Consider the following 57,671-nt stretch of genomic DNA (forward strand, 5'->3'; position numbering starts at 1 on the left):
CCCTAGGGGACGCCAAATGCGGGAATAGCTCAGTTGGTAGAGCACGACCTTGCCAAGGTCGGGGTCGCGAGTTCGAGTCTCGTTTCCCGCTCCAGTTTAAATACTGTGGCGTTCGCACGGTGCAGTGGTGGTAAGGGTCGTAAAGGTGCCTTACGCCGATTAGCGGTAAAGTTTCAAATTGCGGGAATAGCTCAGTTGGTAGAGCACGACCTTGCCAAGGTCGGGGTCGCGAGTTCGAGTCTCGTTTCCCGCTCCAAACAAAGAAAACGCCACTCTCTCGAGTGGCGTTTTTTTTTGCCTCAGATTTGCTATGACGCCGTGTCCACCAACGTGGCGTCGACGCTCGGAAATTTCAGCCAGCTGGTCTTGTCGTCGAACGTCACCTGTACATGAATACGGAACTGGTAACGGTGCGCAAGCTTCTGCAGCTCGGCCTTGGCGAGCGTACCAAGGGTGATCGGCCCAGTCTCGGCGGGCACTTTCATTTCGTTGGCAATTGGCAGGGTCAACGTACGGTTCACATCACTTCGATCCGTGCCTTCGATCCAGGCGCTGACGAACTGTGATGTCGCCATGTGCGTCCATGATCCCAGCGTGAAGGTGGCGGCTGTGCCGAGTTTTTCCAGGTTCAGCAGGCCGTTGTCGATCGAATCGGACTGCACGTATGGCAGGCCAGTCAGCCAGGAAACGCTGGTGCGATGGATCTGCGACGGTTTCTCGCCGATGACGCCAACCTGGTAGTGCACTTCAACAACCTTGCCCATGTGCGGCGCGATGTAGGCCTTGGGAATGTGGTACTCCCTCGCGCCGGGGCTTACCGGAGTGTCGGTCTGGTACGCATGGGCAGTGCCGGGCTCGCCCCAGTACACAGTGGTAACGGCCCCTTCCACCACCGCGTCGGCCGGTATCACCACGGTTGCGCCATTGGCGGCGTCCACCGGTTTGAGGCTGCTGGCAAACGCATTGCCGGAGGCTTCCTTGACCGTGGGTGGCGTTCTGGCGGTGACGGGAGTGCCTTTGAAGTTCAGGGCGACGCTCATCGAGCGTTGTACTGCCGTGCCGGCATAGTCGTGCACTTCATAGCGCGGGAAGTGCATGCCGCTGCTGGACTGGCGGATGAAGTCTGCCGGGAACACCAGCTGCAATGGCTTGCCCAGATGTGCTTTTTTCAGGTCCAGGCGGCCCACCAGGTCCTTGCCGGCAGGGTTCTGGCTCCAATACCACTGGACCACGTCGCCGACTGCTGCGCCCAGGTAAGGCAGGGTCTCGCCCTCGAAGCCGGGGGGGACTTCATCGTCACGCAATGGGGGGAGTGCACCCACCAGCTGCTGATCATTGTTCTGGAGGTAGGCATCAGTGAGTTCATCGTTCGGGACGGGAGGATTGAAGCGGAGCAAGGGCTCCTCTCCCAGAGAGGGCGGGGTTCTGTCGATGCTGAACAGCAGATCTCCCGACGGGGTCACGTCACCGTTGAACAACGTGACTTCGTAGTACAGCTTGTGCCGGCCATCCAGCAGATAGCGCGTCGGTATCTCGACGAACAGGTCGTCATCCGGGATATAGGCTGTCCATTGTTTGCTGGCGACCGGGGTCTTGATGGCCGCCTTGCCGTCAGCGGCATCGAACACCGGCTCCATGAACAATTCCAGGCCTTCCGGGTCTTCTTCCGATGGATCGGAAAACGCCCATCTGGAAAACTCCACCCGCAGCGGGGTGAAGGTGGCATTGAACGGCAGCTGGTTGCTCCGCCCGTCTTCAATGTCTGGGAGCAGGGCGGGGATACTCGGTGGCTGGTAGGGGGCCAGTTCCAGGCGCACAGTACTGTTCTTGCCGGTAGGTGCTTTCGAGGTTGCCATTGACGGTTCTCCATGAAAAAGGGGAGGGCCGTTGCCGACGCTCCCCATGAACAAACATCACCAGTTGTAACGCACCCCGAGATTCACGCCCCAGGGCTGCTCGAGCTTGCTGCCGTTGCTGTAGTCGAAATCGGCATGGGCACGCCATTTCTCGGCCCAGGCCAGCGCCACGCCGACGCCGACTTCGCCTCGGGAGCCGGAAAGGCTGTTGTTGAAGCGGTTGCCATTGACCTTGACCTGGTTGTCGTTGGCAAATTCGTGTACCGCGGCCACCCGCACATAGGGTTGGATCATGCGCCCGTCGGCGGCGATGATGGTACGCCCGACAGTGCTGCCCAGCTTGCCCTGCAAGGAATGCGTGTTGCTGCCTTCGGCGCGCATGCCGTTGTCCAGCTGGTAGTCCTTGCCTTCGATCAGCAGTGCCGACAGTTGCGCGAAGGGCTCGACGAAGAAGTCGTCAGCCAGTTTCAAGTGGCGACCGGTTTCCAGGGAAACACCCACACCGTGGTTGTCGTAGTCACCCTTGGTCTTCTTGCCGTCGCTCAGGCGTACGTCGGAACTGTTCTGGTAGCGGCTGAGTCGCGCCGTGGCGTCGAAGTAATAGCCATTCTGCGGGTCGAGCCAGGTACCGTAGGCGCCGACGTGGTAGCTGTCGACACTGGCCGAAGCGCCGCGGTCGAGGTTCAGGTCGGACTTGCTGTAGCCTGCGGTCACGCCGGCCAGCCAGTTGCCGTCGCCGATGGGCAATGGCGTGTCGGCACCGAACGAGAAGCCCTGCTGGACCTGCTGATAGGCCACCCCGGCGGCCGCCGAAACGTTGTACTTGTTGCCGAAGGTGCGTACCCAGCTACCGGCCTTGTTCTGGTCCAGGCGCACTTCGCCCATGCGGCTGCGCAGGCTGCCGAGCTCGCCGTACCAGATGGTCGGCGCGCTGTTGAACAGTGCCAGCACCGAGCCGGCGCCAGGGCTGACCACGCGGGGGCTCAGGTCCAGATACCAGTCATTGCCACCCTTGTTCACCAGGTCGTAGGAATAGGTGCCCAGGTCCACCGGGCCGCCTTCGAGGCTGAAGCGTGCATCGCCGCTGGCCGCATGCACCATGTGCAGGCTGCTCTCGGCCAGCGGGTCGCTGCCGCTGCTGCTGACGCGCAAGCTGTGGTCGCCCGTGGCGCTGCCGGTGATGTCGAGGAAGTCGGCCTGGCCGCTGGCGAAATCGCCTTGCATGACGAAGGTGCCGTTGCCGGACAGGTTGTCCACGGTCAGGGCATGGAACTCGGCTGGCTGGCCGAAGCGCACGCTGCCGCCGTCCATGGCCAGGTCGCCCAGCTTGCCATCGCCCACCATCACCCATTGGGCGCCGCTGTCGATGGCCAGCTTGCCGACGTTGTCCAGGCGGCCGGTGAGGGTGGCGGCGTTTTCCAGGGTCACCTCGGCATTGCCTCCCGCTGCCACGGTGATGTCACCGACCAGATGCGTGTTGCTGTCGCTGACTCGCAGCGCTGCCTTGGCGGCGTCGGCCACTTCGAGCAGCACGCCATTGCTGGCGCTGAGCAGGGTACCGTTGCGTGCTTCGATCTGTGCCGACACGGCCCTTCCGGCGCCGCGGCCGACGACGATGGCCGAGCCGTCACGGCCCTCGACCAGGCTGTTGTCCAGTATCAGCGTGGCTTCGCCCGTACCGGGTGCTTCGCGCATCCGCACGCCGTTCTGGCCGCCGCTGATGGTACTGTCCTTGGCCACCAGGGTGCCATTGAAGAATTCGGCACCGACACTATTGGCATCGGTGCCTCGCAGCTCGCTGCGTTCAAGCTCGACGCGGCTTTCGTTGATCACTGCGCCCCGGTTGCCACCGTGGAAGCTGCTGTCAATGGCCCGCACCAGGGCAGCACGTCCTGTACTGTCGGCATTTGCGGTCAGGGCCCGGCCGCTGGCGATCACCGTGGTCCGGTTGAGCAGGCCGTTGCCACCTACCAGGGCGACACCGATGGCGGATTGGTTGCCTGGCTCGACCTTGGAGTCATTGAGCACCAGCGATGCGCCAGATTCGACGTCAACGTAGAGCAGCCGGGTATCGTTACCGGTCAAGGTAGCGCCATTCATGACGCGGTAATTGTCCAGCGGCGCTCCAGGGCTGATCACGGTATCTTTGATGATATTGGTCTGGGCCATGGCCGGTGGGGCCAGCAGTAATGCGTTGACGAGTAAAGCCAGTCGGCTCGGCTGCAGTGAGGTAGAACGAGTCATGAGCGCACCCTGTTCGGTATTGGGTAAACAATGTGATCCGTGACACCTCCATCGGGGTTAAGGATCGGTAGGGTGCTGAGAGTAAATTCCCTCATTTCGTGAAAATGTAGGAAATGCCCTACATTAATTACCGATAAATCCTAACCTTAAAGGCATTGGGTAGCGGGCCGTGCCTGCCCAGGCACGGCCCTGCGTTTTATGATTTCCGAGGTGGCGGCAGTGGGCAGGAATCGCTGCCGGATGCCAGGCTGAGTTTGTGTTTGATCCACACGGAGCTGATCGAACCATCGTCCTTGGCGTAGCGGAACCTGGCGCGAGCCCTGATGTTGGGTGGAGCGAAGGTGGGCAGCAGACGATCCTCGTAAGGCTCGACGTGGAAGATGAAGCCATTGATGTTGCTGTCGTCCAAAGTGACAGGCCAGTCTGCGGCGGCGCCTGGCACGGGACGTTCGCCATCACTGTCGTTCGAGCCAATGTAGGGCTCCCAGAACATTCTCAGCGTGTCCCCCGCTGCAAGCTCGGAGCTGAGGTCCGGAATGCTGATCCTCAGGGAAAGCGGGCCGCCCGGGTTGTCAGGGTCGGCCAGTGAGCCGCAGTTCAGCCAGCCGCCTGGGTCGATACCTTCGAAGGCGGGTTGTGGCAGCAGCCTTTCCACCGCATCCACATTCACCAACTGCGTCACAGAGTGTTGCTCGTTGAGTGCATCCCGGCCCGCCCGGACTGTGTAGTAGACAGGCAGGACGGGGTTGTTGCCCGCCTGGTCAATGTATTTCCACGGGATTTCCACGGTGAACGGTTTGGGATCGGCAACGTCGACTTCGTACTGGGCCTCGCTGACCAGCATGCCATTCCAGTAGAAGTCGACGATGTAGCCATTCTGGATGTTGGAGAAAAGCGGGAATGTCAGCGTGGCATTCTGGTTGATGTCGAGGCGGGTCAGCACGTTGTCCGTGTTGGATATCTTGCCGCGGATGGTGGGGGCAACCAGATCGTCATTGACCGGATCGGGCCACGTTGGGTCCGGATCCGGCCGTTCCGGGCCGACAATGCTGAAGTCGACGTCGACATTGGTCGACAGGGCCGTATCCGGAAAGGCGACCTCGCCCCGTACTACCTGATAGCTGACCAAGGTGTCCTGCGGGCCGGCGGCAGCCGTGTATTCACCGCGCAGCACTGCCGGGGGCACATGGATGGAAATCGGGAACGGCCGGCCGGCCACGGTCTCCGGGACCAACCACGTACTGCCCCACTGCACTGCGATGCGATCGATGTCACGGGGGTTGTCATACTTTTCTATCAATACGATTACACGCTCGATGGCATCCTTGAGGTCGATGATGTTGTCGCGTTCGGCCAGTGGCACGCGTGGCGCTTTGAGATTCTCGGGAAGCAAGCCCAGCACCACATCCAGGGCGATGGGCAGCGACAGGCGGCTCTTGTTGCCAGCCTTGTCCCACAGGTAGTAAGCCACGAAGTAGCGGCCGTCGCCTTTGGCTCTGATGTTCTCGGTGGGGATCAGTATCTCGCGGCCGGGAGCGACCGTGCCCTTGGCTACCGGGTCATTGAAGTCATCGCTTTCTTCGGGCCAGCTGTCGAGGAAGTAAAGCTCGTAGATATCACCTGCGGCACCGTACGGATCGTCAGGCAGTACCCCGGCTACGCCAGTGGGGTTGGTGGCGAAATAGGTTTCGTCGATGACTCGTTGCGGGAATGTCACGCCTTCGGGCTGTATATCATGGCCCCAGGGCGGCACGCTGTCGCAGATGAGCTGTCGAGCTGGGGAAAATGCAGGGCTGCCGGCGAAGTTGACGTGGCGATAGCGTACGTGCAGGGTGCCATTGGCAGGCAGTTCGTTTAGCGGGATATACATGGGGTAGGGAAAGATCGAACTGTCTACAGGCCCGTTGAATATTTCAGTTGCCACGTCCTTGTAGCCGCTATCGGTATCGCCAGTCTTGGAAAGTTGCAGGTAGATGTATTCGGTATCGCCATCTTCCGGAAGCTGGATCCAGTTCGGAATTTTAACTTCAAGTGGGTGGTTCAGGGCGTTGCGGGCCAAGGTGCCGTCGCTTTCGTCGATGATGGCGTCAACAATAACGGGCGCGAGGGCGAGTGCCGACTGTTGGCGGTTCTCTCGTTCTTTGAGGCGTGCACGTTTGGCCTGTTCGCGTTGATGGCGGAATTGGGCTCGGACTTGTTCGGCAGTTTCTCGTTGATGTGATGGTGAAACTGATCTTTTCATGTTCAATGTCTCTTGGAGTTATGTGGCGAATTAGAGGCGTGATGTGCATATGCTTGCTATGTCATTGAATTGCGCTTCAATTAGTTCTCTTGTGTGCATTTCAAGATTGTCTAGGGGTGTCTGGATGGCTGCTTGAGAACCCGTGGAACTAGGCAGGAAATTATTTAATTCACCAAATCTTTGATTGTTACTTGCAACCTCCGTAGCTGCAACATCGTAGAAGCCGGTTCTGTTTCTTAAGGCTTGATGAAACTTGCTTAGTACAGACCTGGGAATAACACGCCCCATTCCCTTGAAGGCATTACGCACAGGCTTTGGAATCAGGCGAGCAAGTTTCGGCAACGACTTGACCCCGGATACAACCCCATACCCCAATGAAAGTACCGTGGCCGCAATCCCGGTCATCATGCTGATCTTGCTCGACTCCGGGTTCTGATTGGCTACCGCGTCAAAACCATAGGCAGTGGATGTCACGGTCAGCGCCGCAACCGTTATTGCCACAGCAGCCTTTGTGACCTTGGCGGCTGAGAAAGCGGCGGCCATCGCGGCAGTGCCTTTACCCAAGGCCGCATACAACGGAGAGGCGGCACCGTAGGTAGCCACGGTTGCAACAGTAATGGCGAGGAACGAGAACACCACCCCCAAGCCCGCGCCGATCCAGTCCCAAGGTGTGCCGCCACCCCCTGCGCCAGCCCCTTTGTTCGGGTCATCCTCATACACTTCGCGCAACCGCCCGCTCCAGCCGATGGCGGTATGCCCGGTGGGGTCGCGAAGGTTGATCGGGTTGCCCAGGCAGTAGGCGTAACAGTTCAACCCGCCATCGTCGAACGGGCTCAGCGCATCGGGGCTGTGGAAGCGCATCAGCACCGGGTTGTAAGCGCGGTAGCCATTGCCAAGCAGGTACCAGCCGCTGTCCGCTTCCAGCGCTTCGCCGTTGTAGCCCAGGCCGCCACGCAGCGGTTTGTCCTGCACATAAGGGTGTGCACCGTAGGCGCTGTAGCTCGCTTCGCGGCGGTCTGCGGCCAGGCTTTCGGCAATCACGCTGTGGCTGGCGCTGGTCTGCCACAGCAAGGGCGGCTGGCCATCGTTGCTCTGCTGCCCCAGCGGCCAGTCGCCGTGGTAGCAGTACAGGTTTTCGACGCCACCACGTATCGCCAGGTGCAGGCGATTGCCTTCGAATAACAGCACGGTCTCTGAACCACTGGCATCCATACGGGCGAGCAGGTGGCCGAAGCCGTCATAGCGGTACCGGCTGGCCTCGACCGACAGCAGCCGGTTGCGGCTGTCGTAGCTCAAGGTCTGGCCACGCTCGTCCTTGAGCAGGTTGCCATTGGCGTCGTAGTTGAAGGTCGGGTTGCCGCTGGTACGCGCCGGGGTGTACTCGATGCGCCGCAACTGGCAGGGGTCGTTGGCTGCATGGAAGTACCTGGCCCGTTCCATCGGAGAGTCATCGGCATACTGGGTGACGGTAAGGCTGATATTGTCGTAGGCGTCCAGTGTGAAGATCTGCGATTTGATTGGGCGACCCAATTCGTTGCGGGGGGCCTGCGGACCTGTGCAAGCGTGGTTATTCAGACGGCTACGAGCGTCGTAGGCGAAGGTTTCCTCCAGCAGGGCGTGGTCACCTTCGCTCAGTTGGCGACGCTTCAGCAGATTGTCAGGGCCCCACTCCTGGGTCTGCTTGCGCTGCGCAAGGCCGTTCTGATTCCAGGTCCTGCAGATTTCGCGGCTGCGGTGGTCGTAGGTGAATAGCGTCTGCAGGCTACTGTTGCTGCTGCGGTCAAGGGTGGTGGTGCGCCATTGCCGACCGAAATCATCATATTCGTGCCTGACTTCCAGCGCCCCTTGTTCCGTGGTTTGCACCCGGCCATAGCTGTCGTACGTGCTTCGAGTGACGATGGTGTCGGCCTCGTTCTTTGTTTCCAGCAGGCGATCATCCAGCGAGCTGACGTACTTGCGCGATTTTTGCGTGCCGCTGGGCCGGTCGTGCCAATGCTCGGCGATCACCTGATTGGCCAGGTTGTAGTCGTAGCTGCGACCGCTGTCGGTGTTGTTGGCGTTGGTCAGACGGGCGCTCACGTCATTGAATGCAAAGGTGTCGCGACCTTCGACGGTGGTAGTGGCGGTGGGCTCCGTGGTCAGCGCCAGTTCGTAGTCGAACAGTGTCGACACGCCCGCTGCATTGATGTGCTCCCGCGGCTGGGTTTCGCCCTGGTGGTAGCGCCAGTGCTCGGTACGTGGGCCTGTGCGGGTAATGCTCAAGCGGTCGAGGCCGTCGTAATGACGCAGGCCGATTTCGCTGCTGGGTTCATTACTGTTGACCGGGAACACCCAGATGCTGGTGGCCAGTTCTGCCTGGGTATGACGGGCGTAACTGCGCTCAATACGGGTACGGTCAGGCAGCAGTGTACTGGTCAAGCGCCCGAAGCCATCGTAGCTGTGGTGCGTGGAGTAGTTACGCTCATCCACTTCACGGGTGCAGTTGCCCAGGCCGTCGTAGGCGTAGGTGCGCAGGGTGACTTGCTCGCCCTTGTCGTCCAGCGCGAGCATGCGTTGCGGTTTCTCGAACAGGTTCTGCCAGGTCTGCGACCAGTCGCTGACTTGCGCGTCTTTGCCCGTCCCGACCTGAAGCCAGGTGGTGATCAACGGGCCATTCGGGTGTTCACGGCTGCCGAGGGGGTCGACTTCCTGATACGCGCGAACGGCCTTGGCGCTGATCTGCGCGTCATCCACGCCGATGGGGCCGATGGTGCAGCATGGCTCGCCCCAGTCGTCGTACTCGAAGTGCTGGGTCAGTGCGCGTTCACCCTGGCTGTTCAGCCAGTCGTAACGGGTTTCCGAGGCACGCTGGCCGCGCCCGTCATAGCGAATCACATGGGTGGTGTGCAGGCGTTCCGGGTAGCCTTCGTAGACATTGCTGCGCGCTTCGCTGACCACCCGTGCAAGCCCATCGAGCAGGGTAATGGTCTTGATGCCCCGGGCATTGGTGATTGTCTGGGTGGCCTGGGTGCCAGTGCCTGAGTACAAGGTGTAGGCATACTGGCGTGTGGCTCTGAACTTGCTGCCTGGTGCCACGGTTTCCTGGGTTACGCGCAGCAGGCGGTCATATTCAAAGTGGGTGTCCACACCGTTGGCGTCGCGGACCAACAGCTGTTTGCCGTGGAACAAGGAGCGTTGGTCAAGGGTGCTGCGACGGGTGTCATCGTAACCCAGCAGTACTTTTTCAGTCTGCAGGACCGTCTTGTCCAGGCCTGGTCCGTCTACACGGTCGTAGTGCCATTCCGTGGTTGTCTGCAGGCCGTTGCAAATCTGCTGCTGCAGGTAAAGCCGACCATGCAGGAAGGGGTCGGCGGCGGAATTTGCATAGTAATGATGTATTACGCGCAGCACCTGTTCGGTAGTGCCTTGCTCGATCAATGTCTCGCGACGCACGGCATGCCAAGCCTGCTTGTGCCAGTCATGGTCGGGGTTGCCTTCTTCATGCGCAGGGTCCTTGAGCCTTGGCAGCGTCTGGTAGCGATAGCGTTCGCACTGGGGCAGCGCCCCTGCCTCTTGCTCGGGAGCCGGTGTGGTGATTTTTTCCTTGAGGTGGCGAACGAACCCTTCCGGGTCGGCGGGGCAACCCTCTTCGCCATCGGCGGGATACCACTGATACTGTTCCACCACACCGTTGGCCAACTTGCGAATGCGCGGGTTGCCGTGGTTGTCATAGGTGGTTTCGACATGTTCGCTGCGTGATGGCCGGCTGTTGTCCAGCAACCGCCAGCGCCGGGTTTCCTTGAGTGGTAACTGGCAAATGGCGGGCAGGTCGCGGAAGTGGCGTTCGCCCATGGCGGGGTACTCGGTGAGCAGTTCGAACAGCGAATTCCCTTGCCGGGTGATCTCTGCCGTTTGCAGGTGAATGCGGTTGAAACGGCGTTCGATGCTGCGCACCAATTGCTCGTCGACCCACAGCTGCTCTTCGCTGCGATACTCGTAGTCGCCCAGGTATTCATAGAGATTGTCGCGACCGGAGTCATCCCAGCCGATATTGGTGCCGCTGCCAATGAAACTGTGCTGCCGGTAGGTGCCGTTCTGATCCTCAAAGCCATAGGTGAACCGCACATCGATGGGCTTTTGCTCGAAGCGCGGTTCGGTCAGGTGTCGAGTAACGCGCGGCAAGTACTTGGACTTGTCGTGTGGGAATGCGTGGCCATTATCCTGGTAGAACAGTTGCTCGATAGCGCCGGTCGGTGTGTAGATGGTATCCAGGCACAGATGCCCTTGCACGAGTCGATAGGTGAATTCCCATTTCCCTGCTGGCTCGCCTGGCAAGGTGATCTGCCTCACCCAGTTGTCCGTGCCTTCCAGCTCCATGCTGTAACGCGCCAGGGGTTGAGCACCCGCGTCTGCCAATGGGTGCAACAGAAATGCGACCTGGCTATTGCTGCGGGCGCATTGGAACAGCAACTCGCCATCTCCGTCCTTGATGGTTTCAATGATGTAGTGCTCGGCCACGAAGTGTTTATAGGTCAAATACAGCTTGTGGCCTTGAGGAGAGTGAAGCTCTACCGGCAGGGCCACGCCGCGGCTTGGCTGGCCTTCCAGCCAGCCCTGAAACTCAAGTATTTCCACCCACCCGGATCGGTGCATGATGCGCAAACGTCTGACCTTGTCCAGGTTATGTTTGCCTTGCTTGTACACATTGAAACTTGGCAGTTTCTGTTCACGGACAACCAGTTGTTGCCCGCTGGCGCTGTCTTCCAGCCGGAAAGACTCTCCGCTACTCAGCGACAGTACTTGATTGCCGGCCATGTATTGCGACAGGTTCAAGTTCCAGCCGGTGCCGTAGCCAGAATCACCCTGGTTCAAAGGGTTGAAGGAAAGTTGTAACTTCAACGGGTGTTCGAGTTGAGCATTGCCGTAAAGGTCCGGCAGTGTGATGGCCAACGTATATTGCCCGGTGCGGGGGTCGACTCCGCTCTTCATGAAACTCAGAAAGTTCATGGCATTGGAGTGCAGTGACAGATTGGAAGCCATACGGAACGGCCCTCTAATTGAAAAGGTAAAGATGCCCAGGGTTCGCGTGTGCAAAAGGCGGATGTCTAAAAAATAGCGTCAGTCGGCGCGAAGAGCACCTAGCATTTTTGCCAGTATTCGATGTGCCGCGCGGTCGTTAGAGTCGGGCCATACATTGGCGCACATGCTCAGCGAGGGCGTAATCATGCGAGGGCACAGCAAGGCACTTGAGTTGCCTTTTATTCCTTTACTAAACGCTGAAACGGAATCTATCGATCTCGCTGAACTCGGCGGGCTCGCCCTGGATACGCGCTTGAATGTGCCTGGGACGGACGTCGGTGACTTTATTCATATTCACTGGCGCGGGCGTACCGCCCTTGGCCAGGCGGTGGATATCGTCGAACGTTCGCAGGTCATGGATCTCGATGACCAGAAGCGAGTTGTTTACTCGATCCCCAACCGCATCATGCAAGATCTGGATGGCGGTGATGTCTTCTACTCGTTCGCACTCGATGGACCGGGCGGGGCACCTGCTGAAGAATCCCTGCGCCTGGCCTTTCGGGTCAATCGGCCTGTGGGCGTGTTGCCGCTGGGTATCGCCCAGGTTCGGCAGGCGCATGAACTGTGGATTGCCGTCGAGGACTTGAAGGGAGCGCCGGCGACAGTGGTGGTGCCGCCCTTTCAGGCAATGGCCGAGGGTGTCGAAGTGACCCTGCGATGGCAAGGTTACTTCGGCGAAGGCGATCCGTTCGTACCATACGAACCACCCTACAAATTGCAAGCCAAAGATGTGGGGAAGCCTGTCGTGTGGTCATTGCCCTGGGATCAGATTGCCATTCTTGAAGATGGCTTTGCAGAGTTGAGTTACCGCATTGTCCATGCCAATGGCAACGCCACCGAATCGGACTGGCAGCGCTACGAAATCGTGAAGGCCATGCCGCCCGTGGGCCCTTTGTCGCCAGCACCAGGCATCAAAGGGCACTCGGGAGGATCACTCGACCCTGATCGTTATCCGGACGGCATTGAAGTGATCATCCCCGTTGATCCGGATGCGCCGTTGAAACTGGGTGACCAGTTGGCCCTGTATTTCGAAGGTGGTGAACAGGTGGTGTACACCGTACGGGTCGACCAGACCACACTCGATAGCCAATACATGGCAATACACGATCAGCGCTGGGTCAGTGACAAGAATAACGTCGGCAAACCATTCTCCATCAGCTATGGCTATGCCGGTAAGGGCAGGGCCAGGCATTCGCAGCCTCTGGAGTTGGCATTACGCAGGCCGTTGTTCCTGCCATGGCCAATCGTTAAGGATGCAGAGCCTGACGGTGATGACAACCAAGGCGTGGTTTACCCAATTGATATACGCAGTGGCTTTGAGGTACGCATACCCGAGGCCGCGGTCATTGAGGGCGGTGATGTAAAGCTGATCTTGAAAGGGCATGAGACGCTGGAGTTTCCACCCACGGTTGGGGAGGCCCGTTTATTCAAGGTCCCGCCTTCTGCGATTCCGGCCAATTTGAACAAGCGTGTGTTCATTACCTACACGGTGACGCCACCAGGCGAATGGCCCCATGAGTCCGAGGAATACGATTTACGCTTTGCGGATTTTGGGATCGGCAGTTACCCGCGCTTGCAGAATGCCCAGGTGCGCAATGGCCAGTTGTCATTTGCCGAGGTGAAAGACCCCGAGGGTACAGTGTTCACGCTGGGTAGTTGGCCGTTCATGGCCGAAGGGGATTGCTTACCTATCGAGGCTACTTATGACGGTATTGCCGAACCGTGGGCGATGCGCGCCCCCAGGGTAACGCAGGAAGAGTACGAAGCAGGAAAAGTCGAAGGCAAGTTACCGTACAGATTTTTGTCAGACATGCGTAAAAAAGGACTGAAGCGATTTCGCGTGCAGCCCAGTCTCAGTTACGACGATGGAGCAACGTTCAGGAATTTCATTTTTGCAGATATTGACTTGGTCGACTGACGTTTACTAATGCGTCTAGGAGAAGTGTTATGGTTTCCCTGTCTCTTGCAAGTCTCTTGCAGTGGTTGCGTCTGCGCAGCCGTTTGTTCGGGTGGGATGCGATCGTTGCAATCGATCGTTCTAAAATCAACCGGCTGTTGAAGCAGGAGTACATACGTCGGTTTAATACCGCCAGTTACCTTCCACCGGTCAATGGTGAATTGAAGAGCGGCAATGAAACCAGGATCTTTATCCACGATTTCATGCTGGCGCACCCACGCCTGTCATTCGAAAATGCAGACCTCAATGATTCCAGGGCACGCCTGCGCATGGCAGTGACGGGTGGAGATCAACTGACCTTGCGCAAGAATGTGAGCGATTGGTATGTACAACGGCTGGACTGGATTGGTCCGTTGGCTGGGCCGGAACTGCACCTGGATCTGCGCCTGGATGACGCGCCTGGCCATGTTTCCAACGACGGTCGTATCCTCCTGGATTTGAGCAAGAGTGACAACTTCTCGCTGACATTTTCCAATGATGAACAGGAACGTGAGTTGGGCGGAAACTTTTTCAAGGAACTGTTCAATCAACTTCCTGCTGCGCAGCGCATCTGGTCGTTGGGCGAGATAGCCCCAGGCGCCCGCCCCCTATTGACGCCGAAGAAGTTCAGGTTGCGGACACAGGCCAAGCCATTGCCAAGCCTGGCCCCGGCGGCTAGCGAAAAGGAAGAGGCGGACGGTGCGGTGCTGGCATTTATCAATATGAAAGCCAGTCGCGACGGCAGCCTGCCGGATAGCAATTCTGACTTCCGCTACCTGATCCCCGACGATGCCGGGCAGGATTTTTCGGGTACTGTTCTGTTCAATGCACGACGTTTGATTATTCAACATTTGATAGAGAAGTTCTCCACGTTCATCAAGGATTCAGCATTTGTCATTGAATACGATGGGCAGGGCGGGGTAACAGGTGCCTACTGTGATGTCGGGCATATTGATGTTCCGGTAACAGGGGCGTATCACCGTGCGGGTTTTGACTACAAAGGCTTAAAACTGAACATTGAGATGCTGGCGGTTGTAGAGAAAACGATTATTCAGGCGGGTGCAGGTCAGTTGCGAATCGATTTTTCTGGCGACACCGGTGTCAGGATTTCTTGGGTGGCCACCAGTGACATGGAAGTGCGCCTTGTCAAGATGGTTTCTAATGATCAGTCGTATGGCCCGGAGGATTTCGAAAGCCTTTTCCCCGCGAAAAGGAGTCTCACCGTCAAGTGTTTTGTCGACTACGAATTAGTCGATCGCTTGGGCGGTGTTCTTGAAATGACTCGCCTGGAAATTGACGGGCTGGACGTAGAGATCAAGCCGCCTCCTGAAGTTTCCGACGCGCAGATTGAGCAAGCCCGTACGCTGTACGCTCAGGGCAACAGCTCACCCTCGCATGCGTCGACACGCGGTGAGGCGCTGGACCCTGTCGAGCTATTGCTGATTCTGTTTTACGTCATTCCTGCAATGATCATGATGCCGCCTTTGCAGGCCATGCGAACTGCCGCCGTGGAGCCGTTGCGCGTGAGGTTGGGCCGTGACCTGAACGTCGAAGAGGTGCTGGAGCCGCTGGTCAAGGAAACGCTGCGGTTGAGCTTCGGCAACAAGCTGGTGAGTGATCAGGTTCGTGGGCCAAAGGATGTCGCCATGTTCGGCAGGGTCAATCCGGACGGTGGTAGTTTTGAAGTCGTTCCGTTGGACCCCGTGCTCGAACCAGGCGGCAAGCTCCAGTTCAAGGTCGAGCCCGCCCGCAACGTGGATTGGCGAATCGAGGCATTGCCGTTCGACGCCCCGGACCTCGGCTCGATCGACCCAAAGACAGGGTGGTACAGCGCCCCGGCGGCCAGCGCGATCACCGCCGGATTCATTCAGGCTCGCATTACCGCGACGGATCCGCAGTCCAGAGTCACCGCTTCGGCCCTGGTGACCGTGGTCGATCATGCCATTGCCCTCAGCCCGATGCTTGAGGTCGTGGCACCAGGAGGAGCGGTCGAGTTGACGGCGGGTGCGCGCGAGACGGCCGATTTCGAGTGGTCATTCGTCAATCCGTTACCCCATGGGGCTTTGCGCGAGCCTGGCAGTACAGCCCGGTTCAATACCTACGTCGCGGGTGCGGATTCGCTTAAGGAGGCATTCAAGCTCGACCTGGTGAAAGTGCGCAGCAAAGGCAGTGGTGCTGAGCGAATCACCTGCCTGGTCACGCAAATGAAAAAGAAGAAGCCGATGCCGGTCACCACTGAAGAGTGGGGCAGCGGCCCTGTGAATGACTGGGTGCGCCTTGCCCTTTGGGTGGGAGGGCAAAAGCAGGAAGGGGTCGAGTGGACCGTGTTGTATGGGCCGGGGGACGCCAAGGGCGATCAGTACGAAGTCAGCCGCAACAGGCGTGACCGATTCGCAGTGGTCGCTGGGCGTGTCGACGATCCGGAGTGGGGTGTGCTTGAGGGTTTCATCATTCTGCCGTTGCCACTCGATGGGGCGGTCGAGGCCTATCAGGCGCAGTCCTCACTGGGTAGGCGTCTGCGCCTGACCAATCGAACTTTTGCCGGGGCCTCTTCGGCTCATGCCTCCCAACCGTGAATGCACTCGAGGAAATTACCATGTCAGGCACTTCTTTGTTGTCCCTGCTGGACTGGATGAAACGCAATCCGCATTTGTCGGAGTGGGATTTCATGCTTGCCCTGGCGCCGGCCGAAGTCGACACCCTGGTTCAGCAGCACCATAGACTGCAGATGAGCAAAGGGCGCGACGTAGCATGGGAGCGGGTCGAGATCAGGTTGGCTGCCAGCAGGCAGACCCATATCCTGAGCCACTACCGACTGGGTGCTCCCAACCTGGACTGGAGCCAGTCATCTTACGACAACCCACGGGTTGGTTTCAGCTTGCAGGCTGACGGCGGCATGCATGTGCTCAAGGACGATGACTTCGATGTGCTGGCCATCTCTGCACATGATGCGCTTGATGGTCTGCAGTTGCGCGGCCTTACGCGTTTCACCCATGAAGATCTGCGCCTGGGTCTGGACCTGAAGCAGCCAGAAGCGGAAAGCCTCGAGTTCGACCTGGGCGACAGCCTGCAGGAAAAATGGGCTGGCGGGGCATTCATGGCCGACTACCTGCAACACCAACTGGAGGACGACCAAGGGGTCTACACGTTGGCGGATGTGTCGACGGAAGCGGAAAACCCATTCTTGAGGTCCAGGACCATTGGTGCTCGCGTCATGGTGCGGGCCTCCGACAAGCGAGCGTCGCTGGTGCTGTTCGGCTCGCTGGAACGGGGGCCTGCAGGCGTCTATCCACCCGCGGGGTCGGATTTCCCCTTCCTGCTGCCGGACGAAATGGCCGAGCGCGCCCCGACGACGCTGCTGCTTTCCAGGCGTGTATTGCACCGTGCGGCTTACGCCTATGCCATGGACGCGATGCTCGGAAACGGAGCATTCAACTATGGCAGCACGCCCGAGGGGGCTTTGCAGTGGATGCAGGCCAAGGCTGGCACGCTGCAGGCCTTCGAATTGGAGCACATGGCCAGTCATTATCAGTTCAAGTCCGCCAGGTTCAGCCTGGAAGCCGGCGCGGGAGCTATCCCGCTGAAAGCCGAGTTCGATGAAGATGAAGTCAAGCTGCAATGGCAATCGAAATGCACGTTTGCCTTCATGTACAAGCTGCGTGACGGGGAGGGTTGGTTGCCGCTGTCCGGTACGTTCGAGTTTCGCCTGCATCATCGCTTCTATTTGTTCCGGCCTTCGACGGAAGAGACCGACGGTGGTCTGATCATGGGCGAAGTGGCATGGCCCTGGGCGACGCAGGCTGAAGTGAAGGTGCTCGAAGGGCTTCCTGCAAACCTTCCAGAAGCGTTGTATGACGAGATCGATCAGTTCGTCGGCCTGGTGCTCAAGCAGGCGTTGCTCGAAGGGTTGGCCGGCAAACTCACGGCCCGGGTTCCGGAAACGCTGCTACAGGGCCTCATCCTGGCGCAAGACGGCACATTTGCTGCCCAGGAGGTCGAATTTCCCCATGGGCTTGCCCTGTTTGGCACGATCGCCGGCAATGCAGCGGGCATTCAGATCCGTGACCAGGGCGTGCAGCTGGCACCTTTGCAGGAGCATACCTTCCAGGTCGTCTCGCCCTTCGCTGCGGTGACCTGGGGCCTGGAGAGCCTGCCCGGCAACGCCGGTGACATCGGCCAGATCGACCCCGATACAGGGCATTACCGAGCGCCTCCCGCCCATGCGCTGGGATACCGCCAGGCTCGCATACTGGTGGTCGCTACCGACAAACTGACCCGAGCCCGCAGCACAACGCTGTTGACCGTGCTGGCGCAGAGTATCAATGCCAACCCTCGCGTCCGTGTCTGTTCATACGGGGATCGACTGACCTTCACTGCTGGGGCGTTGGATGGGCGTGCGCAATGGCAGGTCGTCGAGCAGGACGGTAGTGGGCGAGTGCTACCCAGTGATGACGGTAGCCGCTGTACCTACATCGCGGGTGAGCAATTGGAGGAAGGCGGCTACCTGCTGGACAAGATCGAGGTGACCAACAGTGCCACAGGGGAAGTGATCCCGTTGCATGTTCTGGTCATGCAGGAAGCGCCAGGCCTGTACCTGGAGGCCCAGGCTCCTGATCGCGACGGTAGCGTGCAGTTGAAGGCGTACTTCAACGGCATGGACAAGACCGCACAGGTGCAATGGCGCCAGCAGGTCGGCGACGGTTACCTGGAGGACCATGGGTTGTACTGGCCTGCCGATGCAGGGTTGGCGCCATATGCCTTGTTTACTGCCCTGTTGGCTGACACACCTTTTGGCGACCTGCACGGGCACCTGCTGTTGCCTCTGGATCCGCGGCGTCCGAGTCGCCTTCGCCTTGCCCCGCAGTCGCCGGCCAATCCTTCCACGCACTCAATCTGAAGCTTCGCCAAGAGGATGAAACCATGTCCAATTCCATGGAAAACGTGCTGTCGCGCATGCGGGAGGCTTCGGTCACCCTGGGCTGGGGGGCCGTGGCGGTGTATAGCCGCGAGCGGCTCAACCGGCTGTTGCAACAGCAGTATTTCGAACGCCTGGGCGGCACCCGTGATTTACCGTTGTTGTCGCTCGATCTGACTACCAGGCCCGGGCGTGCTGCGGCGCAGCTGGGCGAGCGAGCCGGTGAGACGGCTACCTTGACCGCGATAAGTGCCCAACGCATCGGCACTTCACGGGTGCATGTGGCGCTGGATATCGATGCCGCCAGCGAACCCGAAAGCGAATGGATACCAGGGCCGTCGAGCGCCGTTCACTTGTCGGGGATCGAGTTCGGTACCCCGCTGCTGTCCTTCAGTACCGCTTCGCTGGAAGACTCTCGGGCGCGGCTGACGATGAACATCATTGCCGGGACCTGTACCACGACCAACAAGGATGGCGGCAAGCTGTTCTCGGTGTTCAACTTCAGCGAAGCCATGAACTACCAGCTGCAAATCGATGTGGACCTGGCAATGGTCAAAGGTTCGGTGGACCGGCGTGGCAGGGTGTTGCTGGATATCTCCAAGGGCAGCAGCCTGCGCTGCAACCTGTTTGCCGAGAACTACTCACTCAACCAGCAACTCATTGCCAGCCTGACCAAGTGGTTTGCCAACCTGCCGGCACGTTGCAGCGTGTTCGAACTGGGCAGCATCGATGTGGCAGGTTACCAGCCACTGACGCCAACGCATTTCATCCTCAGGACTCAGGCGGCCCCCGGTGCAGCGCTCATGAACGCTGCAAACTACGGCGATGGCGCGGTGCTGGTGTTCATGCGGGTGCGTGCCGACATCGATAATGGAGTGCCTCCTACGCGTGATTTCCCTTACCTGTTGCCGGATGGCGACTATTCCGCGACCCTGGTTCTCGCCGAACATCTGCTGGCGCAGGCCAGCGAACTGGACCTGGTGCTGCTCAACAGCCTGCTGTTCCCCGCCTCGCATGAATTCGTCGAGCGCGAGCGCCATACCCCCAGAGACCTCGCGGTGTTTGGCAACATCAACCCGTTACGTACCACGATGACCCTGCAGCCGAGCGGCAAGGTTGTCCACGCCGGCGAGACCGTGCAATTCACGCTTTACAATGGCCAAGGCAAAAAAGTCAATGCCAGCCGCTGGCGCATTGCCGGCCTGACCAATCACACGCTTGCCACGCAAGGCAGCATCAGTTCGAAGGGGCTGTACAGCGCGCCAGACAGCAGCCAGATCGGCCATGAAAGCCTGACGGTCGTGGTGACGGGCGAATTTGACGAAGGGGGCAAGACCTTTGTCGCTTCCGAGCGGTTGCAGGTGACTTTCGAGCGGTTGCAATTGATGCCAAGGGTGGTGAGTTTTGCCCAGAACCAGAAAGAGATCCACCTCAGCGCCTGGGAGAGTGGCTTTGAAAGCCGCATAGACTGGAGCCTGGCAGGCCCGGCGCTGGGTCAGCTGGGTAACGCTGGTGCAGGCAGCGCCGTGTTCAAGCCTTACGATGACACCTTGTTGCGGCCACTGGCGGTTCAACAGCTGCAGGCAGTGGGCAGTGAGCGGGGCACGGCCTCGCTGGTGATGGTCAATGCCCAGCAACTGCTGGGTATCGAGCCGCGTTTTGTGCCACGTCTGTACCGCCAGGACACCACGCAGCTGAAGGATACATCCGGCATGTTGTCGACGTTGCCTAGACGCTGGCGGTTGCTTGCCGGCACCGGCAGTGTCGATGGCGAGGGGCGCTTCACTGCCTCGGACGAGACAGGGACGCGCAGCAGTGTCGTGGCCTGCGAGGTAGTGAAAGGCGGTGTGCGCTATGCCACTGATTACAGCGTGGTACAGCAATCGCAGCTCAAGGAAGAGCCCACCTGGAAATCCTTGAGGGTCCATGACATCAAGGTTGTCGGTGGGCCGGATGCGGGCAGCAGGGGGGAGTTGTTCGGCAATGGTTTCCAGCAGTTGCTGGTGGAGGTCACCGTCGAGACGACGCCTGTCGGCGGCGTGCATTACCCTTTGAGCCTGAAAGAGTTGAACAGCATCGGCATCTACGAGCGGGATGCCGGGCAGCGCTTGCACGACCTCGAGGATGCCCAGGGCATCGAAGACGATGCGTACGCTTGGGCAACGCGGTCACTGCCCAATTACTTTGACCAAGCTGTTGGTTTGCCGGCGGGTACGCCTCAGGCGATGCCGCAGAACGATTTGCAGCAACACATGCGATTTTACCTGCATGCGAATTCCCCGAGCCACGATGCGCGAGTCTTCTACTCTGGATTGCAGTCTGACCAGCTCGAGTGGTTTTACTCGACCGCAACGAGTGACTTGAATTCTCGCATTAGCGTAACGGCCAAGCCGACGCCGGATTTCCATGATGATCTGTACACGTTCAAGGGCTATCGCGTGGACGGCGGGGGGACTCAGTTCGAGCTGCCAGCAGCGGACGATGATGAGTTCTATCTGCACCCGAATACGGTTGACTACTGGAAGCTCAAGTACCAAGGAGGAAGTTTTCTGACGTGCGAGCTGATCTCGTATTCCAATGACGAATTCCTGAACATTACCACCCTGAGTTGGGAGAATAAGCACGTTGCAGTTGAAGAGTTGAGCTTTACCGGTTGGGTTTTCAATGATGTCGTCAAGAAAGAAACGCCAACTCATGTTCAGTTTGGTTTTGAGGTGAGTCCGGGAGGTGGTGATCTGCCAACGCTTTACGAATACGTGGAGAAGTATTTGACACTTGAAGTCGATAATCGGGTATTTGAAAGTGGGTCGCTGGTGATCGTCAATCGCCGTGTCGATGATGTCCCGTATAGTAAATCAGTCACTTTTCCGGGCATGCCGCCCTATTTGCCGCCGGTAATAGGATTGGACCCCAAGCTCTACAGGCCAATAGCAGTGCGTTTACGTGACCGTTTCGGCAACTTGCATGAGCGGCAGATTTCTCATTTGCCGGACTCTATCGTCGGTCATCGTAATCACATGATGCACACCCGATTTGACAGTGCCAAACCACTGCACAGCGAACCTTTTCGTGTGGGTGCTCCTGAGGAGAAACAATCATGAGCCTGTTCAATAAAATGGCCGTTGCCATGATCGCCTGTGGCTGGCTGACGGCGAGCAATGCGGCTTCAGAGGTGAACACCAATACGGTGACAATCAGCTTCGCAAATAATAAAAGTGGTGAGCCCGGAAAGACCTGTTCCAAGTCGCTACCTTGGCATACTAATGATTATTTCAACCTGAGCAATATGGAGTGCGGGAATGATCAGGCCTATTATTTCAAGGTTGAAAATTTCCCGGCAGGGGCGCATTTGAAGTTGTCCTCGGACAAATGCAATAGTACTACGGATAATTTTGAATTTACCGTGAGGGGTACCAAGCATCCCTTTCAGATGGAGTGGATGAAAATCAGCGAAGTCAAGAACTACCAGGCCGGGCAAATGATCAAGCCCGGACTGAAACTGGTTGATCGCTACTTCAAGAATGGTGGCAGTTACGATGGCAAGCTGTCGTGCTTCTACTACTGGTATTGATGTTTTCAAACAATCCCTGATCTTTCAGAAGGTTTATCCTCATGAGTATCGACAAGACACTGCATTCAACCGCCTTCAGCTTCATGAGTTTCATTCAGGGTGGCGTCGACCGGAGAACCGGGCTGTGTACGATGTCAATTGCAATACCTGACCTGAAGTCGCACGCCCTTGCTGGCCCGTCGTTCAGGCTAGGGCTCAACTATAACCCGCTGAATACGGCGGACTCCGGATTTGGCAGGGGCTGGAACTTGGGGTTGACGCAGTATACGCCGCACAATCAGGTTCTTTCTTTGAGTACAGGGGAGTCGTTCCGTCTAGAAGACAGTGACCGTGCAGACAAGCGCCTGTTGATTCCTGAACAGAAAATCCCCAGTTTTCACGTGTACAAAGAGGGTAATGCCGGGCTCGGTGCAACCCGGCGCTTGCGTGTGGTTCACCGTTCCGGGCTCAAGGAAATCCTCGAGCTGCAAGGTGCTGGAAACAGTATCGGGCTGCCGGTGAGCATCCTGAACATGGGGTTCAAGCTGCAGCTTGATTACGTACCTTTTGGCAGCCGGCATACGTTGCTCTCGTCGATAAGCGAAGTTGACGAAGAAGGTGCTCTCACTCGCCTGCTCACGGTCGAGCGCACGTCTTCGGCTGTACAGATACTTGAGCACTCCGTTGCCGCAGGCGTGGTGCTGCGCTACGTGATGGGCCTGAGCGGTAGTGACTATCGGGTAAGCCAGATCACCTTGCCGACCGCCAACGCGGCCAACTGGGAGTTCGAATATCAGTACGACCCTAGTAATACCTATCTCTCTGTCACCCAGGTCCGAACCCCGACAGGAGCGAAGGAGGTATTCGAGTACACCGACGGTGGCCATCGCTTCCCCAGTGCTGCCCAACGAGTGTCGCTGCCACGAGTCAATCGTCACAAGACCTTCCCAGGAACAGACTTACCGAATCTGGGCATCCGGCATGCGTTGGTGGACGTAGGTTTCGAATACCAGAACACCGAGGCACAAGGGTGGGGGACCAATAACTTCCTCGGCGATGACAGTACGCCCTGGGGGGAAGACGACGGGCTGGACAACCTCTACAAGCGCAACGGTGCTTACCTGTACGGTTCGCTGGAGACACACTATGTCGAGGGTGAACCGGTAAGGGTCATCGAAAGGCGCTTCAACCGGTTTCACCTGCTCGCCGCCGAAATCACCCGCCAGGGCAATTCCCAGCAAGAAGCACTCAACACCTACCCGCTGGATGAAGAGAAACCGTTCGATCAACAACCGGCCAGCTTTCAACTGCCCACCGAAGAGCTGCAGCGCTGGCTGTTGCGGGACAATACGCGCCCACCGCGTACGCAGGTGGTACAGAACCGCTATGACAACCACGGTAACCTGGTTTGGCGTAAGCGGGTGGACGATGTGGAAGAGGAGCATCTGTGGTATCCGGAGCAAGGCGAAGCGGGTGCCTGCCCTCCGGATCCGGAAGGCTTTGTCCGTCATTTGAAGCAGACCACGGTCAAGCCTGCACCTACCGGGTCCGGCCAAGCGCCGACGTTGAGCACGCTTCGCACCTATATCAGTTTGTCGGCAGTAACAGATCGCGAGTACGACGCCAACGACCCTGACCATGCATGGCGAGCCTATGGTGGGCATGTGGTCGAGGGGGAAACACTGGGGGACGGCCGCCAGGCACTCGAATGGACGAATTTCACTTACTACGAGGACCCAGGTGATCCAGTGCGACACGGTCGCGTGAAAGAGCGTGAACTCAACTACCCGACCTCGGACCCCGAAGCCGTGTTGAGCACCTCGACCTTTTACAGCTATGAGATTGTTAGGGATGACATCTCTGACGAAGATGCGTTGGAGACCGTCGAACGGCTCGTGGGCTTCGATGATGAGTCGAAAACCATCACATCTCTGCACTCGTTGCTTCACGGCGAGCCGTTGCTCAATCATGACGATAACGATGTGAGAATTCGCTATGGGTACGATGCGCTACGGCGTGTCACATTCGAGACCGTCGATCCGGCAGGTGATAACGAGGCAACCAAGAAATATGAATATCATCTCTGTGCGCATGCTGCTGACGTAGCCGAGCAGGTTGTTTTCGATGTCAAAAATGTCAGGACCCGCAGCATTCTGGACGGTTTCAACCGTGTCCTGTACGAAGAGCGTGATGACAACGACAGCAAGCTGTACGCGGGTGCGCCTCGGCCGACTTTCCGGGCCTCTTACGATGCGCTCAGGCAAGAGGCATCGCGGACCGAAATCGATTGGCATGAAGCCTGGGTGCTGGAACTCGAAAGCCGGTTCGAGCACGACGATTGGGGCCAGCAGTCTTGCGAGATCGGCCCGGACGGTAGCCGCGACTATACCGTGATCGACCCGCTGGGGGCGCTGGACCATCGCGGGCCGATCATCACGGCCTGGCGCGTGGGGAGTGATGGCGGGGTAGGGGGCAGGACGCAAACCTGGATGAACCTGTTCGACGAGCCGGTGCGCGTCGAGCGCTACTACGAAGAGCAGGACGAGGCAGGTCGAACGGTCCAGCGTCGCGTCAGCCTGAAGCAGCTGGACTACGACGGTCTTGGTCGTCTGCATCGGGAGCGCGATGGCGAAGGTGTCACGGCACGCATCAACCTGTACGGCTACGATGCGTTCGATCGCCTGCTCGACCATACGTTGCCAGGCAATGCCATCGTGCAGCGTACCTATGCGGCACATAGTCGTGAGGACTGGCCGGTCAGTATCAAGGTCGGCTCGGTATTGTTGGGCGAGCAGACATTCGATGGGCTGGGCCGAAGAACGCATGCCATCACCGGTTATCGCGACCAGGAATTCAGGTATCGGCCAGGCGAACGACAACCGTACTTGATGATTGCCCCGGATAAACGAGAGGTGACTTATCAGTATCTGCCGGCCGTGGGTGAGGAACCTGTCCAGCGGCTGCTGGCGAACGTCGAGGCTCGCTACTTCTACGATCCGAAGAATGCTCGCCTGAATGAGTTCGAAGAGCCAGGTCATAGAGTCGAACGCAAGTATTTCACCCAGGGCGATTTGAAACAGGAAGACCGCTACATTGACGGTGAGCATTACACCATGCATTACGGGTACAGCTTCCGCAGCCGTATGCACTTCTATGTCGATGTTCTGCAACAGCGTCAGGCCTATGTCTACGATCGGTTCGGGCGCCTCGAACAAACCCGCCTGCACGAAGCGATTTCAGGGCGGCGGCGCCGTGCCGGCGAGCCAGGCCCCGAGTTGCTGCGATCAGACTTCGCCTATGACGAATTCGGCCGCACGAAGCGCTTCACTACACGCGATGTTCGCAGCGCCAGTCAGCTGGTTACCGCGTTGGAATACGATGGTTTCGATCGGGAAACGGTACGAAGCTTCGACTTTGGCGGCGATACGCTGCAGATTCTGACGCAGTGCTACGATCAGTTCGATTGCATTCAACAGCGCGTACTGTTGGAGTGCGATCGGGAGGCGTTCGAGGCACTGTCGGCGTGCCTGCAGGCCTGTGGCGAGGAAATGTGCGGGGATCTGTTGGCGTGCCTGGATGCGTGTGGCGCACCTTATCGTCTGCTGCGCGATGAAAGTTATGGTTACGACCTCCGTGGTCGCTTGACCCGTTATACCTGCAATGCTTTCGAAAGCGAGGATGATCCTGATAACCACTACTGGCCTGTCGACCCCTATGGCAAGAAGATCCAGGGGCAGACGTTCAGCTTCGATGACCTGGACAACATTACGCTGGTGCTCACCACGTTCGAGGGTGGGTTCAACCGGGCGCGCTATTTCTTCGGCGACCCGGTCAAGCGGCAGGATCCTGCGCAGTTGTTGCAGATCACCAATACCCATGCCGATTACCCGCCTGTGATAAACCTGGAGTATGACCCGAATGGCAACCTGACCAAGGATGACGCCGGCCGTACCTTGCTCTACGACGCCCTCAATCGCTTGACCCAGGTCACGCTCGTGGCGACCAGTGCCAATGCTCCAGGGGAGCATGTGGAGTATCAGTACGACGCGCAGAACATCCTGAGCGGAACCCGGCCTGTCGAGGCGAGGTCGTAGTCACAAAGCCTGCAGAGGGGGCCTCCATGGCCCCTTCGTTTCTATCGGTAGCGCACGATGAAGTTCAACTGTCCCTTGGCGATCCCTGCCCGTACAGCCCGACTGGGTTCGATCTGGTGAAAGCTTGCCTGGAGATTCAGTACCGTTGTGCCCTTGCTCAGCGGTGTCATGGGTTCTTCGGTGTTAAGTGGCATCGGGCTGCCATCGCCCTTGAAAACCTGGATACCGACGCCAGCGGCATCCGAGTCCTTGGTCAGGCCAAAGACGCTACTCTGGCCTGGACCGATCAAGGCATCCGGAGTCTTCAGCTCCAGAGTGGCGTACGTATTGTTATCAGGGTCGGTCTGACAGGCGGCGAGGGTGATGCGAAAATCGACCTTTGTGGTGGTATAGCCGACATGGGTGAACTCTGAACGGCTGAAGTCACCTAGTGGTACCGGATTGGGTGTTACCGGGTCGGTACCGATCGTGCAATGGGTCTGAATGACTTCACCTTTCAGGCGAAACTTGAAGGCATTGCCAATGCCGCCGAAGTCCAGGTTGCCTATGAACATGTCTCTGTCGATCTCATGATCGCCAGGTTCCAGTTCACCAGTCTTGACCAGGGTGACCTGATAGAACAACAACTGCAGCCTGAAGTCAGCCAGGCCGTGCCGCCGGTCGCGTATAGCGGTGAATGGCACCCAGGTATGGTCGTCTTCCGGTCGAAAACTAGGAGCTGCCTGGCCGTCGAACGGGCCGAAAAGCTGAATGCGCGCGCCGATGCCTTTGATGCCGGTCGGCAATACCTCGCCGTTCCCTCTGGTGCCTGGCAGTACCAACGGCGGGTGAATGGGGGTCATGCGAAATCGCATCACATCGGTGCCGTCGTTGTAACAGTTCAGTATCCTGTTTTCGAGGGTCGAAGCGTACAAGACCTGTGTTTTCCCGACTTCGGTACCGATACTTGCGTTCAGTGGTATGTAAGTGGGTGGGATCTTCGATTCGAACGTCACGGTAGCTTTTGACTTATCCTCGTAGAAACAGTATGACGAGGCGTCCGCCAGCGCCTGGCTGGCGGGCCATGTCAAGCTGAGCAGCACGCCCAGTGTCAGGGTGGCATGGGTAAACTGGATCATGTCGATTCCTTGATGCCGGCCGTGTTGCAGGTCAATGTCTGCAGGTAATAGCCTTCGGCAAAATGCATGGTATGTGGGTCGACGTGCAGGTGGCAGCGTTGATCATCCTGTTCGCCCCAGTTGAGGGTCAGCGTCTGGGCCCGGTCGACGGTACTCAGCAGTGTCAGGCCGGCCTGGCCGACCATGCCCAGTTGCTGGTCATCGGCGTCGAACACCAGGCTGCCGAACGGTACCGGTGTACCGTCGGGGTGCAGCAGGGTCAGTGCCCAGCGTGAAACCTGGCGAGCGTTGAACTGGTGCTTGACGATCGCACCCCGGCGCGGCACCAGTTGCGCCGTACCGTTGTCGATTTCCACGTTGGGGCCCAGCCGGTCGGTCTGCAGTACCAGGGTGTTGTTGCGGTAGGGTTGCAGATAGGGCACCAGGGCATAGCCCCGCTCGTTGGTGTGGCTGCCAGCGCTGTTCTGCACACCGACTCCGGCAACCCCGGGCACCTCCACCAGCCCTGCCGTATCGCCCAGGTAAGTGCCAAGCTCCAGGCCGCCGGCATGTAACAGCAGCGCGCCGCTGGCATTGAGTGAGAGGCTGCGATAGTCGCTGCCATCGGTCAGTCCTGTACCGAAGCTGCCATGCTCGGTCCTGTAGCCGAGCGCCAGGGCACTGGTCCGTCGATGGTCTTCATGCTGCGCCACGCTGGTGTTGTAGGTGAGCCGACCCTCGTCGGCACTTCCGCTCAAGCTGGCACGATGGCTGTATCCACGTTCCTGCTTCTGCATATCGTAAGTGGCATTGGCAGAGCGGCCGAAATTCAGTGGCATCGACAGGCTCAGGCCGAACTGGCGGTCACTACCGTGAGTGTCGCTAAGTGACTGCGAGGCGAACAGGTAGTAGCTGATGCCTGCGTGGTAGGTATTGAAACCCATCTGGTACTGGCGCTGGGTGCTGGCTTGTTGCCAGTAGTCCTGTTGCGACAGTGTCAGGCTCAGGCTGTGATGCTGACCGAGTCGCTGATGCACCGATGCTTCCAGGCGGCTGCGGCGGCTGCCCGTGAAGGTAGAGTTGCGGCTGCGCTGCTGCACGGCCTCGCTGAAATCCCGATAGCCTTCGGTCGAGTAGCGGTATCCGGCAAACCGCAGGTTGGTACCGGTGGAAAATGCCTTGCCGTATTTCAGCGCAAAGCTTTGGCCTTGCACGTCGTTCTGGCCGGCGATGTCGAGTTGGCTGTTGGCCTGGGTGATGTCGAACGACGCGGCGCCGAAACTGCCCAGGTCCTTGCCGACACCCAGGTTCATGGCGCGGTAGTACTCGCTGGCCATCAACCCACCGAACAACGTCAGGTTCCACTCCATGCCCCTGCTCAGGGTGGCTTGCCACAGCAACGGCTTGTCCAGGTCACTCGCTGGATTGTAGCGGCCAAGCGTGGCGCTGTAGCGCCAAATACCTTGGCGCTGCAGGTTGCTGAGGCTGGAGTACGGCTGGGTGAAGCGGCGCACCTGACCATCGGCTTCGGTCAGCACCACTTCCAGTTCGCCGTTGCCTGCGGTACCCAGGTCATCGATCGCATAAGGGCCGGGGCTGACGTAGGTGGCGTAGATCGGGTAACCGTTCTGCCACACCTCGAGCTTGGCGCGGGTCTGCGCCACGCCGCGGATGACAGGGGCATAACCCTGTAGTGCGTCGGGCAGCATGCCCATGTCCGAAGCCACGCGTACGCCCGTGATGGGGACGCTATTGAAAATGTCGCTGTCGGTGAACGTTTCGCCGAGGGTGAGATTGGCACGCGTGCCAGGCAGATCGCGCTGGGCATAGGTCTGCGCGCGCGCCCAGTTGCGAGTGCCGTTGCTGTCTTGTTGCCATGACTGGGTGGTGCGCAATCGCCAGTCGCCAAGGTTGAGACCGCCATTGAGGTACAAGGCTTCGTTGCTGTAGCGGCCTCTGTAACGGCTTTCCCCCTGCAGGGTAGATGCCTGGTAATTGAGAAATGCGGCATTGATACCGCTGTCCCAGCGTGATGGGTCGACATTGCCCGCGATATCACGGCGCATGGCGATCTGTGGTATCGAGATGGACAAGCGCAGGCTCCCGCTATCGAAGTCGACATTGGCGCCAGGCACTACCGATGCCAGGTCCAGGCACGTTTTTTGTGCGTCTTCGGGGGCAGCCAGTGCATCGAGACGCAGGCCCCAGTCGCCCAGCTTAGCGGCGGGCAGGCAGGGTTGCAGTTGGCCATTGGCATCGCCCTGAAAATCGAGCTCATGACGGCCGATAGCCTGTAGATTCACCATGACAGTCACTAGATAGCGGCCCGGTGCGAGATTTTGTTCGGTCGCCAGAAAATTCAGTGCCAGCGCGCTCTGTTCACTGTTATCGCGCAGAAAACCCGATTCGAAGCCATAGTCGACGTTCGCCTTCGCTGTCGGTATGTCGTGGAGGGCGACGAGGCTGCCAGCCAGGCACAGTAGTACGTGGCGCTGGCCGCAAGCAGTCGGCCAGCGCATTGGAAGAAGGGGCATTTGAACGACTCCTTACGTTCTGACGCGAGTCTCTAGCGAGTCGATTGAATCGGCCGGGTCAGGGGTTGGGTGTAACCGCCAAAATCGTTGATTACGGAAAAACTGATGCTGGAGCTTGCGTTCAAGGGAACATTGGCTAGCGCATAAGCCTGACGGGAAAGAGGGGGGAGCATCTGCGCGCTGTCGATCTTGTGGCCGCGGCCGTCGGTCTGTACCTTCAGACTGATGAACGTTATGTGGAAAGGGGTCGGGTTATTGATCACCAGTTGCTTCACCCCCTTACGCTCATTTATCGAGAATGTCAGCGACTCGAGCTGCTCGGTCGGCTTGCCCTTGAGCTGCTGCGGCCGGTAGAACAACTTGATGCGTGTGCGCATGGCAATACTGAGTTGATTGCCCGGCTCTGCACTGGCATGCGGAATTTCCTGCATGTTGAAGAAGAACAATGACTCGCGGTCCTGCGGCAAACTGTTCGGTAATACATTGATGCGCAGAAGCTGTTCACTTTCTGGACTGACCTTGAAAAAGGGTGGCGATGTCGCAAAGGGCACGACGGTGGTGTTGTCGTCAGCCTCTGTGTTTATCCAGGTCTGTACGGCGTAGGTGCTTTTGGAGGGGTTTCTGACAACTACGGAGGCACTGCGTTTGTCGCTGCTGACAACGATGCGGGTATTGTTCAGTGTCAAGGCAGCATGGCTGGTGGCAGAAAATATAAGCATCGACAGTGCCAGGCAGGCGCAAGCGCCGACACGAACGGAGAGCGTGTACATGAACTGTTTGATCATTGGGTAACTCGCTGCATCCAGGCGTATCGATCACGCCTGGATGATTTGACTAGTACCAGGAGGTACTGCAGTGTGCGCAGGATTAGCGGTAGTCGACGGTGTAGCGAACCTTGGCCGATGCGGGGCCTGCGGTGACGCCGGTGGCAGTGGAGCGGTAGTAGGCGTCGAAGCGCAGGTCAGTCGGGCCGGTAGTGTTCAGCACGTAATCAGTCGAGGTGCTACCCGGTCCGATCGAGGTGTTGGTGGCGTCCTTGATGACAATCGAAACGTTGGTTGCTGCGCCAGCAACGGGGTCGATCTTGAAATAGTTGCCGCTGGCGTCGGCAGCGCCATCAAACTTCACGAAGGCGTTGTTTTCGGTGATGCCGCAGACGCCTCTGTCGGGTACACGAATATTAAAGGAAGCACCACGGATTTCCATGTTCGCAGCGGTGAATCGACCCATGGGAATGTCACCCATGTTCACGCGGTCATTCACACTGCCGTCACCAGGGTTGACGATTTCGATAGGGCAAGTCTCTGGCGTGATACTACCTTCAAAGGCAATCGAACCACTGGAAGCGAAGGCGACGTTGCCCGCCAGGCCAGTAAGCAGGCCGAGGGATAGAGTAACTAAAGACTTCTTCATGACATAACCTGATTGATGGGTTAATTAGTTTCAGTGTGAGGCTTTGACAGGCTGTTTGCCTGTCGTTGCCTCGGTGCTGATTCTAGGTGTCATGAGTTTTAAGTTGCTGTAGGAATAGGCGGGGCCGCTATGCGACTTTTCACTTTGTTAATTCTTTTTTAATGTTAAGTAAGTGCGTGGATATGCGCCATGGCGTTACCAAGGCGCACGGGACCTACTCAGTGAGTGCTACCGGGTGCGGCTTGGCTCAGCAGCTGCTTTTCCTGGTTCCAGTCGAAGGGCTCGCCGTTGGATTCGGCCTCATGGCGACGCTCTTCCAGTTGCTGATAAATCGCGAGTTCTTCTTCCGGCATGAAGTGCAGGCAATCGCCGGCAAAGAACCACAGCAGGTCACGCGGCACCAGGTGGGCGATCTGCGGATAGCGCTGGATTACCTGGCAGATCAGGTCCTGGCCCAGGTACTGGCTTTCCAGCGGGTCTTGCGGCAACAGGGTCAGCAGTTCGTCGAAGCGTTCGAGGAACAGGGCGTGGCTTTCTTCCGGCACCTGCTCTGCCTCGCCCAGCGCCACCAGGATGGTGCGCAGGTGCTGGAGCAGTTGCAGGTGGTATTCCAGGTAGGGGTTGGCCATGGAATGGATCCTCGGTATGGCTGAAACGGGGGCGGAGTATACGCCGCCCCCCGTTTCTCGCGAAGGGTCAGCGCACCTTGCCGGGTTCGGCGAGCAGTTGCGCCTTGTCGAAGGCATCGACATCGATCACCTTGCGTCGTGCCTGTTCGGCAGCGTGCAGGCGCTGGCCTTCGCCGGGTTGCAGTACGCCTGCCTCTACGGCGGCGTCGATGCCGTGCTGGCCGGGGGCTGGCTGGACTTTGCCTTCCTTGAGTGCCTGGTGCAGGACCTTGCTCAGCGGCGCCGTGTCGTCGAGCAAGTCGCTGGCCCGTTGCAGTGCAGCGACAGGGTCGTCTTCTGCCAGCGGGCGGTAGCAGCCAGCCAGCAGCGCTTCCAGTGCCGGGTCGCCCTTGCGCCGACCGATCAGTTCAGCCACTTCAGCATCCAGTTCATCACTGGGGCCGGTGTGGCGACGGCCGAAGGGGAACACCAGCACCCGTAGCGCGCAGCCGACAAAGCGGTTGGGGAAGTTGTCGAGTAGGCGGTCCAGCGCGCGCTCCGCCTGGCCCAGGCTTTCTTCCATGGCCCAGCGCAACAGCGGCTGCAGGTAGTCGGGCGAGCCCTGGTCGTGGTAACGCTTGAGGACGGCGCTGGCGAGATACAGGTAGCTCAGCACGTCGCCGAGGCGGGCACTGAGGCGCTCGCGGCGCTTGAGCGCCCCGCCCAGCAGCATCATCGACAGGTCAGCCATCATCGCGAACGCCGCCGCCTGGCGGTTGAGGGCGCGGAAGTAGCCCTGGCTCAGGGCATCGCCCGGCACCTGCTCCAGGCGGCCCAATCCGAGGCCGTAGATCAGGGTGCTGGCCGCATTGCCGGCGGCGAACATGATGTGCTTCATCAGCAGATCATCGAACTCGACCAGCGCCTGATCGCGGTCTTCACGGGCGGCCAGGGCCATTTCCTTGAGTACGAAGGGGTGACAGCGGATCGCGCCCTGGCCGAAGATCATCAGGTTTCGCGAGAGGATGTTGGCGCCCTCAACAGTGATGAAGATCGGCGCACCCTGCCAGTTGCGCCCGAGGTAGTTGTTCGGGCCCATGATGATCGCCTTGCCGCCATGCACATCCATGGCGTGCTGGATGCATTCGCGGCCGCGCTCGGTCAGGTGGTACTTGAGGATCGCCGACAGCACCGAGGGTTTTTCGCCCAGGTCCACGGCCTTGGCGGTCAGCAGGCGGGCGCTGTCCATCAGCCAGGCGTTGCCGCCGATACGTGCGAGGGATTCCTGAATGCCCTCAAAGGCCGCCAGGGGCACATTGAACTGTTCGCGGATGTTGGCGTACTGGCCGGTGACCAGGCTGGTGTACTTGGCGGCGCCGGTACCGACCGCAGGCAAGGAGATCGAGCGGCCCACCGACAGGCAGTTCATCAGCATCATCCAGCCTTTGCCGAGCATGGCCTGGCCGCCGATGAGGAAGTCCAGCGGCACGAACACGTCCTTGCCGCTGTTGGGGCCGTTCATGAACGCCGCGCCCAGCGGCAGGTGGCGCTTGCCGATGTCCACGCCGGGGGTATCGGTGGGGATCAGTGCCAGGCTGATCCCCAGTTCTTCTTCCTCGCCCAGCAGATGATCCGGGTCGTAGGCCTTGAACGCCAGCCCTAGCAACGTGGCGACCGGGCCGAGGGTGATGTAGCGCTTTTCCCAGTTCAGGCGCAGGCCGATGACTTCTTCGCCTTGCCACAGGCCCTTGCAGATGACCCCGGTGTCGGGCATGGCGCCAGCGTCGGAGCCGGCCAGCGGGCCGGTAAGGGCGAAGCAGGGAATTTCCTCTCCACGGGCCAGGCGCGGCAGGTAGTGATTGCGCTGTTCATCGGTGCCGTAATGCAGCAGCAACTCTGCCGGGCCGAGGGAGTTCGGCACCATCACCGTGGACGCCAGGTCGCCGCTGCGGGTGGCCAGTTTCATCGCCACCTGGGAGTGGGCGTAGGCGGAAAAGCCTTTACCGCCATACGCCTTGGGGATGATCAGGGCGAAGAAACCACTCTGCTTGATGTGCGTCCAGGCTTGGGGAGGCAGGTCGAGGTCCTGGCCGATCTGCCAGTCGCTGACCATGGCGCAGAGCTCCTCGGTCGGGCCATCGATGAAGGCCTGTTCCTCTTCGGTCAGTTTCGGCGCCGGGTAGCTGAGCAGGGTGCGCCAGTCCGGGCGGCCACTGAACAGTTCGCCGTCCCACCACACTGTGCCGGCATCAATGGCTTCGCGCTCGGTCTGCGACATCGGCGGCAGGGTGCGCTGGAACCACCTGAACACCGGGCCGCTGAACACCTTGCGGCGCCACTCCGGTAGCACCACGAGGGCCGTCTTGAGGGCCAGCACGATCCAGAACAGCGTTAGCAGCCAGCCGGGAGCACGGCTGAAAATGCCCATCAGCAGCACGTAGGCCGCGATGATGCCGAGAATCTGCAAGGGCGCCAGGCGCCGGTGCGTGAGGTATGCCGCGCCGATCACCAGCACCACCAACCACAACAGCAACATAATCGGTCCTCCTTGGAACCAGGGGCTTGAGCCGTCCCACAGAGCTTAGACGCTACGCTGTGAACGGCAGGTTCAGAACAGTGACAGGGTGTGGTGGTAGGAGTTTCAGTGCAGTGTTCGCCTGTACCTTTCGGAATCTGTGGTGATCCTGTGGGAGCGGGCTTGCCCGCGAAGAGGCCGGTACAGGCGACAAAGCTCTGGAGTAGACTGTCAGCCCTGCGCATTCATAAGGACGTTGTCATGCTGAAGATCTGGGGCCGCAAGAACTCGAGCAATGTACGCAAGGCGTTGTGGATCGCCCACGAGCTGGGTCTGGACTTCGAGGCGATCGACGCCGGTGGTGCCTTCGGTGTGGTCAACGAGCCGCACTACCGTGCGCGCAACCCCAATGGCCTGGTGCCGATGCTGGAAGACGGCGACCTGACCTTGTGGGAGTCCAATGCCATCGTCCGCTACCTGTGCGCCGAATACGGCGCAGAGCAGGGCTGGTACCTGGATGACCCGCGCCAGCGTGCCCTGGCCGACAAGTGGATGGACTGGACCACGTCGTCCTTTGCCGCGCCGTTCCGCCCGTTGTTCTGGGGTCTGCTGCGCACTCCGGAAGACCAGCGCGACTGGGTGGCGATCAACGCCGCGCACAAGCAGTGTGCCCAGTTGCTGGCCATCGCCGACGAAACCTTGGCCAAACAGCCGTACCTGTCCGGTGACCAGATCGGCATGGGCGACATCCCACTGGGTAGCTTCGTCTACGCCTGGTTCGAGATGCCCATCGAACGCCCGGCCATGCACCATCTGGAAGCCTGGTATGAGCGCCTCAAGGCGCGCCCGGCGTATCAGGCCGCCGTGATGACCGCGCTGACCTGACCTTGCTTCGATAGTCATTATCAATACATGTGACTGTACTTGTGCGGCCTGGCCTTGCACCATGGCCGCACTCACTGCGCCAGTGATCTGCCCTGGCGTGTCCTGCACCTTTTTCTTCGGTAAGTGACCCGCTATGAGTTCCGCCCTGTCCATCCGACAGCTGACCAAGACCTACGGCAACGGCTTCCAGGCCCTCAAGGGCATCGACCTGGACGTCGCCGAAGGCGACTTCTTCGCCTTGCTCGGCCCCAATGGCGCCGGCAAGTCCACCACCATCGGCATCCTCTCGACCCTGGTCAACAAGACCAGCGGCATGGTCAATGTGTTCGGCCACGACCTGGATCGCGAGCCCTCGGCGCTCAAACGCTGCCTGGGCGTGGTGCCGCAGGAGTTCAACTTCAACCAGTTCGAGAAGACCTTCGACATCGTCGTGACCCAGGCCGGCTACTACGGCATTCCGCCCAAGGTGGCCAAGGAGCGCGCCGAGCAGTACCTGACCCAGCTGGGCCTGTGGGACAAGCGTGACGTGCAGTCGCGCTCGCTGTCGGGTGGCATGAAGCGCCGCTTGATGATTGCCCGCGCGCTGATCCACGAGCCGCGCCTGTTGATTCTCGATGAGCCGACCGCCGGCGTGGACATCGAGCTGCGCCGTTCGATGTGGAGCTTCCTCACCGAGCTCAACCAGAAAGGCATCACCATCATCCTCACCACCCACTACCTGGAAGAGGCCGAGCAGCTGTGCCGTAACATCGGCATCATCGACCACGGCACCATCGTCGAGAACACCAGCATGCGCAAACTGCTGGGCAAGCTGCACGTCGAGACCTTCGTCCTCGACCTCAAGCAGGACCTGGCCACAGCCCCGGTGCTGCAGGGCTACCCGTGCCGGCTGCTGACGCCGCATACCCTTGAGGTGCAGGTGGAAAAAGACATCGGCATCACCGCACTGTTCGGTCAGCTGGCGCTGCAGAACATCGAAGTGCAGAGCCTGCGCAACAAGACCAACCGACTCGAGGAGCTGTTCGTGTCCCTGGTGGAAAAAAACCTGTCGAAGGTGGCGGTATGAGTGTGGAACTGCGCACCAACTGGGTCGCCCTGAACACCATCGTCTACCGCGAAGTGCGGCGCTTTCTGCGCATCTGGCCGCAGACCCTGCTGCCACCGGCGATTACCATGGTCCTGTACTTCGTCATCTTCGGTAACCTGATCGGCCGGCAGATCGGCGACATGGGCGGCTTCACCTACATGCAGTACATCGTGCCGGGGCTGATCATGATGTCGGTGATCACCAACTCCTATGGCAACGTGGTGTCGAGTTTCTTCGGCAGCAAGTTCCAGCGCTCGATCGAAGAGCTGATGGTGTCGCCGGTATCGCCGCACACTATCCTTGTCGGCTATGTGCTAGGCGGTGTGCTGCGCGGCCTGGCGGTCGGGGTGATCGTGACCATCCTGTCGATGTTCTTCACCAACCTGCAGGTGCATCATCTGGGCGTGACGGTCATCGTGGTGCTGCTGACCGCCACCATCTTCTCGTTGCTGGGCTTCGTCAACGCGGTGTTCGCGCGCAACTTCGACGATATCTCGATCATCCCCACCTTCGTGCTGACGCCGCTGACCTACCTGGGCGGGGTGTTCTACTCGATCAACCTGCTGCCGCCATTCTGGCAGACCGTGTCGCTGGCCAACCCGGTGCTGCACATGGTCAACTCGTTCCGCTACGGCATCCTAGGGGTGTCGGACATCAGTATTGGCACGGCGATCACCTTCATGCTGGTGGCCACCGCAGTGCTCTATGTGCTGTGTGTTCGCCTGCTGGTCAGCGGCCGAGGCATGCGCGCCTGACAGCCGTTGCTTGCGCCGGCGCCACTGCCGGCCAATCCACCAGCGCCAGTACAGCAGGGTGGTGAAGTAGGCGACCACGCCAAGCACCACCCCGCACACCACCGAACCCAGCAGAAACGGTTGCCACAGCGTGGCCAACTGGTCGGTGATCCATTCGAAGGTCAGCTCGTCCGGCAGGCTGCGCGGTGGCACCTGCATGAGCCAGGCGCCGGTCATGTAGGTGACGAAGAACACGGGTGGCATGGTCAGCGGGTTGGTCAGCCAGACCAGGCTGACGGCGATCGGCAGGTTGCCGCGTACCGGGATCGCCAGTGCTGCGGCCAGCAGCATCTGCATGGGAATGGGGATCAACGCCGCGAACAGTCCCACCCCCATGGCCCGCGCCACCGAATGGCGGTTCAGGTGCCAGAGGTTCGGGTCATGCAGCAGCTTCCCGAAAAAGCGTAAGGATTTGTGTTCCCGAATACTGGTCGGGTCCGGCATGTAGCGTTTGAAAAGTCGGCGCGGCATGTAGGCTCCCGGAGCGTTGATCGGGGCAGTATGCCTCGATTCGCGTTCAGCCTCGTTTAGAGTTTGTGACAATTGTTGAGCGGGCAATGCCGGCTTTTCGTCTATGCCTCAGTAAGCGATTCCGCTTCTGGAGCTCTACCTCATGCGCACAGGGATGTTTGCGCTCGCGCTCGGGCTGTTGAGCCTGGGCTTTCTCCCCGTTTTACCGTCGGTCGGGTGGCTGCTACTGCTGTTGCTGGCAGTTGGCGTCTGCGTATGCACGCGGTTGTGGCCGCTGGGCTGTTTTCTGCTGGGGCTGTGCTGGGCCTGCTGGTCGGCCCAGCAGGCGCTGGATGACCGCCTGGCAGCGGGCCTGGATGGCCGCACGCTATGGCTGGAGGGGCGGGTGGTCGGGCTACCTGCACGGACTGCACAGGGCGTGCGCTTCGAGCTGGAACAGCCGCATTCGCGCCGCGCCGAGCTGCCCCGGCGCCTGCAACTGAGCTGGTTCGATGGCCCGGTCATGCATGCTGGCGAGCATTGGCGCATGGCGGTTACCTTGCAGCGCCCGGCCGGGTTGCTCAACCCCCATGGCCCGGATCGCGAGGCGCAGCTGCTGGCCCGACGCATCGGTGCCACTGGCACGGTCAAGGCGGGCCAGCTGATGCATGCGGTGGCCCCGGGGTGGCGGGATGCGCTGCGCGAGCGCCTGCTCAAGGTCGATGCGCAGGGGCAGGAAGCGGCATTGGTGGCTTTGCTGCTCGGCGACGGGGCGGGCCTGGCCCGTGAGCAGTGGCAGGCGTTGCAGGCAACCGGCACGGTGCACTTGCTGGTGATTTCCGGGCAACACATCGGTCTGCTCGCAGGCTTGCTATATGCCCTGGTCTCGGGCCTGGCGCGCTGGGGGCTCTGGCCTCAGGGTTGGCCGTGGTTGCCGTGGGCCTGCGGCCTGGCGATGGCGGCGGCGCTGGGCTACGGCTGGTTGGCCGGCGCGGGGGTACCGGTGCAACGCGCCTGCCTGATGCTGGCGGTGGTGCTGCTGTGGCGCCTGCGTTTTCGCCAGTTGGGGGCGGTGTTGCCGCTGTTGCTGGCATTGAACCTGGTGTTGCTGGCCGAACCCCTGGCGGCGTTGCTCCCTGGGTTCTGGCTATCGTTCGCGGCGGTGGCGATCCTCATCTACAGCTTTGCGGCACGGCTTGGCGGCTGGCGACCCTGGCAAGCGTGGACGCGGGCCCAGTGGGTGATCGCCGTCGGTCTGTTACCGGTGCTATTGGCCACGGAGTTGCCGGTCAGCCTGAGTGCGCCTGCAGCGAACTTGCTGGCGGTGCCCTGGGTCAGCCTGGCGGTGCTGCCACTGGCATTGCTCGGTACGCTGTTGCTGCCGCTGGCGGGCATTGGCGAGGGCCTGCTGTGGGTCGCGGGTGGCTTGCTGGACACCCTGTTCCGCCTGCTGAGTTTGCTGGCGCAGTGGCGGCCGGTATGGATACCGCCGGCACTGCCGGTGTGGGCCTGGTTGTTGGTGTGTTGCGGGGCGCTGCTGTTGCTGTTGCCTCGCGGTGTGCCGCTGCGTGGGCTGGGCGCGGTCATGCTGTTGGCCTTGTGGGTGCCGAGGGAGCCCGTGCCGCCTGGGCAGGTCGAGATCTGGCAACTGGACGTCGGCCAAGGCTTGGCGATGCTTCTACGCACGCAACATCACACCCTGCTCTACGACGCCGGGCCGGCCAAGGGCGAAACCGACCTGGGCGAGCGGGTGGTGCTGCCAACCCTGCGCAAGCTGGGGGTGGAGCGCCTGGACCTGATGCTGATCAGCCACGCCCATGCCGACCATGCGGGCGGCGCTGCTGCCATCCAGCGAGGCTTGCCGGTCGGTCGGATAATTGGCGGTGAAGCGTTGGATGACGTCCAGTTGCAGCCTTGTACCCGTGGCGAGCAATGGACATGGGATGGCGTGCATTTTTCGCTATGGCACTGGGTGGATGGGCAAAGTAGCAACGACCGCTCCTGTGTGCTGATGGTCGAGGCGCAGGGCGAGCGCTTGCTGCTGGCGGGGGATATGGAGGCTGGCGCCGAGCAGGCTTGGCTGGCGGATACCGCCGTACCCCGTATCGACTGGCTGCAGGCGCCGCACCATGGCAGCCGTACTTCTTCCACCGAGGCCTTCATTCGCGCCACGGCTGCACGTGGCGTGCTGATTTCGCGGGGGCGCAACAACAGCTTCGGGCACCCGCATGCACAGGTGCTCGAGCGTTATCGGCGGCACGGGATGGTAGTGCATGACACGGCGGTGGAGGGGGCACTGCGGTTGGTGTTGGGTGGGCAGGGGGGGATTGAGAGTGTGCGTCGGCAGCGGCGGTTCTGGCGTGATGTTGTTGGTAGCTGAGCTGGCCCTTTCGCGGGTAAACCCGCTCCCACAGGTTCAGTGTTTACCCGCGAAAGGGCCAGACCAGACACCCCAAAGCCCAAGCCAGAAACTGGCCTGCCAATTCCCTGACCTCCGGCAGATGAGCCCTCGGCGCGCCTATGGTAGAGTGGCGGCCTTTTTCCGAAGGGGCGTTTACTGTGTGGGAATTGGTCAAGTCCGGTGGTTGGATGATGCTGCCGATCATTCTGAGTTCCATCGCCGCCATGGCTATCGTCGTCGAGCGCCTGTGGACCCTGCGCGCCAGCCGCGTCACCCCGCCGCACCTGCTGGGCCAGGTGTGGATGTGGATCAAGGACAAGCAACTCACCAGTGACAAGCTCAAGGCCCTGCGCGCCGACTCGCCGCTGGGCGAAATCCTCGCTGCAGGCTTGGCCAACTCGCGCCATGGCCGCGAGATCATGAAAGAGTGCATCGAGGAAGCCGCCTCGCGCGTCATCCACGAACTCGAACGCTACATCAGCACCCTCGGCACCATTGCTGCCATGGCACCGCTGCTCGGTCTACTGGGCACCGTGCTGGGCATGATCGACATCTTTAGCGCCTTCATGGGCTCGCAGATGACCGCCAACGCCGCCGTGCTGGCGGGTGGTATCTCCAAAGCCCTGGTCACCACCGCAGCCGGCCTGATGGTGGGTATCCCGGCGGTGTTCTTCCACCGCTTCCTGCTGCGCCGCATCGATGAGCTGGTGGTGGGCATGGAGCAGGAGGCGATCAAGCTGGTGGAAGTGATCCAGGGCGATCGCGAAGTGGAAGTGGCCGGAGGCAAGGCGTGAAGTTCCGGCGCAATCGCCAGCGGGAGAACGTCGACATCAACCTCGCATCACTGATCGATGTGGTGTTCGTCCTGCTGCTGTTCTTCGTGGTCACCACCACCTTCACCCGCGAGACGCAGTTGCGCGTCGAGTTGCCCGAGGCGGCCAGCGCCGAGCAGGCATCGGCCGATCAGGGCAAGCTGGTGGAAGTGACCATCAGCGCCGATGGCGTGTATTCGGTGAACAACCACCTGCTGCCCAAGAGCGACCTGGCGACCCTGACCGAGGCCATCGAGCGCGAGTCGGGTGGTGACAACAAGCTGCCATTGGCCATCAGCGCCGACGGCAAGACCCCGCACCAGGCCGTGATCACCGCAATGGATGCTGCCGGCAAGCTCGGTTTCAGCCACCTGCGCATGACCACCGTCGAGGCCGCCCAGGGGACACCTTGATGGCGCTTGCCGACCGCTTGCTCGCCGCCTGGTACGCCGGGCATCCGGCCCTGGCGCTGCTGCGCCCGCTCGAAGCGCTGTACCGGCGCGTGGTGACGCGCAAGCGTGCGCGTTTTCTCAGCGGCGAAAGTGCAAGCTACCGGGCGCCGGTGCCGGTCATCGTGGTGGGCAACATCACCGTGGGTGGCACCGGCAAGACACCGATGATTCTCTGGCTGATCGAGCATTGCCGTCGCCAGGGCCTGAAGGTGGGTGTGGTCAGTCGTGGCTACGGTGCCAAGCCGCCACACTACCCGTGGCGGGTGGCAGCGAGCCAGCCAGCCGAACAGGCCGGTGACGAACCCTTGCTGATCGTTCAGCGCACCGGCGTGCCGCTGATGATCGACCCTGACCGTTCAGCCGCGGTGCAGGCGCTGCTGGCCAGCGAGCCGCTGGACCTGATCCTGTGCGATGACGGCATGCAGCACTACCGTCTGGCCCGTGACCTTGAACTGGTGCTGATCGATGCCGCCCGTGGCCTGGGCAATGGCCGTTGTCTGCCGGCTGGACCGCTGCGCGAGCCTGTCGAGCGCCTTCAGGAAGCTGATGCCGTGCTGTTCAACGGCGCCAGTGAAGACTGCGCCGAGGGTTTCGGTTTCCGCCTGCAACCGTCCGCCCTGGTCAACCTGCGCAGCGGCGAGCGCCGCGAGCTCGATCATTTCCCTGCAGGCCAGCGCCTGCACGCGGTGGCCGGTATCGGTAACCCGCAACGTTTCTTCAATACCCTGCTGGGGCTAAACTGGCAGCCGGTGCCGCATCCCTTTGCCGACCATGCGCAGTTCAGCGCCGAAAGCCTGGCATTCAGCCCGGCGCTGCCGCTGGTCATGACCGAGAAGGATGCGGTGAAATGCCGGGCCTTCGCTGCCGACGACTGGTGGTACCTGGCTGTCGAGGCACAGCCCACGCCAGCCTTCGGCGCCTGGTTCGACAGCCAGCTGCAGCGCTTGCTGCGCAAGCCCTGAGCCCTTCTTCAATTTCCGGCCATCCGGCCTCAAGGACGCTTCCATGGACACCAAACTGCTCGATATCCTGGCCTGCCCGATCACCAAGGGCCCGCTCAAGCTCAGTGCCGACAAGACCGAGCTGATCAGCAAGGGCGCCGGCCTGGCCTACCCGATCCGCGACGGCATCCCGGTGATGCTGGAAAGCGAGGCGCGTACCCTGACCGACGATGAGCGTCTGGACAAATGAGCGTGAATTTCACCGTGGTCATTCCTGCCCGGCTGCGCTCCACGCGCCTGCCGGGCAAGCCATTGCTGGCGATCGCCGGCAAGCCGATGGTCCAGCATGTCTGGGAGCAGGCGCGCAAGAGTGGTGCAAACCGCGTGGTCATCGCCACCGATGATGCCAGCATCCTTGAAGCCTGCCAGGCCTTCGGCGCCGAGGTGCTGATGACCCGTGCCGACCATGAATCGGGCACCGACCGCCTGGCCGAAGTAGCCGCGCACCTGGGCCTGCCGGCGGATGCCATCGTGGTCAACGTGCAGGGTGACGAGCCGCTGATCCCGCCGGTGATCATCGATCAGGTGGCCGCCAACCTGGCTGCCCACCCGGAAGCCGGCATCGCCACCCTGGCCGAGCCGATCCATGAACCGGAAACCGTGTTCAATCCCAATGCCGTCAAGGTGGTGAGCGACAAGAACGGCCTGGCCCTGACGTTCAGCCGCGCGCCGCTGCCGTGGGCTCGCGATGCCTTTGCCAAGGACCGCAACCAGCTCCCGCAGGGTGTGCCCTATCGTCGCCACATCGGCATGTATGCGTACCGCGTCGGCTTCCTGCAGGACTTCGTCAGCTGGGGCCCGTGCTGGCTCGAGCAGACCGAGGCCCTGGAACAGCTGCGTGCGCTGTGGCATGGCGTGCGTATCCACGTCGAGGACGCCATCGAGGCGCCAGCCGTGGGTGTCGATACCCCTGAAGACCTGGAGCGCGTACGGCGCTTGCTGGAGGCCTGATGCGCGTCCTGTTCGTCTGCCTCGGCAATATCTGCCGCTCGCCCACCGCCGAAGGCGTGCTGCGCCATCAGTTGCAGGCGGCCGGCCTGGCTGAGCAGGTGCATGTGGCATCTGCCGGTACCGGCGACTGGCATGTCGGCAAGGCCCCTGACAGCCGCACCTGCAAGGCCGCGCTGGCGCGTGGGTATGACTTGTCGCAGCAACGTGCCCAGCAGGTCAAGCCGGCGCATTTCGCCGAGTACGACCTGATCCTGGCCATGGATGAGAGCAACCTCGGCCACCTGCGCGCCATGCGCCCGCACAACGCCGCGGGCGAACTCGACCTGTTCCTGCGCCGTTACGGCGCGGCCCTGGACGAAGTGCCAGACCCTTACTATGGCGGCACCGAGGGCTTCGAGCAGGTGCTCGACCTGATCGAGGCTGCGTGCCGCGAGCTGGTCGTGGAAATCAAGGGGCGGCTATGACTGCGGTTTGGCAGGAACAGGTTTCGCTGAAGCCCTACAACACCTTCGGCATCGATGTGAAAGCCCGCTATTTCACCCAGGCGCACGGCGATGACGATGTGCGCGAGACGTTGGCGCAGGCGCGTCAGCGTGAGTTGGTGGTGCAGGTGATCGGTGGTGGCAGCAATCTGCTGCTGACCCGCGATATCGATGCTGTGGTGTTGCACATGGCCAGCCGTGGTCGACGCGTGCTGAGTGATGACGGCGAGCGGGTGGTGGTCGAGGCAGAAGCCGGCGAGCCCTGGCACCCGTTCGTGCAATGGTCGTTGGCGCAAGGCTATAGTGGGCTGGAGAACCTCAGTCTGATCCCTGGCACCGTGGGGGCTGCGCCGATGCAGAACGTTGGCGCCTATGGTGTCGAGATCAAGGATGTGTTCGCCGGGTTGACCGCGCTGGACCGGGAGACTGGCGAGCTGCGTGATTTTGACCTGGAGGCGTGTGCCTTCGGTTACCGCGACAGTGTGTTCAAGCGCAACCCCGGCCGCTGGTTGATCCTGCGTGTGCGTTTTGCCTTGAGCCGTACGTTGCATGCCCGCCTGGATTACGGGCCGGTGCGCCAGCGTCTGCTGGAGCAGGGTGTCGAGCAGCCGACCGCACAGGCGATCAGTGACGCCATCTGCAGCATTCGTCGCGAAAAATTGCCCGACCCGGCCGAGCTGGGCAATGCCGGGAGCTTCTTCAAGAACCCGGTGGTGTCGGCTGGGCTGGTGGAGCGCATCCGTGCCCAGTATCCGGGTGTGGTCGCTTATCCCCAGGCTGACGACCAAGTAAAACTGGCAGCGGGCTGGCTGATCGAGCAGGCAGGCTGGAAAGGCTACCGTGAGGGCGATGCCGGTGTGCATCGCCTGCAGTCGCTGGTACTGGTCAATTATGGTCAGGCGAGCGGGGCGCAGGTGCATGCGCTGGCGCAGCGAATCCAGGCGGATATCCTTGAGCGGTTCGGGGTGGAGCTGGAAATGGAGCCCAACCTTTACTGATTGCATCGCCTGTCCCGGCCTCTTCGCGGGCAAGCCCGCGAAGAGGCCGATCCTGCTGAACAGATAGCCAAGAAAAAGCCCCGCCAGTTCGCACTGGCGGGGCTTTTTCATTCAGCGTCGGCTATCAATGAGGCTTGTGCTCATCGGCGGCTTCCAGCACTGGCTCGGCGGCTTCCTGCGCAGCCTTGGCAGCGGCCTCGGCTTCACGCTTGCGGCGACGCACTTCGCGTGGGTCGTTCGGTGCGCGGCCGTTTGGCAGCATCACGGTGGCGGCTTCGGCGACGGCCGGTACTTCTTCGACAGGGGCCGGCTCGACGGCTACCGGGGCGGCTTCAACGACGGCAGGTGCAGGCTCTGCAACCACTTCCGGCTGGGCTTCGTCGACCGCAACGGGCTGCTCGGCAACCGGTGCTTCTTCAGCCACAACCTGAGCCTTCTCGGCTTCACCGCCCTCGACCACTGGCGCTTCGATCACCTTGGCTTCGACAACAGGGGCCTCGACCGGTGCTTCGGCAACCACTACCGGCTCGGCGGCAGGGGCTTCTTCAACCACCGGCTGCGGCGCAACTTCGACCACTGGCTCGGCGCTGGCTTCGACCACGGCGACCGGCTCGCTGACGGGCTGTTCGACCACTGGGGCGATGACAGCTTCCTCGGCTTGAGCGACCACTTCAACCTGCTCGGTCGGCTGGGCAACTTCGCTGTTTTCGGTGGTGACGGCTTCGGCGCTGGCGCGTTCGGCCTGCTGGTTGGCTTCAGCTTCTGCACCGGCGCTGATGTGGCTGCTGGCGACAGCAGCAGTGACGGCCAGGCCGGCAGCCAGTTCGGCGCCCAGCTCGGTGGCTTGGTGCTGTTGCGGCTGCTCTTCGCTGCCTTCCTCGTCGCTACCCTCGATCAGCTCGCCATTGGCATTGCGCTGACGCTCACGACGGTTGCTGCGGCGACGCTGGCCACGGGAGCGACGACGTGGACGCTCGTCATCGGTGCCTTCCTGTTCGTCCTGCAGCAGCTCTTCGTTCGGCAGTTGCTCCTCGGCGAGCTCGGCGGCCTGTTCGGCGGCTTGTTCGGCCGGGCGAGGCTGGCGCTCTTCGCGCGGTGGGCGAGGCTGGCGTTCTTCGCGAGGTGCACGCTCTTCACGTGAAGCGCGTTCTTCGCGAGGTGCGCGCTCTTCACGCGGGGCGCGTTCTTCGCGAGGTGCACGTTCTTCACGTGGAGCGCGTTCTTCGCGAGGTGCACGCTCTTCACGCGGAGCACGCTCTTCACGGGCTACACGTTCTTCGCGTGGCTGGCGCTCTTCGCGTTCGGCAGGAGGGGTGGCGTCCAGCGGCTCACGCAGCTCACGTACGCGCTCTTCACCGCGGTTGCCACGGCGGTCTTCGCGTGGCTGACGTGGTGCGCGCTCTTCACGTGGAGCACGTTCCTCGCGAGGTGCACGTTCTTCGCGTGGTTGACGCTCCTCACGCGGGGCGCGCTCGGCACGTTCTTCGCGCGGCTTGCGCTCTTCATCGCGACGGCCGTTGCGGTTGCGGCTCTGCTGGCGGCCGTTACGGCGTTCTTCGTTGCGCTGGCTGCGCTCGGCGGCTGGTTTCTCGGCGGCAGCAACGACCGGTGCGGCGGCAGGTTCTTCCTTGCCGGCGAACAGGCTGACCAGCGACTTCACCAGGCCCTTGAACAGGCTTGGCTCAGGTACGCTTGGCGCAGGGGCTACCGGTGCGGCAGGCTGCGGCTGCTCTTCGGTGGCGCTCGGTGCCGGGGCGTTGGTGCGGGCCGGGGCGGTCTTCACTGCAGCTTCCTGGCGAACCAGGGTGCGGGTGGCGGTCGGCTGCGGCGCTTCTTCGGCTTCGGCGGCGGCGATTTCGTAGCTGGACTGGTTGTTCAGCACTTCCGGGTTGTCGTCGCGCAGGCGCTGGACTTCGAAGTGCGGGGTTTCCAGGTGGTCGTTCGGCAGAATGATGATGCGCGCGCGGGTGCGCAGTTCGATCTTGGTGATCGAGTTGCGCTTCTCGTTGAGCAGGAACGCGGCCACCGGAATTGGCACCTGGGCACGTACTTCGGCAGTACGGTCTTTCAGGGCTTCTTCTTCGATCAGGCGCAGGATGGCCAGCGACAGCGACTCGACGTCACGGATGATGCCGGTGCCGGAGCAGCGTGGGCAGACGATGCCGCTGCTTTCGCCGAGCGATGGGCGCAGGCGCTGACGGGACATTTCCAGCAGGCCGAAGCGCGAGATGCGGCCGACCTGGACGCGAGCACGGTCGGCTTCCAGGCATTCACGTACGCGCTCTTCTACTGCGCGCTGGTTCTTCGCCGGGGTCATGTCGATGAAGTCGATGACGATCAGGCCGCCGATGTCACGCAGGCGCAGCTGGCGGGCGATTTCCTCGGCCGCTTCCAGGTTGGTCTGCAGGGCGGTTTCCTCGATGTCGCTGCCCTTGGTGGCGCGCGCCGAGTTGATGTCGATGGACACCAGGGCTTCGGTCGGGTCGATCACGATCGAGCCGCCGGACGGCAGGTCGACGACGCGCTGGAAGGCGGTCTCGATCTGGCTTTCGATCTGGAAGCGGTTGAACAGCGGTACGCTGTCTTCGTACAGCTTGACCTTGCTGGCGTACTGCGGCATCACCTGGCGGATGAAGGTCAGGGCTTCTTCCTGGGCATCGATGCTGTCGATCAGCACTTCGCCGATGTCCTGGCGCAGGTAGTCGCGGATGGCGCGGATGATGACGTTGCTTTCCTGGTAGATCAGGAATGGCGCGGCGCGGTCCTGGGACGCTTCCTTGATGGCGGTCCACAGCTGCAGCAGGTAGTCGAGGTCCCACTGCATTTCTTCGCTGCTGCGGCCAAGGCCGGCAGTGCGCACGATCAGGCCCATGTCGCCCGGCACGGTCAGGCCGTTCAGGGCTTCACGCAGTTCGTTGCGCTCTTCGCCTTCGATGCGGCGGGAAATGCCACCGGCACGTGGGTTGTTGGGCATCAGCACCAGGTAGCGGCCAGCCAGGCTGATGAAGGTGGTCAGGGCAGCGCCTTTGTTGCCGCGCTCTTCCTTCTCGACCTGGACGATGACTTCCTGGCCTTCGCTCAGGACTTCCTTGATGTTGACCCGGCCTTCAGGGGATTTCTTGAAGTATTCGCGGGAGATTTCCTTCAGCGGCAGGAAGCCGTGACGTTCGGAGCCGAAGTCGACGAAGGCGGCTTCGAGGCTGGGCTCGATCCGGGTGATCTTGCCTTTGTAGATGTTGGCCTTTTTCTGCTCGCGCGCGCCGGACTCGATGTCCAGGTCGTAGAGACGTTGGCCGTCCACCAGGGCTACACGCAACTCTTCGGGTTGAGTTGCGTTAATCAGCATTCTTTTCATGTTGTACCGTCGGTTTCCGGGCTGCCGGAAACGGCGTTCGGCACACACGACTTCTCATGGTCGGTGCCAAGGTGCGCAAAGGGTGGCCGGGCCACCCCCGTGTCGAGCAACGTTCGGCACCAGCCGGTTGCCCAGCCTGCCGTTGTCGCGACGACGCGTCCTGTTTGCTGCGGTGCCTACCAGGCCCCGGTGGCTTCGAATGGGTATCCGAATCAACCAAGCGGGCCTCGTGCACTCAGTCAGGAGGAGGAATCAACCGTCAGCCGTGGACGCCCGAGGGCATCTGTTCAGGACCTTATCCGCTCGCCGGCCATTCAGTGGGCCGGTGGCCGGACGCGGTGCTACACGGTCCGAGGGCTGTGCATCTCCACCCTGCACGTATCCCTGATAATTCGGGTGCTGCCGCGCGCTGAATCCGCAACGGGTTGCATTTTTCGCCAGCTTCGAATGGGAAGCTGACGCCATTACATATCCAAGGCAGGTATTTCCGAAGCATTCGCCTGGCGTTGCGTGGAAGCGACGGGGGCGGGCAGAGGTGCAGCGAAAAGAATCGGGAAGCAGGTGAAAAACCACACTTGTCGTTTTTTTTCGGTCTTCTCTACACAGCGCTGGTGGCGATTCCAGGCAATTCGGTAAACTGGCGAAAACCCCGTAGGACGGCCTCGCGTCCTGGAGAACTGCGTAGGTCAGGAACCGGCCCAGGGCCTGGTTTCACTGGCCTGCCGCTTTTGGCGGCGTTCGCGACTATAGCATTGATGATTAAGTGCTTCAATTCCATAAATAATTGTTATGATTCCCGCCATGACGACCAATACCCCTCCGACTTCCGGCGTTCAGCTGATCGAAGTCGCGCCGGAACTTGCCGGCCAACGCATCGACAATTTCCTTATCACGGCGCTCAAGGGCGTGCCCAAGACCCTGGTCTACCGCATCCTGCGCAAGGGTGAGGTGCGGGTCAACAAGGGGCGGGTCAAGCCCGAGTACAAGATCCAGGCTGGCGATATCGTGCGCGTACCGCCTGTCCGGTTGCCTGAGCGTGACGAGCCGGCGCCGGTGGCCCAGGGGCTGCTGCAGCGGCTTGAGGCCGCCATCGTCTACGAAGACAAGGCGCTGATCGTAATGAACAAGCCGGCCGGCATCGCCGTGCACGGCGGCAGCGGCCTGAGCTTTGGTGTGATCGAGGCGCTGCGCCAGCTGCGCCCGGACGCCAAGGAGCTGGAACTGGTGCATCGCCTGGACCGCGACACCTCGGGCCTGCTGATGATCGCCAAGAAGCGCAGCATGCTGCGCCACCTGCATGCCGCCCTGCGTGGTGATGGCGTGGACAAGCGCTACATGGCGCTGGTGCGTGGCCACTGGCCGACCTCGAAGAAGCAGGTCAACGCGCCGCTGCTCAAGAGCAACCTGCGCTCTGGTGAGCGCATGGTCGAAGTCAACGACGAGGGCAAGGAGGCGCTGACCCTGTTCCGCGTGCTGCGCCGCTTCGGCGAGTTCGCCACCATTGTCGAGGCGCGCCCGATCACCGGTCGTACCCACCAGATTCGCGTGCATACCCTGCATGCCGGGCACATGATCGCCGGTGACAGCAAGTATGGCGACGAAGACTTCAGCCGCGAGATCCGCGAGCTGGGCGGCAAGCGCCTGTTCCTGCATGCCTACGCATTGACCGTGCCGCTGCCGGATGGTGGCGAGCTGAAACTCGAAGCGCCTGTGGATGAAGTCTGGGCGAAGACCGTGGAGCGTTTGAGTGCGTCGTGATCTGTCGAACAAACCTTATGAGTTGTTGATCTTCGACTGGGACGGCACCCTGGCCGATTCCATCGGCCGTATCGTCGAGGCGATGAATGCTGCTGCCGAGCGTGCCGGAGAGGCGTCAAGCCCCGAGGATGCCGTCAAGGGCATCATCGGCCTGGCGCTGGGGGAGGCCATCTCGACGCTGTACCCACACCTTGATCCGCTGCAGGTCGAAACCTTCCGTCAGCACTACGCCGACATCTATATGGCTCTGGATCAGCAGCCTTCGCCGCTGTTCGAGGGTGTGGTCGAATCGCTGGATGCCTTCCGTGCCGAGGGTTATCGACTGGCGGTAGCGACCGGCAAGGCGCGTCGCGGGCTGGATCGCGTGCTCAAGGCCAATGGCTGGGAGCAGTTCTTCGATATCACCCGTGCCGCCGACGAAACCCGTGGCAAGCCCCACCCGCTGATGCTTGAGGAAATCCTCGGGCATTGCGGTGTTGGGCCCGGCCAGGCGCTGATGGTGGGTGATTCGGCGTTCGACCTGCAGATGGCCAGCAACGCCGGCATGCATTCGGTGGCGGTGGGCTATGGCGCCATGTCGCTGCAGGCACTGGCCGAGTTTGGTCCGCAGGTGTGCATCGATCATTTTTCCCAGCTGCGCGAGTGGCTGGCAGGTTCCAGGCAAGTTCAATTCCAAGGTAGGTGAGCATGGCTGACGAGTGGAAAGCGCCGGTTAACGAAACCGAAGAGGAGCGCCTCGCTCGCGAAGCGCGTGAAGCGCAGAACGAAGAGGATCGTGTCGAGCAGAAGAGCTGGAAGCTGCTGGAAAAGACCCTGCTGGCCGGGGTTCAGGAGCAGCGTCGGTCCCGGCGCTGGGGGATCTTCTTCAAGCTGCTGACCTTCGTCTACCTGTTCGGCATCCTCGCCCTGTTCCTGCCGTTCATGGATGTGGACAAGGCGGCGTCGCGCAGTGGCAATCACACGGCCCTGGTTGAGGTGCGCGGGGTGATTGCCGATCAGGAGGCCGCCAGCGCCGACAATATCGTCAAGAGCCTGCGCGATGCGTTCAAGGATCCCAAGACCAAGGCGGTGGTGCTGCGCATCAATAGTCCGGGCGGTAGCCCGGTGCAGGCGGGCTACGTGTATGACGAGATCCGTCGTCTGCGTGGCGAGCACCCGGATACCAAGCTGTATGCGGTGATCACTGATCTGGGGGCTTCTGGTGCCTACTACATCGCCAGTGCGGCGGATGAGATCTATGCCGACAAGGCCAGCCTGGTTGGTTCCATTGGTGTGACGGCGGCCGGCTACGGCTTTGTCGGCTCGATGGAAAAACTGGGTGTCGAGCGGCGCACTTACACTGCGGGCGAGCATAAGGCTTTCCTCGATCCGTTCTCGCCTGAAAAACCTGATGAGCGAGCGTTCTGGCAGGGTGTGCTGGATACCACGCACCAGCAGTTCATCGCCATGGTCAAGCAGGGGCGGGGCGACCGCCTGAAGGACAAGGAGCATCCGGAGCTGTTCAGCGGTCTGGTCTGGTCGGGTGAGCAGGCCAAGGCGCTAGGGTTGGTGGATGGGCTGGGCAGTGCCAGCTACGTGGCGCGTGAAATCGTCGGAGAGAAGGATCTGGTTGATTACACCGTGCAGGAATCGCCGTTCGATCGGTTCTCCAAGCGTATCGGCGCCAGCGTGGCCGAGCACCTGGCCATGTGGATGGGGTTCCAGGGGCCTCAGTTGCGCTGACCGAAGTCTACTGGGGCCGCATTGCGGCCCATCGCACGCCCGCTCCCACAGATACGTCGCAATCTTTGGGATTGTGCGATCCCTGTGGGAGCGGGCGTGCCCGCGAAGGGCTGCAAAGCAGCCCCGCTTCTCATGGGATGGTCACGCCTTCCCGGGTCAGCATATCCACCAGCCGAATCAGTGGCAGCCCGATCAGGCTGGTGGCATCGCACCCGTGTGTGCTCTGAAACAAACTCACCCCCAATCCCTCGGCCTTGAAGCTCCCTGCGCAATCCAGCGGCTGCTCCGCCGTCACATAGCGCTCCACGCGCTCCCGGTCCAGTTCGCGCATCGTCACCGTAAACGGCACGCAGTCGACCTGGCAGTGCCCGGTCGCGGTATTGAGCAGTGCCAGCCCGGTCAGGAAGGTCACCTGCTGGCCGCTGGCTTCGAGCAACTGCTCGCAGGCGCGATCGAAGGTGTGTGGCTTGCCGAGGATCTGCTCGCCCAGCACCGCGACCTGGTCGGAGCCGATGATCAGGTGCTGCGGATGGCTGGCGGCCAGTGCTTCGGCTTTCTGTCTGGCCAGGCGCTTTACCAGCTCCACGGCGGGCTCGTCAGCCAGGCGCCGCTCGTCTAGGTCGGGGCTCGCCCAGGTGAAGGGCAGGCGCAGGCGCGCGAGCAGTTCGCGCCGATAGGCAGAGCTGGAAGCCAGCAACAGAGGCAGCATGATAGACTCCTGGTCAGTTGAACCTGATTCTAACATGCGAGATGCCGCCTAATTTCCTTTGACAGGTGCGGGGGGCATCCCTAGAATGCTGCGCCTATGTTGAATGACCCGATTCCACCTCACGTTGACCCGCGCAAATTAGCCGACCGAGGCGTATCCATCACTGGTACGCTGCAACTCGCTGATTTGGAAAGACTCTGCGACCCGCTTTCCGACGATGTCGGTACGGTGCAGGCGAAGTTCGATTTTGAACGAGATGAACAGCACGTGGTGGTTATCCACAGCGAGCTGGACGTCGAAGTCAAAATGGTTTGCCAGCGTTGTCTTGAGCTGGTCACCCTGCCGATCCACAGCGAATGTACTTACGCCGTGGTGAAGGAGGGTGCGAATACCCAGTCGTTGCCGAAAGGCTATGACGTGCTGGAACTGGGCGAAGATCCATTGGATCTGCAGGCCTTGGTCGAGGAGGAGCTGCTGCTCGCCTTGCCTATCGTGCCTGCTCATCATCCGGAAGAATGCCAGCAGCCGGCGGGCGCAGACGAGCCCGAATCGAGCAAGGACGAGGTATCGCGGTCCAACCCGTTCAGTGTTTTGGCGCAGTTAAAGCGTGACCCAAACGTTTAGGAGTTAATCAATTATGGCTGTTCAGCAGAACAAAAAATCCCGCTCTGCCCGTGACATGCGCCGTTCGCACGACGCCCTGTCGGAAAACGCGCTGTCGGTAGAGAAAACCACCGGTGAAGTACACCTGCGCCACCACGTTTCGCCAGAAGGCGTATACCGTGGTCGCAAAGTGGTCGACAAGGGCGCTGACGAGTAATCCTTGTCCGCTCAGATCATCGCGATCGACGCAATGGGCGGGGACTTCGGTCCCCGCAGCATTGTTCAGGCTAGCATTGCCTGCCTTTCGGCTACCCCCTCGCTGCACCTGACCCTCGTCGGTCAACCCTCCCTCCTTGAAGATCTTGTCAGCGGCCTTGCAGCTGCGGATCGCGCGCGCCTGCAGATTGTCGCCGCCAGTGAGGTGATCGGTATGGACGAGCGGCCATCCCAGGCGTTGCGTGGCAAGCCGGACTCGTCGATGCGCATCGCCCTCGAACTGGTGCGTGACGGCAAGGCCCAGGCCTGCGTGAGTGCCGGCAATACCGGTGCGCTGATGGCATTGTCGCGTTTCGTGCTCAAGACCCTGCCGGGTATCGATCGGCCAGCCATGGTGGCGGCGATCCCGACCCAGGCGGGTTACTGCCAGCTGCTCGACCTCGGCGCCAACGTCGACTGCAGTGCCGAGAACCTCTACCAGTTTGCCGTCATGGGCTCAGTGGCCGCCCAGGCCTTGGGCATTCACCGGCCGCGCGTGGCGCTGCTGAACATCGGTACCGAGGACATCAAGGGCAACCAGCAGGTCAAGCTGGCGGCCACGTTGCTGCAGAGCGCCCGCGGCCTCAACTATGTCGGCTTCGTCGAAGGTGACGGCCTGTACCGCGGCGAGGCGGACGTGGTGGTGTGCGATGGCTTTGTCGGCAACATCCTGCTCAAGTCCAGCGAAGGCCTGGCGACCATGATCGGCGAGCGTATCGAAAAGCTGTTCAAGGGTGGGGCATTGTCGCGGGTGGCCGGGGCGGTGGCGATGCCGCTGCTCAAGCGCCTGCAGGCCGACCTGGCGCCGGCGCGGCACAATGGCGCGAGCTTCCTCGGCTTGCAGGGCATCGTCATCAAGAGCCACGGCTCGGCAGGGGTGCAGGGCTTCCAGAGCGCGATCCAGCGGGCGCTGATCGAGATTCAGGAAAACCTCCCGCAGCGGCTGCACGGCCGTCTCGAAGATTTGTTGCCTTAGGCATTTCGCCGATGAAGTGCTTAAATGTGACCGCTTGGTCTGCGTTTCCATCCAAGTTTTCATATTCTGCGTCTAGCCTTGGGCTCGGCGCACCCCATTCGACGACAAGATCATAAGGGCTTGTTCAATGTCTGCATCCCTCGCATTCGTCTTCCCCGGTCAAGGTTCCCAGTCGCTGGGCATGCTCGCCGAACTCGGCGCTGAAAAGCCGGTGGTCATCGAGACCTTCAAGGAGGCTTCCGAGGCTCTGGGCTATGACCTGTGGAAGCTGGTCCAGGAAGGTCCGGAAGAACAACTCAACCAGACCGACAAGACCCAGCCGGCGATCCTCACCGCCTCCATCGCCTTGTGGCGCCTGTGGCTGGAAGAGGGCGGCGCGCAGCCGGCCTTCGTTTCCGGTCACAGCCTGGGTGAATACAGCGCCCTGGTCGCTGCCGGCGCCCTGTCGCTGAAAGACGCCGTGCGCCTGGTCGAGCGCCGTGGCCAGCTGATGCAGGAAGCTGTGCCTGCCGGTCACGGTGCCATGGCTGCGATCCTCGGCCTGGATGACGCCGTCGTGGTGGAAATCTGCGCCGAAGCGGCCGAAGACGAAGTGGTCAGCGCCGTGAACTTCAACTCGCCAGGCCAGGTGGTCATCGCCGGCAACAAGGCTGCGGTCGACCGCGCCATGGAGCTGTGCAAGGCCAAAGGCGCCAAGCGCGCCCTGCCGCTGGCGGTCAGCGTGCCGTCGCACTGCGCCCTGATGAAGCCGGCTGCCGAGCGCTTTGCCGAGTTCGTCAACGCCATCGAATGGAAGGCCCCGCAGATTCCGGTAGTGCAGAACGTCACCGCCGCCGTCGCCGCCGACCTCGATGCCCTGAAGCAGGACCTGCTGGCACAGCTGTACCAGCCGGTACGCTGGGTTGAATGCGTGCAGACCCTGGCCGCCAACGGCGCGGTCAACCTGGTCGAGTGCGGCCCGGGCAAGGTCCTGGCTGGCCTGAACAAGCGTTGCGCCGACGGCGTGACCACCTACAACCTCAATACCCCTGACGCTGTCGCCGCCACCCGCGCGGCGCTGGCCTGATTTGGAGAAGCTTGCATGAGCCTGCAAGGTAAAGTTGCACTGGTCACCGGCGCCAGCCGTGGTATTGGCCAGGCCATCGCCCTCGAACTGGGCCGCCAGGGCGCGACCGTGATCGGTACCGCCACTTCGGCTTCCGGTGCCGAGCGCATCGCCGCCACCTTGAAAGAGCACGGCATCACTGGCACCGGCATGGAACTGAACGTCACCAGCGCCGAGTCCGTGGAAGCAGTACTGGGCGCCATCGGCGAGCAGTTCGGCGCCCCCGCCATCCTGGTCAACAATGCCGGTATCACCCGCGACAACCTCATGCTGCGCATGAAGGACGACGAGTGGTTCGACGTGATCGACACCAACCTGAACAGCCTCTACCGTCTGTCCAAGGGCGTGCTGCGTGGCATGACCAAGGCGCGCTGGGGTCGTATCATCAGCATCGGTTCGGTCGTCGGTGCCATGGGCAACGCCGGCCAGGCCAACTACGCGGCGGCCAAGGCCGGCCTCGAAGGCTTCAGCCGCGCCCTGGCGCGTGAAGTGGGTTCGCGTGGCATCACCGTCAACTCGGTGACCCCGGGCTTCATCGACACCGACATGACCCGCGAGCTGCCAGAAGCGCAGCGCGAAGCCCTGCAGACCCAGATTCCGCTGGGCCGCCTGGGCCAGGCTGACGAAATCGCCAAGGTGGTTTCGTTCCTGGCGTCGGACGGCGCTGGCTACGTTACCGGCGCCACCGTGCCGGTCAACGGCGGGATGTACATGTAAAACTGCAACGCAATGTGACGGATTGCTTCAAAAAAGAGTCATACTGCGAGCCTAAAATCCGTTATAAAGCTGCAACCAGATTCCAGGCAGCGGGTGCGGTGGCTCAAGGGAAGGTGCGTACCGCTTGAAAAGCGAACGTCTTTCTATAAACTTGGTCACCGGCCAGCTGCCTGACATATGTCCATTAGGAGTGAAAACTAGGTATGAGCACCATCGAAGAACGCGTCAAGAAAATCGTCGCCGAGCAACTGGGCGTCAAGGAAGAGGAAGTGACTGTTGAGAAGTCCTTCGTCGATGACCTGGGTGCCGATTCGCTTGACACCGTTGAGCTGGTGATGGCTCTGGAAGAGGAATTCGAGACCGAAATCCCTGACGAAGAAGCCGAGAAGATCACTACCGTTCAAGCTGCAATCGACTACGTCAAAAACCACCAGGCTTAAGACGTTGTAGTCGACGCTTCTTGTCGAGAAGAACCGCACTGCCTTTGCCGGCGTGCGGTTTTTTCTTTGCGAGCCTTCAGCGTCGCTTCACTCGCGCCAAGAGCTTGTTGCCATTTCATTCCATTGCTTGAATGCAATGGCAAGAAACTCTGTGATTAGAAAAGGAGAGTACTGTGTCGCGTAGACGCGTCGTGGTCACCGGTATGGGTATGCTGTCGCCACTGGGTACCGATGTACCGAGCACCTGGCAGGGCATTCTGGCTGGCCGCAGTGGCATTGGTCCGATCGAACACACGGACCTGTCTGCCTACTCCACCCGTTTTGGCGGCTCGGTGAAAGGCTTCGAGGTTGAGCAGTACCTGTCGGCCAAAGAGGCCCGCAAGCTCGACCTGTTCATCCAGTACGGCCTGGCGGCCGGTTTCCAGGCTGTGCGTAATGCCGGCCTGGAAGTCACCGACGCCAACCGTGAGCGCATTGGCGTGGCCATGGGCTCGGGTATTGGCGGCCTGACCAACATCGAAGAAACCAGCCGTACCTTGCACGAGCAGGGCCCGCGCCGTATTTCGCCGTTCTTCGTGCCGGGTTCGATCATCAACATGATCTCCGGTTTCCTGTCGATCCACCTGGGGCTGCAGGGGCCGAACTACGCCATCGCCACCGCCTGCACCACCGGCACCCACTGCATCGGCATGGCCGCGCGCAACATCGCCTATGGCGAAGCCGACGTGATGATCGCCGGTGGTGCCGAGATGGCCGCTTGCGGCCTGGGCATGGGCGGCTTCGGTGCGTCCCGTGCGCTGTCGACCCGCAACGATGAGCCAACCCGTGCCAGCCGTCCGTGGGACAAGGGCCGTGATGGCTTCGTGCTGTCCGACGGTGCCGGTGCGCTGGTGCTCGAAGAACTCGAACACGCCAAGGCCCGTGGTGCCACCATCTATGCCGAGCTGGTCGGTTTCGGCATGAGCGGTGACGCCTACCACATGACCTCGCCACCCGACAGCGGTGAAGGTGCAGCCCGTTGCATGGCCAATGCCCTGCGCGATGCTGGCATCCAACCTGAAGCGGTCAGCTACATCAACGCCCACGGTACCTCGACCCCGGCCGGCGACATCGCCGAAGTGGCGGCGATCAAGCGCGTGTTCGGCGAGCATGCCTACAAGCTGGCAGTCAGTTCGACCAAGTCGATGACCGGTCACCTGCTCGGCGCTGCCGGCGCGGTAGAGGCGATCTTCAGCGTGTTGGCGATCAACAGCCAGATGGCGCCGCCGACCATCAACCTCGACGAGCCGGACGAAGGCTGCGACCTCGACTTCGTACCGCACGAAGCGCGCAGCATGCCGATCGACGTGGTGCTGTCCAACTCGTTCGGCTTTGGTGGCACCAACGGTTCGCTGGTGTTCCGCCGGTTCATCGATTGATGCACAGCTGGATCGACGGCCAGCCCGCGACTGCGATCAATTTGCAGAACCGCGGCCTGGCCTACGGCGATGGCCTGTTCGAGACCATCGCCGTGCGCGCTGGCCGGCCCAGTCTGCTGGGCGGCCATCTGGCCCGCCTGTCGCTGGGTTGCCAGCGGCTGATGATCGACGCCGACCTGGCGCTGGTGCGTGATGAAATCCTGCGCTTTGCCAGCCAGCTCGGTGACGGTGTTGCCAA

General features: G+C 61.0%; 41 protein-coding genes and 2 tRNA genes (1 of these 43 running past the window's edge). 30 read left to right on the forward strand and 13 right to left on the reverse strand.

The features are described 5' to 3' along the window. Positions 1–18 precede the first annotated feature (18 nt). Both J7573_RS10270 and J7573_RS10275 read left to right on the forward strand, forming a co-directional pair. Positions 19–94 (forward strand) — tRNA-Gly (locus J7573_RS10270). A gap of 86 nt (positions 95–180) precedes the next feature. Then, positions 181–256 (forward strand) — tRNA-Gly (locus J7573_RS10275). Between the two features lie 52 nt (positions 257–308). Here the strand turns inward: J7573_RS10275 and J7573_RS10280 are convergent. The 4 genes from J7573_RS10280 to J7573_RS10295 form a co-directional block, all read right to left on the reverse strand. Beyond that, positions 309–1,856 carry a hypothetical protein gene (locus J7573_RS10280; RefSeq protein WP_294334027.1) on the reverse strand — a complete coding sequence of 516 codons (1,548 nt, stop codon included), beginning with the start codon at positions 1,854–1,856 and terminating at the stop codon, positions 309–311. Positions 1,857–1,913: 57 nt separating this feature from the next. Then, the gene (locus tag J7573_RS10285; protein WP_294334029.1) at positions 1,914–4,100 is read right to left on the reverse strand and encodes an autotransporter outer membrane beta-barrel domain-containing protein; all 2,187 of its coding nucleotides are present in this window, start codon (positions 4,098–4,100) and stop codon (positions 1,914–1,916) included. A gap of 196 nt (positions 4,101–4,296) precedes the next feature. After that, positions 4,297–6,342, reverse strand: coding sequence for a hypothetical protein (locus J7573_RS10290; RefSeq protein WP_294334031.1), 2,046 nt, complete (start codon positions 6,340–6,342; stop codon positions 4,297–4,299). Positions 6,343–6,372: 30 nt separating this feature from the next. Continuing rightward, positions 6,373–11,361, reverse strand: a complete 4,989-nt coding sequence (locus tag J7573_RS10295; protein WP_294334033.1) for an RHS repeat-associated core domain-containing protein — start codon at positions 11,359–11,361, stop codon at positions 6,373–6,375. Positions 11,362–11,545: 184 nt separating this feature from the next. Here J7573_RS10295 and J7573_RS10300 point away from each other — a divergent pair, with 184 nt between their 5' ends. The 6 genes from J7573_RS10300 to J7573_RS10325 are packed head-to-tail and all read left to right on the forward strand — an operon-like array spanning position 11,546 to position 25,895. Next, on the forward strand, positions 11,546–13,318 hold the full coding sequence (locus tag J7573_RS10300) for a hypothetical protein (RefSeq protein WP_294334036.1): 1,773 nt from the start codon (positions 11,546–11,548) through the stop codon (positions 13,316–13,318). 29 nt (positions 13,319–13,347) lie between these two features. Next, complete coding sequence (locus tag J7573_RS10305) at positions 13,348–15,912, forward strand: hypothetical protein (protein ID WP_294334039.1); 2,565 nt, start codon at positions 13,348–13,350, stop codon at positions 15,910–15,912. Positions 15,913–15,950: 38 nt separating this feature from the next. Then, positions 15,951–18,233 carry a hypothetical protein gene (locus J7573_RS10310; RefSeq protein ID WP_294334041.1) on the forward strand — a complete coding sequence of 761 codons (2,283 nt, stop codon included), beginning with the start codon at positions 15,951–15,953 and terminating at the stop codon, positions 18,231–18,233. Between the two features lie 23 nt (positions 18,234–18,256). Further along, complete coding sequence (locus tag J7573_RS10315) at positions 18,257–21,352, forward strand: hypothetical protein (protein WP_294334044.1); 3,096 nt, start codon at positions 18,257–18,259, stop codon at positions 21,350–21,352. Then, the gene (locus tag J7573_RS10320) at positions 21,349–21,822 is read left to right on the forward strand and encodes a hypothetical protein (protein WP_294334047.1); all 474 of its coding nucleotides are present in this window, start codon (positions 21,349–21,351) and stop codon (positions 21,820–21,822) included. The genes J7573_RS10315 and J7573_RS10320 overlap by 4 nt, the downstream gene beginning before the upstream one ends. Positions 21,823–21,863: 41 nt before the next feature. Continuing rightward, a complete protein-coding gene (locus tag J7573_RS10325) occupies positions 21,864–25,895 on the forward strand; it encodes an RHS repeat domain-containing protein (protein WP_294334049.1) in 4,032 nt (1,343 codons plus the stop codon). A gap of 41 nt (positions 25,896–25,936) precedes the next feature. Here J7573_RS10325 and J7573_RS10330 read toward each other — a convergent pair whose 3' ends face one another. The 6 genes from J7573_RS10330 to J7573_RS10355 all read right to left on the reverse strand — a co-directional run bounded on the left by J7573_RS10330 (position 25,937) and on the right by J7573_RS10355 (position 34,083). Continuing rightward, positions 25,937–27,013 (reverse strand): fimbrial protein, encoded by a 1,077-nt coding sequence (locus tag J7573_RS10330; RefSeq protein ID WP_294334051.1) that lies wholly within the window; start codon positions 27,011–27,013, stop codon positions 25,937–25,939. Further along, a complete protein-coding gene (locus J7573_RS10335; RefSeq protein ID WP_294334053.1) occupies positions 27,010–29,526 on the reverse strand; it encodes a fimbria/pilus outer membrane usher protein in 2,517 nt (838 codons plus the stop codon). Before J7573_RS10335 ends, J7573_RS10330 begins: the two co-directional genes overlap by 4 nt. A 32-nt stretch (positions 29,527–29,558) precedes the next feature. Then, a complete protein-coding gene (locus J7573_RS10340) occupies positions 29,559–30,311 on the reverse strand; it encodes a molecular chaperone (protein WP_294334056.1) in 753 nt (250 codons plus the stop codon). 82 nt (positions 30,312–30,393) lie between these two features. Next, entirely contained in the window at positions 30,394–30,939 is a 546-nt protein-coding gene (locus J7573_RS10345) for a fimbrial protein (protein WP_294334058.1), read from the reverse strand. A gap of 218 nt (positions 30,940–31,157) precedes the next feature. Further along, on the reverse strand, positions 31,158–31,568 hold the full coding sequence (locus tag J7573_RS10350; RefSeq protein ID WP_294334060.1) for a PA2817 family protein: 411 nt from the start codon (positions 31,566–31,568) through the stop codon (positions 31,158–31,160). A 67-nt stretch (positions 31,569–31,635) separates the two neighbouring features. Further along, positions 31,636–34,083: an acyl-CoA dehydrogenase gene (locus tag J7573_RS10355; RefSeq protein ID WP_294334064.1), complete on the reverse strand. Its 2,448-nt coding sequence runs from the start codon at positions 34,081–34,083 to the stop codon at positions 31,636–31,638. A 240-nt stretch (positions 34,084–34,323) separates the two neighbouring features. On the opposite strand from J7573_RS10355, the gene J7573_RS10360 reads away from it, so the two are divergent. From J7573_RS10360 to J7573_RS10370, 3 genes are all read left to right on the forward strand, one after another. Beyond that, entirely contained in the window at positions 34,324–34,947 is a 624-nt protein-coding gene (locus tag J7573_RS10360) for a glutathione S-transferase (protein WP_294334065.1), read from the forward strand. Between the two features lie 133 nt (positions 34,948–35,080). Further along, the gene (locus J7573_RS10365) at positions 35,081–36,013 is read left to right on the forward strand and encodes an ABC transporter ATP-binding protein (protein ID WP_294334068.1); all 933 of its coding nucleotides are present in this window, start codon (positions 35,081–35,083) and stop codon (positions 36,011–36,013) included. Further along, positions 36,010–36,789 carry an ABC transporter permease gene (locus tag J7573_RS10370; RefSeq protein WP_294334070.1) on the forward strand — a complete coding sequence of 260 codons (780 nt, stop codon included), beginning with the start codon at positions 36,010–36,012 and terminating at the stop codon, positions 36,787–36,789. The genes J7573_RS10365 and J7573_RS10370 overlap by 4 nt, the downstream gene beginning before the upstream one ends. Here the strand turns inward: J7573_RS10370 and J7573_RS10375 are convergent. Then, positions 36,673–37,299 (reverse strand): DUF2062 domain-containing protein, encoded by a 627-nt coding sequence (locus tag J7573_RS10375; protein ID WP_294334072.1) that lies wholly within the window; start codon positions 37,297–37,299, stop codon positions 36,673–36,675. The genes J7573_RS10370 and J7573_RS10375 overlap by 117 nt on opposite strands. Positions 37,300–37,441: 142 nt before the next feature. Here J7573_RS10375 and J7573_RS10380 point away from each other — a divergent pair, with 142 nt between their 5' ends. The 8 genes from J7573_RS10380 (at position 37,442) to murB (ending at position 44,375) form a co-directional block, all read left to right on the forward strand. Further along, entirely contained in the window at positions 37,442–39,658 is a 2,217-nt protein-coding gene (locus tag J7573_RS10380; RefSeq protein ID WP_294334074.1) for a DNA internalization-related competence protein ComEC/Rec2, read from the forward strand. Between the two features lie 179 nt (positions 39,659–39,837). After that, entirely contained in the window at positions 39,838–40,473 is a 636-nt protein-coding gene (locus J7573_RS10385) for a MotA/TolQ/ExbB proton channel family protein (RefSeq protein WP_016391244.1), read from the forward strand. Next, positions 40,470–40,904: a biopolymer transporter ExbD gene (locus tag J7573_RS10390; RefSeq protein WP_294334124.1), complete on the forward strand. Its 435-nt coding sequence runs from the start codon at positions 40,470–40,472 to the stop codon at positions 40,902–40,904. Before J7573_RS10385 ends, J7573_RS10390 begins: the two co-directional genes overlap by 4 nt. Then, positions 40,904–41,905 carry a tetraacyldisaccharide 4'-kinase gene (lpxK, locus tag J7573_RS10395; RefSeq protein ID WP_294334126.1) on the forward strand — a complete coding sequence of 334 codons (1,002 nt, stop codon included), beginning with the start codon at positions 40,904–40,906 and terminating at the stop codon, positions 41,903–41,905. The genes J7573_RS10390 and lpxK overlap by 1 nt, the downstream gene beginning before the upstream one ends. A gap of 43 nt (positions 41,906–41,948) precedes the next feature. Then, entirely contained in the window at positions 41,949–42,134 is a 186-nt protein-coding gene (locus J7573_RS10400; RefSeq protein WP_003247142.1) for a Trm112 family protein, read from the forward strand. Further along, positions 42,131–42,895: a 3-deoxy-manno-octulosonate cytidylyltransferase gene (gene kdsB / locus J7573_RS10405; protein WP_294334342.1), complete on the forward strand. Its 765-nt coding sequence runs from the start codon at positions 42,131–42,133 to the stop codon at positions 42,893–42,895. Before J7573_RS10400 ends, kdsB begins: the two co-directional genes overlap by 4 nt. Next, complete coding sequence (locus J7573_RS10410) at positions 42,895–43,359, forward strand: low molecular weight protein-tyrosine-phosphatase (RefSeq protein ID WP_294334344.1); 465 nt, start codon at positions 42,895–42,897, stop codon at positions 43,357–43,359. Before kdsB ends, J7573_RS10410 begins: the two co-directional genes overlap by 1 nt. Next, positions 43,356–44,375, forward strand: coding sequence for a UDP-N-acetylmuramate dehydrogenase (murB, locus tag J7573_RS10415; RefSeq protein WP_294334346.1), 1,020 nt, complete (start codon positions 43,356–43,358; stop codon positions 44,373–44,375). Before J7573_RS10410 ends, murB begins: the two co-directional genes overlap by 4 nt. A gap of 124 nt (positions 44,376–44,499) precedes the next feature. Here the strand turns inward: murB and rne are convergent, their stop codons facing one another. Further along, entirely contained in the window at positions 44,500–47,730 is a 3,231-nt protein-coding gene (gene rne, locus J7573_RS10420) for a ribonuclease E (RefSeq protein WP_294334348.1), read from the reverse strand. Between the two features lie 801 nt (positions 47,731–48,531). On the opposite strand from rne, the gene rluC reads away from it, so the two are divergent. Genes rluC through J7573_RS10435 form a run of 3 tightly spaced genes read left to right on the forward strand, consistent with a single transcriptional unit; the run spans position 48,532 to position 51,210 of the window. Next, positions 48,532–49,488 carry a 23S rRNA pseudouridine(955/2504/2580) synthase RluC gene (rluC, locus tag J7573_RS10425; RefSeq protein WP_103449704.1) on the forward strand — a complete coding sequence of 319 codons (957 nt, stop codon included), beginning with the start codon at positions 48,532–48,534 and terminating at the stop codon, positions 49,486–49,488. After that, on the forward strand, positions 49,478–50,173 hold the full coding sequence (locus J7573_RS10430) for an HAD family hydrolase (protein ID WP_294334356.1): 696 nt from the start codon (positions 49,478–49,480) through the stop codon (positions 50,171–50,173). The genes rluC and J7573_RS10430 overlap by 11 nt, the downstream gene beginning before the upstream one ends. Before the next feature lie 2 nt (positions 50,174–50,175). After that, positions 50,176–51,210, forward strand: a complete 1,035-nt coding sequence (locus tag J7573_RS10435; RefSeq protein ID WP_159409404.1) for a S49 family peptidase — start codon at positions 50,176–50,178, stop codon at positions 51,208–51,210. Between the two features lie 130 nt (positions 51,211–51,340). On the opposite strand, the gene J7573_RS10440 is transcribed toward J7573_RS10435, so the two are convergent. After that, positions 51,341–51,919 carry a nucleoside triphosphate pyrophosphatase gene (locus J7573_RS10440; protein ID WP_294334359.1) on the reverse strand — a complete coding sequence of 193 codons (579 nt, stop codon included), beginning with the start codon at positions 51,917–51,919 and terminating at the stop codon, positions 51,341–51,343. A 96-nt stretch (positions 51,920–52,015) separates the two neighbouring features. Between J7573_RS10440 and J7573_RS10445 the strand changes: the two genes are divergently transcribed. The 8 genes from J7573_RS10445 to pabC all read left to right on the forward strand — a co-directional run. Further along, a complete protein-coding gene (locus J7573_RS10445) occupies positions 52,016–52,543 on the forward strand; it encodes a YceD family protein (RefSeq protein ID WP_027919446.1) in 528 nt (175 codons plus the stop codon). 13 nt (positions 52,544–52,556) lie between these two features. Next, positions 52,557–52,739: a 50S ribosomal protein L32 gene (gene rpmF, locus J7573_RS10450; RefSeq protein ID WP_003247154.1), complete on the forward strand. Its 183-nt coding sequence runs from the start codon at positions 52,557–52,559 to the stop codon at positions 52,737–52,739. Between the two features lie 3 nt (positions 52,740–52,742). Continuing rightward, positions 52,743–53,753 carry a phosphate acyltransferase PlsX gene (gene plsX / locus J7573_RS10455; RefSeq protein ID WP_294334395.1) on the forward strand — a complete coding sequence of 337 codons (1,011 nt, stop codon included), beginning with the start codon at positions 52,743–52,745 and terminating at the stop codon, positions 53,751–53,753. Positions 53,754–53,880: 127 nt separating this feature from the next. Next, complete coding sequence (gene fabD, locus J7573_RS10460; protein WP_294334397.1) at positions 53,881–54,819, forward strand: ACP S-malonyltransferase; 939 nt, start codon at positions 53,881–53,883, stop codon at positions 54,817–54,819. A 15-nt stretch (positions 54,820–54,834) separates the two neighbouring features. Continuing rightward, positions 54,835–55,575, forward strand: a complete 741-nt coding sequence (gene fabG / locus J7573_RS10465; RefSeq protein ID WP_103449709.1) for a 3-oxoacyl-ACP reductase FabG — start codon at positions 54,835–54,837, stop codon at positions 55,573–55,575. Positions 55,576–55,778: 203 nt separating this feature from the next. Then, the gene (gene acpP, locus J7573_RS10470) at positions 55,779–56,015 is read left to right on the forward strand and encodes an acyl carrier protein (protein WP_060513099.1); all 237 of its coding nucleotides are present in this window, start codon (positions 55,779–55,781) and stop codon (positions 56,013–56,015) included. A gap of 173 nt (positions 56,016–56,188) precedes the next feature. Further along, the gene (fabF, locus tag J7573_RS10475) at positions 56,189–57,433 is read left to right on the forward strand and encodes a beta-ketoacyl-ACP synthase II (protein ID WP_294334402.1); all 1,245 of its coding nucleotides are present in this window, start codon (positions 56,189–56,191) and stop codon (positions 57,431–57,433) included. Further along, positions 57,433–57,671, forward strand: partial view of an aminodeoxychorismate lyase gene (pabC, locus tag J7573_RS10480; protein WP_294334404.1) — the start only. The gene runs 577 nt beyond the window's last position; only the first 239 of its 816 coding nucleotides appear in the window; it begins with the start codon at positions 57,433–57,435; the stop codon falls past the right edge of the window. The genes fabF and pabC overlap by 1 nt, the downstream gene beginning before the upstream one ends.

This window comes from Pseudomonas sp. (genome assembly GCF_017744435.1).
GTDB lineage: Bacteria > Pseudomonadota > Gammaproteobacteria > Pseudomonadales > Pseudomonadaceae > Aquipseudomonas.

Bases quoted from the DNA above. Each gene is read 5' to 3' on its own strand.
- fabD (WP_294334397.1), top strand. From the start codon at position 53,881: ATGTCTGCATCCCTCGCATTCGTCTTCCCCGGTCAAGGTTCCCAGTCG.
- J7573_RS10335 (WP_294334053.1), bottom strand. From the start codon at position 29,526: ATGCCCCTTCTTCCAATGCGCTGGCCGACTGCTTGCGGCCAGCGCCAC.
- rpmF (WP_003247154.1), top strand. From the start codon at position 52,557: ATGGCTGTTCAGCAGAACAAAAAATCCCGCTCTGCCCGTGACATGCGC.
- J7573_RS10355 (WP_294334064.1), bottom strand. From the start codon at position 34,083: ATGTTGCTGTTGTGGTTGGTGGTGCTGGTGATCGGCGCGGCATACCTC.
- J7573_RS10315 (WP_294334044.1), top strand. From the start codon at position 18,257: ATGTCCAATTCCATGGAAAACGTGCTGTCGCGCATGCGGGAGGCTTCG.
- J7573_RS10290 (WP_294334031.1), bottom strand. From the start codon at position 6,342: ATGAAAAGATCAGTTTCACCATCACATCAACGAGAAACTGCCGAACAA.
- acpP (WP_060513099.1), top strand. From the start codon at position 55,779: ATGAGCACCATCGAAGAACGCGTCAAGAAAATCGTCGCCGAGCAACTG.
- J7573_RS10375 (WP_294334072.1), bottom strand. From the start codon at position 37,299: ATGCCGCGCCGACTTTTCAAACGCTACATGCCGGACCCGACCAGTATT.
- J7573_RS10320 (WP_294334047.1), top strand. From the start codon at position 21,349: ATGAGCCTGTTCAATAAAATGGCCGTTGCCATGATCGCCTGTGGCTGG.
- J7573_RS10295 (WP_294334033.1), bottom strand. From the start codon at position 11,361: ATGGCTTCCAATCTGTCACTGCACTCCAATGCCATGAACTTTCTGAGT.
- J7573_RS10445 (WP_027919446.1), top strand. From the start codon at position 52,016: ATGTTGAATGACCCGATTCCACCTCACGTTGACCCGCGCAAATTAGCC.
- J7573_RS10365 (WP_294334068.1), top strand. From the start codon at position 35,081: ATGAGTTCCGCCCTGTCCATCCGACAGCTGACCAAGACCTACGGCAAC.
- J7573_RS10340 (WP_294334056.1), bottom strand. From the start codon at position 30,311: ATGATCAAACAGTTCATGTACACGCTCTCCGTTCGTGTCGGCGCTTGC.
- J7573_RS10325 (WP_294334049.1), top strand. From the start codon at position 21,864: ATGAGTATCGACAAGACACTGCATTCAACCGCCTTCAGCTTCATGAGT.
- J7573_RS10345 (WP_294334058.1), bottom strand. From the start codon at position 30,939: ATGAAGAAGTCTTTAGTTACTCTATCCCTCGGCCTGCTTACTGGCCTG.
- J7573_RS10410 (WP_294334344.1), top strand. From the start codon at position 42,895: ATGCGCGTCCTGTTCGTCTGCCTCGGCAATATCTGCCGCTCGCCCACC.
- J7573_RS10300 (WP_294334036.1), top strand. From the start codon at position 11,546: ATGCGAGGGCACAGCAAGGCACTTGAGTTGCCTTTTATTCCTTTACTA.
- fabG (WP_103449709.1), top strand. From the start codon at position 54,835: ATGAGCCTGCAAGGTAAAGTTGCACTGGTCACCGGCGCCAGCCGTGGT.
- J7573_RS10360 (WP_294334065.1), top strand. From the start codon at position 34,324: ATGCTGAAGATCTGGGGCCGCAAGAACTCGAGCAATGTACGCAAGGCG.
- J7573_RS10400 (WP_003247142.1), top strand. From the start codon at position 41,949: ATGGACACCAAACTGCTCGATATCCTGGCCTGCCCGATCACCAAGGGC.
- J7573_RS10435 (WP_159409404.1), top strand. From the start codon at position 50,176: ATGGCTGACGAGTGGAAAGCGCCGGTTAACGAAACCGAAGAGGAGCGC.
- rluC (WP_103449704.1), top strand. From the start codon at position 48,532: ATGACGACCAATACCCCTCCGACTTCCGGCGTTCAGCTGATCGAAGTC.
- J7573_RS10440 (WP_294334359.1), bottom strand. From the start codon at position 51,919: ATGCTGCCTCTGTTGCTGGCTTCCAGCTCTGCCTATCGGCGCGAACTG.
- rne (WP_294334348.1), bottom strand. From the start codon at position 47,730: ATGAAAAGAATGCTGATTAACGCAACTCAACCCGAAGAGTTGCGTGTA.
- J7573_RS10305 (WP_294334039.1), top strand. From the start codon at position 13,348: ATGGTTTCCCTGTCTCTTGCAAGTCTCTTGCAGTGGTTGCGTCTGCGC.
- kdsB (WP_294334342.1), top strand. From the start codon at position 42,131: ATGAGCGTGAATTTCACCGTGGTCATTCCTGCCCGGCTGCGCTCCACG.
- J7573_RS10350 (WP_294334060.1), bottom strand. From the start codon at position 31,568: ATGGCCAACCCCTACCTGGAATACCACCTGCAACTGCTCCAGCACCTG.
- J7573_RS10285 (WP_294334029.1), bottom strand. From the start codon at position 4,100: ATGACTCGTTCTACCTCACTGCAGCCGAGCCGACTGGCTTTACTCGTC.
- J7573_RS10380 (WP_294334074.1), top strand. From the start codon at position 37,442: ATGCGCACAGGGATGTTTGCGCTCGCGCTCGGGCTGTTGAGCCTGGGC.
- lpxK (WP_294334126.1), top strand. From the start codon at position 40,904: ATGGCGCTTGCCGACCGCTTGCTCGCCGCCTGGTACGCCGGGCATCCG.
- J7573_RS10370 (WP_294334070.1), top strand. From the start codon at position 36,010: ATGAGTGTGGAACTGCGCACCAACTGGGTCGCCCTGAACACCATCGTC.
- J7573_RS10330 (WP_294334051.1), bottom strand. From the start codon at position 27,013: ATGATCCAGTTTACCCATGCCACCCTGACACTGGGCGTGCTGCTCAGC.
- murB (WP_294334346.1), top strand. From the start codon at position 43,356: ATGACTGCGGTTTGGCAGGAACAGGTTTCGCTGAAGCCCTACAACACC.
- J7573_RS10280 (WP_294334027.1), bottom strand. From the start codon at position 1,856: ATGGCAACCTCGAAAGCACCTACCGGCAAGAACAGTACTGTGCGCCTG.